Source organism: Aestuariivirga sp. (genome assembly GCF_047602625.1).
Classification (GTDB): Bacteria; Pseudomonadota; Alphaproteobacteria; order Rhizobiales; family Aestuariivirgaceae; genus Aestuariivirga.
In genome coordinates, this window is the sequence record NZ_JASGGV010000001.1 from 730,365 (window position 1) to 787,786 (window position 57,422).

The 57,422-nt window shown below is 60.1% G+C and carries 52 protein-coding genes, 1 tRNA gene and 6 pseudogenes (2 of these 59 cut by a window edge); 41 read left to right on the plus strand and 18 right to left on the minus strand.

Annotated features, from left to right (window positions below; all coding sequences use genetic code 11):
• The 3 genes and pseudogenes from QM694_RS03770 to QM694_RS03780 all read right to left on the minus strand — a co-directional run.
• A pseudogene (locus QM694_RS03770) lies at positions 1-98 on the minus strand (ABC transporter permease); it reaches 810 nt to the left of the window's first position.
• The gene (locus tag QM694_RS03775; protein ID WP_415005603.1) at positions 98-1,108 is read right to left on the minus strand and encodes an ABC transporter ATP-binding protein; all 1,011 of its coding nucleotides are present in this window, start codon (positions 1,106-1,108) and stop codon (positions 98-100) included. Before QM694_RS03775 ends, QM694_RS03770 begins: the two are co-directional and overlap by 1 nt.
• 42 nt (positions 1,109-1,150) lie before the next feature.
• A complete protein-coding gene (locus tag QM694_RS03780; protein WP_415005765.1) occupies positions 1,151-2,263 on the minus strand; it encodes an ABC transporter substrate-binding protein in 1,113 nt (370 codons plus the stop codon).
• A gap of 161 nt (positions 2,264-2,424) precedes the next feature.
• On the opposite strand from QM694_RS03780, the gene QM694_RS03785 reads away from it, so the two are divergent.
• The 12 genes and pseudogenes from QM694_RS03785 (at position 2,425) to QM694_RS03840 (ending at position 13,733) form a co-directional block, all read left to right on the plus strand.
• On the plus strand, positions 2,425-3,756 hold the full coding sequence (locus QM694_RS03785; protein ID WP_415005604.1) for an 8-oxoguanine deaminase: 1,332 nt from the start codon (positions 2,425-2,427) through the stop codon (positions 3,754-3,756).
• Positions 3,757-3,824: 68 nt separating this feature from the next.
• On the plus strand, positions 3,825-4,058 hold the full coding sequence (locus QM694_RS03790) for a DUF2934 domain-containing protein (protein WP_415005605.1): 234 nt from the start codon (positions 3,825-3,827) through the stop codon (positions 4,056-4,058).
• A 271-nt stretch (positions 4,059-4,329) separates the two neighbouring features.
• On the plus strand, positions 4,330-4,539 hold the full coding sequence (locus QM694_RS03795; protein ID WP_415005606.1) for a DUF2934 domain-containing protein: 210 nt from the start codon (positions 4,330-4,332) through the stop codon (positions 4,537-4,539).
• A gap of 124 nt (positions 4,540-4,663) precedes the next feature.
• Positions 4,664-4,987 (plus strand): ATP-dependent Clp protease adapter ClpS, encoded by a 324-nt coding sequence (clpS, locus tag QM694_RS03800; RefSeq protein ID WP_415005607.1) that lies wholly within the window; start codon positions 4,664-4,666, stop codon positions 4,985-4,987.
• A gap of 3 nt (positions 4,988-4,990) precedes the next feature.
• A pseudogene (clpA, locus tag QM694_RS03805) lies at positions 4,991-7,382 on the plus strand (ATP-dependent Clp protease ATP-binding subunit ClpA).
• 148 nt (positions 7,383-7,530) lie between these two features.
• Complete coding sequence (locus QM694_RS03810) at positions 7,531-8,325, plus strand: ABC transporter ATP-binding protein (protein WP_415005608.1); 795 nt, start codon at positions 7,531-7,533, stop codon at positions 8,323-8,325.
• 81 nt (positions 8,326-8,406) lie between these two features.
• On the plus strand, positions 8,407-9,198 hold the full coding sequence (locus tag QM694_RS03815; RefSeq protein ID WP_415005609.1) for a transporter substrate-binding domain-containing protein: 792 nt from the start codon (positions 8,407-8,409) through the stop codon (positions 9,196-9,198).
• Between the two features lie 139 nt (positions 9,199-9,337).
• Positions 9,338-9,999, plus strand: a pseudogene (locus tag QM694_RS03820) (ABC transporter permease subunit).
• 4 nt (positions 10,000-10,003) lie between these two features.
• Positions 10,004-10,693, plus strand: coding sequence for an ABC transporter permease (locus tag QM694_RS03825; RefSeq protein ID WP_415005610.1), 690 nt, complete (start codon positions 10,004-10,006; stop codon positions 10,691-10,693).
• Positions 10,690-11,845 (plus strand): annotated as a pseudogene (locus QM694_RS03830) (M20 aminoacylase family protein). Before QM694_RS03825 ends, QM694_RS03830 begins: the two are co-directional and overlap by 4 nt.
• A 68-nt stretch (positions 11,846-11,913) precedes the next feature.
• Complete coding sequence (locus QM694_RS03835) at positions 11,914-12,525, plus strand: glutathione S-transferase family protein (RefSeq protein WP_415005611.1); 612 nt, start codon at positions 11,914-11,916, stop codon at positions 12,523-12,525.
• Positions 12,526-12,527: 2 nt separating this feature from the next.
• Entirely contained in the window at positions 12,528-13,733 is a 1,206-nt protein-coding gene (locus QM694_RS03840) for an FAD-dependent monooxygenase (RefSeq protein ID WP_415005612.1), read from the plus strand.
• Here QM694_RS03840 and QM694_RS03845 read toward each other — a convergent pair.
• Positions 13,703-14,656 (minus strand): AEC family transporter, encoded by a 954-nt coding sequence (locus QM694_RS03845; protein ID WP_415005613.1) that lies wholly within the window; start codon positions 14,654-14,656, stop codon positions 13,703-13,705. The two genes, QM694_RS03840 and QM694_RS03845, sit on opposite strands and share 31 nt — an antisense overlap.
• Positions 14,657-14,718: 62 nt before the next feature.
• On the opposite strand from QM694_RS03845, the gene hspQ reads away from it, so the two are divergent.
• Both hspQ and QM694_RS03855 read left to right on the plus strand, forming a co-directional pair.
• Positions 14,719-15,057: a heat shock protein HspQ gene (hspQ, locus tag QM694_RS03850; RefSeq protein WP_415005614.1), complete on the plus strand. Its 339-nt coding sequence runs from the start codon at positions 14,719-14,721 to the stop codon at positions 15,055-15,057.
• A 53-nt stretch (positions 15,058-15,110) separates the two neighbouring features.
• On the plus strand, positions 15,111-16,343 hold the full coding sequence (locus QM694_RS03855) for a TCR/Tet family MFS transporter (RefSeq protein WP_415005615.1): 1,233 nt from the start codon (positions 15,111-15,113) through the stop codon (positions 16,341-16,343).
• Here QM694_RS03855 and glmS read toward each other — a convergent pair.
• Both glmS and glmU read right to left on the minus strand, forming a co-directional pair.
• Positions 16,330-18,156, minus strand: a complete 1,827-nt coding sequence (gene glmS, locus QM694_RS03860; protein ID WP_415005616.1) for a glutamine--fructose-6-phosphate transaminase (isomerizing) — start codon at positions 18,154-18,156, stop codon at positions 16,330-16,332. The genes QM694_RS03855 and glmS overlap by 14 nt on opposite strands.
• A 6-nt stretch (positions 18,157-18,162) precedes the next feature.
• Positions 18,163-19,533 (minus strand): bifunctional UDP-N-acetylglucosamine diphosphorylase/glucosamine-1-phosphate N-acetyltransferase GlmU, encoded by a 1,371-nt coding sequence (gene glmU / locus QM694_RS03865; protein WP_415005617.1) that lies wholly within the window; start codon positions 19,531-19,533, stop codon positions 18,163-18,165.
• A gap of 142 nt (positions 19,534-19,675) precedes the next feature.
• Between glmU and QM694_RS03870 the strand changes: the two genes are divergently transcribed.
• The 4 genes from QM694_RS03870 (at position 19,676) to QM694_RS03885 (ending at position 25,091) form a co-directional block, all read left to right on the plus strand.
• Positions 19,676-19,750: transfer RNA gene (locus QM694_RS03870), tRNA-Lys, on the plus strand.
• A gap of 958 nt (positions 19,751-20,708) precedes the next feature.
• Positions 20,709-20,879, plus strand: coding sequence for a hypothetical protein (locus QM694_RS03875; RefSeq protein ID WP_415005618.1), 171 nt, complete (start codon positions 20,709-20,711; stop codon positions 20,877-20,879).
• Positions 20,880-20,913: 34 nt separating this feature from the next.
• Positions 20,914-21,822: a DUF3800 domain-containing protein gene (locus tag QM694_RS03880; RefSeq protein ID WP_415005619.1), complete on the plus strand. Its 909-nt coding sequence runs from the start codon at positions 20,914-20,916 to the stop codon at positions 21,820-21,822.
• Between the two features lie 299 nt (positions 21,823-22,121).
• On the plus strand, positions 22,122-25,091 hold the full coding sequence (locus tag QM694_RS03885; protein WP_415005620.1) for an NAD(P)-dependent oxidoreductase: 2,970 nt from the start codon (positions 22,122-22,124) through the stop codon (positions 25,089-25,091).
• Between the two features lie 238 nt (positions 25,092-25,329).
• Here the strand turns inward: QM694_RS03885 and QM694_RS03890 are convergent, their stop codons facing one another.
• The 9 genes and pseudogenes from QM694_RS03890 to QM694_RS03930 form a co-directional block, all read right to left on the minus strand.
• Positions 25,330-25,833, minus strand: a complete 504-nt coding sequence (locus QM694_RS03890; protein WP_415005621.1) for a hypothetical protein — start codon at positions 25,831-25,833, stop codon at positions 25,330-25,332.
• A 60-nt stretch (positions 25,834-25,893) separates the two neighbouring features.
• Positions 25,894-26,598, minus strand: a complete 705-nt coding sequence (gene lexA, locus QM694_RS03895; protein ID WP_415005622.1) for a transcriptional repressor LexA — start codon at positions 26,596-26,598, stop codon at positions 25,894-25,896.
• An 86-nt stretch (positions 26,599-26,684) separates the two neighbouring features.
• On the minus strand, positions 26,685-27,887 hold the full coding sequence (glp, locus tag QM694_RS03900) for a gephyrin-like molybdotransferase Glp (RefSeq protein WP_415005623.1): 1,203 nt from the start codon (positions 27,885-27,887) through the stop codon (positions 26,685-26,687).
• Between the two features lie 3 nt (positions 27,888-27,890).
• Positions 27,891-28,367 carry a cyclic pyranopterin monophosphate synthase MoaC gene (gene moaC / locus QM694_RS03905; RefSeq protein WP_415005624.1) on the minus strand — a complete coding sequence of 159 codons (477 nt, stop codon included), beginning with the start codon at positions 28,365-28,367 and terminating at the stop codon, positions 27,891-27,893.
• Positions 28,364-29,157: pseudogene (trpC, locus tag QM694_RS03910) on the minus strand (indole-3-glycerol phosphate synthase TrpC). Before trpC ends, moaC begins: the two are co-directional and overlap by 4 nt.
• On the minus strand, positions 29,157-30,170 hold the full coding sequence (trpD, locus tag QM694_RS03915; RefSeq protein WP_415005625.1) for an anthranilate phosphoribosyltransferase: 1,014 nt from the start codon (positions 30,168-30,170) through the stop codon (positions 29,157-29,159). The pseudogene trpC and the gene trpD overlap by 1 nt, the downstream one beginning before the upstream one ends.
• Positions 30,170-30,742 (minus strand): anthranilate synthase component II, encoded by a 573-nt coding sequence (locus QM694_RS03920; RefSeq protein ID WP_415005626.1) that lies wholly within the window; start codon positions 30,740-30,742, stop codon positions 30,170-30,172. The genes trpD and QM694_RS03920 overlap by 1 nt, the downstream gene beginning before the upstream one ends.
• Complete coding sequence (gene trpE / locus QM694_RS03925) at positions 30,739-32,259, minus strand: anthranilate synthase component I (protein WP_415005627.1); 1,521 nt, start codon at positions 32,257-32,259, stop codon at positions 30,739-30,741. The genes QM694_RS03920 and trpE overlap by 4 nt, the downstream gene beginning before the upstream one ends.
• Positions 32,260-32,285: 26 nt before the next feature.
• Positions 32,286-34,184 carry a SurA N-terminal domain-containing protein gene (locus QM694_RS03930; RefSeq protein ID WP_415005628.1) on the minus strand — a complete coding sequence of 633 codons (1,899 nt, stop codon included), beginning with the start codon at positions 34,182-34,184 and terminating at the stop codon, positions 32,286-32,288.
• Positions 34,185-34,308: 124 nt separating this feature from the next.
• On the opposite strand from QM694_RS03930, the gene tpiA reads away from it, so the two are divergent.
• Positions 34,309-35,067, plus strand: a complete 759-nt coding sequence (tpiA, locus tag QM694_RS03935; RefSeq protein ID WP_415005629.1) for a triose-phosphate isomerase — start codon at positions 34,309-34,311, stop codon at positions 35,065-35,067.
• 22 nt (positions 35,068-35,089) lie between these two features.
• On the opposite strand, the gene QM694_RS03940 is transcribed toward tpiA, so the two are convergent.
• Positions 35,090-35,374: a CPCC family cysteine-rich protein gene (locus QM694_RS03940; RefSeq protein ID WP_415005630.1), complete on the minus strand. Its 285-nt coding sequence runs from the start codon at positions 35,372-35,374 to the stop codon at positions 35,090-35,092.
• 57 nt (positions 35,375-35,431) lie between these two features.
• Positions 35,432-35,914, minus strand: coding sequence for a bacterioferritin (gene bfr / locus QM694_RS03945; RefSeq protein ID WP_415005631.1), 483 nt, complete (start codon positions 35,912-35,914; stop codon positions 35,432-35,434).
• A gap of 402 nt (positions 35,915-36,316) precedes the next feature.
• On the opposite strand from bfr, the gene QM694_RS03950 reads away from it, so the two are divergent.
• From QM694_RS03950 to QM694_RS03990, 9 genes and pseudogenes are all read left to right on the plus strand, one after another.
• Entirely contained in the window at positions 36,317-36,814 is a 498-nt protein-coding gene (locus tag QM694_RS03950) for an L-2-amino-thiazoline-4-carboxylic acid hydrolase (protein WP_415005632.1), read from the plus strand.
• A 79-nt stretch (positions 36,815-36,893) separates the two neighbouring features.
• Positions 36,894-37,238, plus strand: a complete 345-nt coding sequence (secG, locus tag QM694_RS03955; RefSeq protein WP_415005633.1) for a preprotein translocase subunit SecG — start codon at positions 36,894-36,896, stop codon at positions 37,236-37,238.
• 81 nt (positions 37,239-37,319) lie between these two features.
• A complete protein-coding gene (locus tag QM694_RS03960; protein ID WP_415005634.1) occupies positions 37,320-38,948 on the plus strand; it encodes a CTP synthase in 1,629 nt (542 codons plus the stop codon).
• Entirely contained in the window at positions 38,948-41,308 is a 2,361-nt protein-coding gene (locus QM694_RS03965; protein WP_415005635.1) for a DUF3772 domain-containing protein, read from the plus strand. Before QM694_RS03960 ends, QM694_RS03965 begins: the two co-directional genes overlap by 1 nt.
• Before the next feature lie 10 nt (positions 41,309-41,318).
• Positions 41,319-41,768 carry a PaaI family thioesterase gene (locus tag QM694_RS03970; protein WP_415005636.1) on the plus strand — a complete coding sequence of 150 codons (450 nt, stop codon included), beginning with the start codon at positions 41,319-41,321 and terminating at the stop codon, positions 41,766-41,768.
• Positions 41,765-42,592, plus strand: a complete 828-nt coding sequence (kdsA, locus tag QM694_RS03975) for a 3-deoxy-8-phosphooctulonate synthase (RefSeq protein WP_415005637.1) — start codon at positions 41,765-41,767, stop codon at positions 42,590-42,592. Before QM694_RS03970 ends, kdsA begins: the two co-directional genes overlap by 4 nt.
• Positions 42,593-42,670: 78 nt before the next feature.
• Positions 42,671-43,949: pseudogene (gene eno / locus QM694_RS03980) on the plus strand (phosphopyruvate hydratase).
• Positions 43,921-44,592 carry a hypothetical protein gene (locus QM694_RS03985; protein ID WP_415005638.1) on the plus strand — a complete coding sequence of 224 codons (672 nt, stop codon included), beginning with the start codon at positions 43,921-43,923 and terminating at the stop codon, positions 44,590-44,592. Before eno ends, QM694_RS03985 begins: the two are co-directional and overlap by 29 nt.
• A gap of 180 nt (positions 44,593-44,772) precedes the next feature.
• Positions 44,773-47,607: a caspase family protein gene (locus QM694_RS03990; RefSeq protein WP_415005639.1), complete on the plus strand. Its 2,835-nt coding sequence runs from the start codon at positions 44,773-44,775 to the stop codon at positions 47,605-47,607.
• A gap of 5 nt (positions 47,608-47,612) precedes the next feature.
• On the opposite strand, the gene QM694_RS03995 is transcribed toward QM694_RS03990, so the two are convergent.
• A complete protein-coding gene (locus QM694_RS03995; RefSeq protein ID WP_415005640.1) occupies positions 47,613-48,029 on the minus strand; it encodes an Rrf2 family transcriptional regulator in 417 nt (138 codons plus the stop codon).
• Between the two features lie 123 nt (positions 48,030-48,152).
• On the opposite strand from QM694_RS03995, the gene QM694_RS04000 reads away from it, so the two are divergent.
• From QM694_RS04000 to lipA, 13 genes are all read left to right on the plus strand, one after another.
• Positions 48,153-48,461, plus strand: coding sequence for an FtsB family cell division protein (locus tag QM694_RS04000; RefSeq protein ID WP_415005641.1), 309 nt, complete (start codon positions 48,153-48,155; stop codon positions 48,459-48,461).
• 182 nt (positions 48,462-48,643) lie between these two features.
• Positions 48,644-49,624, plus strand: a complete 981-nt coding sequence (gene pdhA / locus QM694_RS04005; protein WP_415005766.1) for a pyruvate dehydrogenase (acetyl-transferring) E1 component subunit alpha — start codon at positions 48,644-48,646, stop codon at positions 49,622-49,624.
• 18 nt (positions 49,625-49,642) lie between these two features.
• Entirely contained in the window at positions 49,643-51,013 is a 1,371-nt protein-coding gene (locus tag QM694_RS04010) for a pyruvate dehydrogenase complex E1 component subunit beta (protein ID WP_415005642.1), read from the plus strand.
• On the plus strand, positions 51,006-51,344 hold the full coding sequence (locus QM694_RS04015; RefSeq protein WP_415005643.1) for a DUF5076 domain-containing protein: 339 nt from the start codon (positions 51,006-51,008) through the stop codon (positions 51,342-51,344). The genes QM694_RS04010 and QM694_RS04015 overlap by 8 nt, the downstream gene beginning before the upstream one ends.
• 5 nt (positions 51,345-51,349) lie before the next feature.
• The gene (locus tag QM694_RS04020) at positions 51,350-51,934 is read left to right on the plus strand and encodes a Uma2 family endonuclease (protein ID WP_415005644.1); all 585 of its coding nucleotides are present in this window, start codon (positions 51,350-51,352) and stop codon (positions 51,932-51,934) included.
• A 3-nt stretch (positions 51,935-51,937) separates the two neighbouring features.
• The gene (locus tag QM694_RS04025) at positions 51,938-53,239 is read left to right on the plus strand and encodes a pyruvate dehydrogenase complex dihydrolipoamide acetyltransferase (protein ID WP_415005645.1); all 1,302 of its coding nucleotides are present in this window, start codon (positions 51,938-51,940) and stop codon (positions 53,237-53,239) included.
• Positions 53,240-53,287: 48 nt separating this feature from the next.
• Entirely contained in the window at positions 53,288-53,557 is a 270-nt protein-coding gene (locus tag QM694_RS04030; protein ID WP_415005646.1) for a hypothetical protein, read from the plus strand.
• A 26-nt stretch (positions 53,558-53,583) separates the two neighbouring features.
• Entirely contained in the window at positions 53,584-53,985 is a 402-nt protein-coding gene (locus tag QM694_RS04035; protein WP_415005647.1) for a hypothetical protein, read from the plus strand.
• A 9-nt stretch (positions 53,986-53,994) separates the two neighbouring features.
• The gene (locus QM694_RS04040) at positions 53,995-54,633 is read left to right on the plus strand and encodes an SGNH/GDSL hydrolase family protein (protein WP_415005648.1); all 639 of its coding nucleotides are present in this window, start codon (positions 53,995-53,997) and stop codon (positions 54,631-54,633) included.
• 48 nt (positions 54,634-54,681) lie between these two features.
• Positions 54,682-56,121: a dihydrolipoyl dehydrogenase gene (gene lpdA / locus QM694_RS04045; protein WP_415005649.1), complete on the plus strand. Its 1,440-nt coding sequence runs from the start codon at positions 54,682-54,684 to the stop codon at positions 56,119-56,121.
• Between the two features lie 27 nt (positions 56,122-56,148).
• Entirely contained in the window at positions 56,149-56,421 is a 273-nt protein-coding gene (locus QM694_RS04050; RefSeq protein WP_415005650.1) for a hypothetical protein, read from the plus strand.
• Between the two features lie 84 nt (positions 56,422-56,505).
• Entirely contained in the window at positions 56,506-56,802 is a 297-nt protein-coding gene (locus QM694_RS04055) for a GlsB/YeaQ/YmgE family stress response membrane protein (protein ID WP_415005651.1), read from the plus strand.
• Positions 56,802-57,422, plus strand: the 5' portion of a protein-coding gene (gene lipA, locus QM694_RS04060; RefSeq protein ID WP_415005652.1) for a lipoyl synthase. Its footprint extends 330 nt past the window's final position; 621 of the gene's 951 nt are visible here — the first part of the coding sequence; its start codon is at positions 56,802-56,804; its stop codon lies off the right edge, out of view. Before QM694_RS04055 ends, lipA begins: the two co-directional genes overlap by 1 nt.

Sequence of the window (57,422 nt, forward strand, 5' to 3'; positions counted from 1 at the left end):
ATGTAGACGACGCCAATCCACAACAGCGGCGGCAACAGCAGGGCAAGTGTCAGAAAGCCGGGACGGCGGAAGAAAAAGTCCGCTAGCGCCGCGCGCATCACGCCCCGTCCATGGCGACAAGCGCCGCCCTGGGCCAGGTGAGATGAACCGTCTGGCCTTCGCGGATGTCAGCACTTCCCGCTGGAACGGCGGCAGCAAGGCGCGTGCCTTCGACATCGACGACGACGCGTGTGACCGGCCCCTGATATTGGACCGAACTCACAATACCTGTAGCCGCACCGCTTCCCACCGGCACGGCCTTCTCATCCGTCAGCACACGGATTTTCTCAGGCCTCAGGCTCGTCCATGAATTTGAGCCGCCATGCGCAGCGGCAAATTCCGGTGACAGCACATTGGAAGACCCGACGAAATCGGCGACGAAACGCGAGCGCGGACGCTCGTAAACATCCGAAGGAGAACCCGCCTGCACGATCTTGCCGTCGTTAAAAATCGCCACGCGGTCAGCCATCGAGAGGGCTTCCCCTTGATCATGCGTCACGAACACGAAGGTGATGCCAAGCTGCTTTTGCAGCGACTTCAGTTCTTCCTGCATCTGCTCGCGGAGCTTCAGATCAAGCGCGCCGAGCGGTTCATCGAGAAGAAGAACCTTGGGCTTGTTCACCAGCGCGCGTGCCAGCGCCACGCGCTGCCTCTGGCCGCCCGAAAGCTGCCCCGGCCGGCGCGCCCCAAAATCCTTCAGCTTCACCATGGCGAGGGCATCGCGCGCCTGTGCTTCGCGGTCCGCCCGCGCCACGCCCTTGATCATCAGCCCGTAAGCCACGTTTTCGCCCACCGTCATATGGGGAAACAGGGCGTAATCCTGAAACACCGTGTTCACATTGCGTCGATAGGGCGGCAGGCCCTCCGCCGTTTCACCGAAGATTTCGATATGACCGGAGGTTGGCTGCTCGAAACCGGCGATGAGCCGAAGGCATGTCGTCTTGCCCGAGCCCGAAGGCCCGAGCATGGCGAAGAATTCACCCTCGGCAATGTCGAGGTTCACGTCATCAACAGCCCGGACGCTGCCGAAGTGGCGGGAGACGTGCTGGAAGGAAACGGCTGCTGTCATGTTTGATGTGCCCTTCCCCCGCGAGGAGGAAGGACAACAAGATCACTGGCCTTGCACGGCGATATATTCCTTGGCCCATTGCGAATAGGGCACGCAAGTGCCTTCGTTCTCGCATTTGCCGATGGGGGTGCGCCAGAACCAGATCTTGTCGAACATGCTGAAGCCGTTGGTTTCGCAACCCGTATCCGTCAGCAACTCGTTGCCTTTGCAGGCAGCAGGCACGGCGGGAACCGATCCGAACCATGCGGCAACGTCACCCTGCACCTTCGGTTCGAGCGAATGGTTCATCCATAGATAGGCGCAGTTGGGATGGGCGGCATTGGCGTGCATCATGGTGGTGTCCGACCAGCCCGTCGCGCCTTCTTCCGGAACGAGGGAAGCGATGGGCTTCTTGTCGGCCTGCAGCAGGTTCACCTGATAGGGCCATGAGGAGGAGGCGACCACGCCCTCGTTCTTGAAGTCATCCACCTGCACTGCGGCATCGCCCCAATACCGGCCGACGAGTGCGCGCTGGGCCTTCAGCAGGTCGATTGCGGCGGCGAACTGGTCCTTGTTCAGCTCATAAGGGTTCTTGATGCCCAGTTCCGGCTTGTGCTTCATGAGGTAAAGCGCGGCATCGGCAATATAGATCGCGCCATAATAGGCCTGCACGCGCCCCTTGTTGCTCTTGCCGTCCGGCAGAGTCTGTTCCTCGAACACCACGGACCAGCTCTTGGGCGGCTCCTTGAAGACGGTGGTGTTATAAGCCAGCACGTTCGGCCCCCACTGATAGGGCGTGCCATAGTGAACGCCATCCACCGTGTTCCACGCCGCGCTCTTCAGCCTGTCATCCACGTTCTTCCAGTTGGGAATGAGATCGATGTTGATGGGCTGCACCTTTTTGCCAGCCACCAAACGGAGCGAAGCATCACCCGAGGCGGTAACGAGATCGAAGCCGCCCTGGTTCATCAGCGTGACCATCTCGTCGGAAGTGGCGGCTGTCTTCACCGTCACCTTGCAGCCGGTCGCCTTCTCGAAACCGGTTACCCAATCATAGGCCTTGTCGCTTTCGCCGCGCTCGATGTAGCCGGGCCATGCCACGATATCGACCTGGCCTTCGCCGGCGCCCAGTTCCTTCTTCATCTCCTGCGCGCCAGCAATACCTGCGGCGGCCATCAGGCCAATGGCGGACACGAGGAGGTGTGCGGTAAATCTCATGATGTCTGTCTCTCCCTGTGGGCACTCTTGAAGGGCGCCGCTTGGCAGCCTCTCCCGGCCCGTGCCATGTATTGTGGCCTGAAGTGGAAGGGCAATTCAACCCCCGCAAGGAGTCCCCGGTGGCAAGCGTTTTCATCAAGTCGCCGCTGGCCATTCTGGCCGAAAACGCGGGCGGCGGCATCGTGGTGCGGGAAGGCCGCATTCTGGAATGCGTGGCGGCGGGCAAGCGGCCCGCGGCTGCAATCGACGAGATTTTCGATGCCTCACGCCATGTGATGCTGCCGGGGTTGGTCAATACCCATCACCATTTCTATCAGACGCTGACGCGCGCCCATCCCGCCGCCATCAACAAGGATCTGTTTCACTGGCTGCGGGCGCTTTATCCGGTGTGGCAGCGGTTGACCCCGGAAGCGCACCGGCTGGCCACAAGGCTGGCGCTGGTTGAACTCATGATGTCGGGCGTCACCACCACATCCGACCATCACTATCTCTTTCCCGCCGGGCTTGGTGACGCGATGGATGTGCAGGTGGAGGAGGCGAGGGCGCTGGGCATCCGCCTCACGGTCACACGAGGGTCCATGAATCTCTCGGAAAAGGACGGTGGCTTGCCGCCAGACAGCGTGGTGCAGGACGAGGACACCATCCTCGCCGACTGCGAGCGCGTGCTGGGCCGTTATCACCAGCGGGGGGAGGGCGCCATGGTGCAAGTGGCGCTGGCGCCCTGTTCGCCTTTCTCCGTCACAAGGTCCCTGATGTGTGCCTGTGGCGAGATGGCGGAGAAACATGATTGCCGCCTGCACACCCATCTCGGCGAAACGGAAGATGAAAACGCCTATTGCATGGCCAATTTCGGCATGCGGCCGCTCGATTATCTCGAAGAAACGGGTTGGCTTAGCCATCGGACATGGCTGGCCCATGGCATTCACTTTTCGGATGAAGAAATCGCCCGCATGGGACGCCATGGATTGGGCGTGTGCCATTGCCCTGCCTCCAACATGGTCTTGGCGTCCGGCCAGTGCCGCACGCGCGATCTTGAGGCGGCGGGTGTGGCGGTGGGCCTGGGCGTTGACGGATCGGCCTCGAGCGACAGTTCAAACCTCATAGAGAATGTCCGCCACGCGCTGATGATCAACCGCCTGACTTACGAAGCCAGCATTTCTCATCTCGATGCCTTGCGCTGGGCCACCAAGGGATCGGCACGCTGCCTTGGGCGGGATGACATCGGAGAGATTGCCCTCGGCAAGCAAGCCGATCTGGCCTTCTACACACTGGATGAACTGCGCTTCTCCGGCGTGGGCGATCCCATTGCAGGTCTTGTGCTCTCAGGCGCACACAGGGCTGACCGCGTGATGATTGGCGGCCGGTGGACGGTGATTGACGGAATGCCGGTGGGGATTGATGTCGCCGCCTTGCGCGCCGCCCATGGTGCGGCGGCAAAAACATTTTTGTGATCGCCTCCGCCATCAGCCTGACACAAGCCGGGCAGACCATGCTCAGGCTGGCGAGAGGAGGACGCATCATGCCGACCGAAGCCGATACCCCCAAGCTATCCCGCGAAGACCGCATCCGTGAGATCGCCTATGCGATCTGGGAAGAAGAGGGCCACCCGGATGGCCGCCACGATGATCACTGGCTCCGCGCATGCGCCATTGCGGATGGCGAAGACACGCCTGATCCGGACTGGCTGAAGCGTGACGTGGATTCGGCAATTGACGATTTGTCCAAACGGGTTGCCCGGCCAAAAGCGGCCTGAGCGCATCCGGCGCAATCGTTGCAAAGCATGTTCCCGACTGGTTCAAGGAGGGACAGATGAAGAAATTGCTGAAAGTTGGCGGCTGGTATCTGGCTTATGAACTCGGCTCCACCGCCCTGTTCCTCGGCGTTGCCTTTGCTTCGGGCGTACGTTTTCCGGGACTTGATTGAAAACGGAAAGCTTGGTCAAAATTTGCTGCATCGCAGAATGAATATTGCGTTGCACAATTTTTTGGCGTATAGGGAATCACGCTCAAAATGTGAGGTTTCCGATGCCGACCTTGCCGACCGAAGAGAAAATCCGCGAAATCGCTTACGCGCTCTGGCTTGAGGAAGGCCAGCCGGATGGGAGGGCCGAAATCCATTGGCTGAAAGCGTCCGAGCTCGTGAATGCCGAAGCCCCTCCGGTCGTCAAAAAGGCTGGAGCGCCGAAAAAAGCCGCTGCCGTCGCTAAGAAGCCGGCGCCACGCAAGCGCTCTTAACATTTCCGATCGGCATTCCTATCTTCAGGGCCGCCTTCGCGCGGCCCTTGCCGTTTTGCGCAATGCAGACGGCTCAAGAATAACCTCTCCCATTTCCGCGCGAAGCAATTATATAATTGCATCCATGCCGAAGCGCGACAGCAACAGAGACGGAAATCAGACCGGCGTCATCACCCGCACTGAAGCGAAGACGAAGAAGCCTTCGCTCTACAAGGTGATGCTGCTGAACGATGACTACACGCCGATGGAATTCGTCGTGCATGTTCTCGAGCGCTTTTTCGGCAAGGGACGCGAAGAGGCAACCCGCATCATGTTGCATGTTCACCAGAAGGGTGTCGGCATATGCGGCGTATATACCTACGAAGTTGCGGAAACGAAGGTGACACAGGTGATGGATTTCGCCCGCGGCAACCAGCATCCGCTTCAGTGCACGATGGAAAAGGAATAGCCGATGCCCACGTTTTCCCGCAGCCTTGAAAAGGCCCTGCACCGCGCACTGGCGATCGCCAATGAGCACTCGCATGAATATGCGACACTCGAACATCTCCTCCTGTCTTTGATCGACGACAAGGACGCCGCCGCCGTGATGAAGGCGTGCAACGTCAATCTCGATACGCTGCGGAAGAGCCTTGAGACCTATATCGAGACCGAACTCGCGGGCATGATTCCGGCAGGCGGCGAGGATTCTAAGCCGACCGCAAGTTTCCAGCGTGTCATCCAGCGCGCCGTGATTCATGTGCAGTCCTCGGGCCGCGAGGAGGTGACGGGCGCCAACGTGCTGGTGGCCATCTTTGCCGAGCGTGAAAGCCATGCGGCGTTTTTCCTGCAGGAGCAGGACATGACGCGCTACGACGCGGTGAATTACATTTCGCACGGCATCGCCAAGCGCTCCGGCCTCTCGGAGACGCGCCCCGTGCGCGGCGTGGACCAGGACCAGCAGCCGGGCAATGGCGAGGGCGGCGATGGCGCCGACCAGCCCAAGAAAAAGGGCGAGGCCGATGCGCTGGAGGCCTATTGCATCAATCTCAACAAGAAGGCCGCCGAAGGCAAGGTCGATCCGTTGATCGGACGCGAGGCGGAGGTGCGCCGTACAATCCAGATCCTGTGCCGCAGGCAGAAGAACAACCCACTGTTCGTGGGCGATCCCGGCGTGGGCAAGACGGCCATTGCTGAAGGCCTGGCGCGCAAGATCATCAAGGGCGAAGTTCCCGAAGTGCTAGAGAACGCGGTTGTGTATCAGCTCGACATGGGTGCGCTTCTGGCCGGCACGCGCTATCGCGGTGATTTCGAGGAGCGGCTCAAGGCCGTGGTGAAGGAGATCGAAATCGCGCCCCGGCTCGATCATGTTTATTGATGAAATCCATACGGTGATCGGCGCGGGCGCCACATCCGGGGGCGCGATGGATGCATCAAACCTGTTGAAGCCCGCGCTGGCCGGCGGGTCGCTGCGCTGCATCGGCTCCACCACCTACAAGGAATACCGCCAGCATTTCGAGAAGGACCGCGCGCTGGTGCGGCGCTTCCAGAAGATCGACGTCAACGAGCCTTCGATCCCGGATGCCATCGAAATCCTGAAAGGCCTCAAGCCCTATTACGAGGATTTCCACAAGGTGAAATACACCGACGCCGCCATCGAGAGCGCGGTGCAGCTTTCGGCGCGTTACATGGCCGACCGCAAGCTGCCCGACAAGGCGATCGACGTGATCGACGAAACGGGCGCGTCACAGATGCTGGTGGTTGAGGACAAGCGGCGCAAGACCATCGACGTGCCGGACATCGAAGCGACCATCGCCACCATGGCCCGCATTCCCGCCAAAACGGTGTCGAAGGACGACGCCTCGGTGCTGAAGAATCTCGACACCGAATTGAAGCGGCTGGTGTTCGGGCAGGATCGCGCCATCGAAGCGCTGACGTCGTCGATCAAGCTGGCGCGCGCCGGCCTGCGGGAGCCCGAAAAGCCCATCGGTTGCTATCTGTTCTCCGGCCCCACCGGCGTAGGCAAGACGGAAGTGGCGAAGCGGCTGGCGGAAGTGCTGGGCGTGAACATGCTGCGCTTCGACATGTCGGAATACATGGAACGGCATACGGTGTCGCGCCTGATCGGCGCGCCTCCCGGCTATGTCGGATTCGACCAGGGCGGCCTGTTGACCGATGGCATCGACCAGCATCCCTATAGCGTCCTGCTGCTGGATGAGATCGAGAAGGCGCATCCCGACCTGTTCAATATCCTGTTGCAGGTGATGGACCACGGAAAACTGACTGACCACAACGGCAAATCAGTCGATTTCCGCAATGTGATTCTCGTGATGACGACGAATGCGGGCGCGCAGGACATGGCGCGCGCGGCCATCGGCTTCAACCGTTCGGTGCGGGAAGGCGATGATACGGAGGCGATCAACCGCATGTTCTCGCCGGAATTCCGCAACCGTCTCGACGCGGTGATTCCCTTCGGCCACCTGCCGCCGGAGATCGTGCGTCAGGTTGTGCAGAAGTTCGTGCTGCAGCTCGAAGCCCAGCTGGCGGAGCGGCAGGTCAACATCGAACTCTCCTCCGAAGCCGCCAACTGGCTGGCGGACAAGGGCTACGACCAGCAGATGGGTGCCCGGCCTTTGGCGCGGGTGATTCAGGAATATGTGAAGAAGCCGCTGGCTGAGGAAGTGCTGTTCGGCAAGCTGGCCAAGGGCGGCACGGTACGGATTCTTCGCAAGGACGATGGGCTGAGCTTCGATTATCTCGGCAAAGACGAGGAAAAGGCGCTACCCAAGTCCGTGGAGCGGAAGGCCCTTCCGCGCGCCAAGGCCAAGCCTGAGCCTAAGAAAAAGCCAAAAGCAAAGGCGAAATAAACTAAGGCCTTTTTGATCCCGGCTTTTCAAGGAAAGGGGCTGCTGCGGCAGCCCCTTTTTGTTGCGTCACACTGACGAATTGCGCTCGTCCGATTTCTTGCTAGGATGCTCACAACAATAAGGGCCCAAGCGGCCCATCGGGGGAAACGTGGCAGATATCGCTGGCGCCGGAAACGGCCGGACTATTGCCGTGAAGGTGGACGATCTTCACAAGCGTTTCGGCGAACTTGAGGTGTTGAAGGGCGTGTCCCTCACCGCCCGCGAAGGCGACGTCGTTTCCATGATTGGGGCCTCGGGCTCGGGGAAAAGCACTTTTCTCCGCTGTATCAATTTCCTCGAAATGCCGACCAAGGGCCAAATTCAGGTTACGGGCGAAGACGTGAAGATGGCCCCCGCCAAGGATGGCAATCTTCATCCCACCGACCGCAAGCAGCTTGAACTGATCCGCACCCGGCTGGGCATGGTGTTCCAGAGCTTCAATCTCTGGCAGCACCTGACGGTGCTTCAGAACGTCATCGAGGCGCCGGTGCATGTGCTGAAAGTGCCCCGCGCCGAAGCTATCGCGCGCGGCGAAAAGCTTCTGCAAAAGGTGGGACTCTACGACAAGAAGGACCAGTATCCCGCCTTTCTCTCCGGCGGCCAGCAGCAGCGCGCGGCCATTGCCCGGGCGCTCTGCATGGATCCCAAGGTGATGCTGTTCGACGAGCCCACCTCGGCGCTTGACCCGGAACTGGTGGGAGAAGTGCTGAAAGTCATCCGTGATCTGGCGGATGAAGGCCGGACGATGATTCTGGTGACCCACGAAATGAAGTTCGCCCGCGACGTCTCCAGCCACGTGATTTACCTTCACAAGGGGGTGATTGAGGAAGAGGGCCCCCCGAAGCAGGTCTTCGGACAACCTAAAAGTGACCGCTGCCGCCAGTTCGTGTCCTCAATTCACTGACTTGGCAGCCGCTTGAATTTGTGTGTAATTTTCAACAAGGCGCGCTGCCGTGTGGCAGCGGGCATCACAGGGAGAGAAACAATGAAGATTTCGCGTCGCGTGCTGTTCGCCGCCGCGGCCTGCGCCATGATGGCGTCTGCCGCGCCGGCCATGGCTGATCTGAAGTTCGGCGTCGCTGCCGAACCCTATCCGCCCTTCACCTCGAAAGACCCGTCCGGCAAATGGGTGGGCTGGGAAATCGACCTGATGGACGCGGTCTGCGCGGAATTGAAGGAAAAATGCGAAGTGGTTGAGGTGGCATGGGATGGCATCATTCCCGCCCTGCAGGCCAAACAGTTTGACTTGATCTGGTCATCCATGTCGATCACCGGCGAACGCAAGAAGACGATTGACTTCTCTTCCATGTATTACGACACGCCCACCGTCATCATCGGCAACAAGGATGGCGATATGGACATCACGCCCGCGCATCTTTCGGGCAAGACCATTGGCGTCCAGGTCTCGACAATTCACCAGCGCTACATCGAAAAGCACTATGCTTCGGCTGGCGCCACCGTGAAGACCTATCAGACGCAGGACGAAGCCAATCAGGATTTGGCCGCAGGCCGTCTCGATTATATCCAGGCCGATGGCGCGGCGCTCGATGCCTTCCTCAAGACCGATCAGGGCAAATCCTGCTGCGAATTGAAGGGCCAAGTTGCACCCGACGCGGAAATCCTCGGCGAAGGCGTGGGCGCGGGCATCCGCAAGGACGATACGGCTCTCAAGGCCAAGATCGACGCCGCCATCGCCACGCTGGCCAAGAACGGCACCTTCGTGAAGATCACCGAGAAGTATCCTGAACTGAAGCCGCAGATCATCCTGCCGCAATAACGCGCTCCGCCGTGGCCGCCTGCGCGCGGCCGCGGTGTTCTCACGGAAGGGGGTCTCTTTGTTCTTCGCCACGTCCTTGCTGACGCTGCTTTCCTGGGGCGATCAGGGCTATGGCGATGAAATTGCTTATGGCGCGTTGATGACGCTGGCCGTGTCCAGCCTCGCGTTTGGACTGGGATTTCTGATCGGCCTCTGTGGCGCCATGGGAAAACTGGCGGGCGGCCCGGTTCTCAATTCATTCTGTCGATCTACACAACTGTGTTCAGGTCTGTTCCTCAGCTTCTGCTAATCATCCTGCTGTTTTATTCGGGCGGGGATGCACTCAATGCCATTCTGGGGCGGTTGGGATTGAGCCCCATCGTGATCAGCAAGTTTGGGGCAGGCGTGGTCGTGCTCGGCGTCGTGCAGGGCGCATTTCAAACAGAAGTCTTGCGCGCCGCGATACAGGCCATTCCCCTGGGGCAGATTGAAGCCGCAAAGGCCTACGGAATGTCCCCGTTTCTGAGGTTCCGGCGCATCGTTCTTCCGTCCATGCTGCCCTTTGCGATTCCCGGACTCGGCAATCTCTGGCTTGAAGCAACGAAGGGAAGCGCACTGATTTCGGTCGTCGGATTAACTGAACTGGCGCTCATCACCAAACAGGCTTCGGGCTACATCAAATACGCTCAGGGCGATCCTCGCTACCTTCTGGTTTTTTATGGGATTACAGCGGCAATTTATTGGGTGATCAGCACGACCTCAAGCCAGTTTTTCATCCATTTGGAACGGCGGATGCGGGCTGGTCAAAAGAGGCCGGTGTAGCACCATGGACTGGGGCTGGATTCCTCATTATCTGCCATTGCTTGCCCATGGGCTTTGGCTGACGCTGTTACTCACCGTGCTTTCGATATTTTTCGGCATGCTCCTCGCCATTCCAATTGCCCTTGCCCGGGTTGCCGGACCGCCGTGGCTTGCGTGGCCTGCACGGGCGTTCTGCAGTTTCATCCGCGGGACACCGCTTCTGATTCAGATGTGGTTTTTCTATTACGGGCTGGGATTGCTGTTTCCCTACATACCCGGCATCCGTCAAAGCTTTCTCTGGCCGGTGTTGCGCGAAGGGTTCTATTTCGCCGTCGTGTCCCTGTCGCTCAGCGTAGCGGGTTACGAAGGCGAAGTGATGCGGGGTGCGTTTCTTGGCGTTCCGAATGGAGAACTAGAAGCAGGCAGGGCAATCGGGATGTCTCCCTTCACGCTGCTTCGCCGCATCTGGTTTCCGCGTGCTGTTCGCATGGTGCTGCCGACACTGGCAGGCGAAGCCGTGGGCCAGATGCAGGCGACTTCGCTTGCCGCTACAATCACTGTTCTTGAATTGCTCGGCGTGACCAATATGATCCGGCAGGATACCTATCTCACCTACGAGCCGCTGCTTTTCGCCGGAGCGATCTACATGGTCATCACCTTTGTTATCGAGAGAATTTTTGCACGGCTCGAAGCCATGGTGCCGATGAAACGATGAACAGCAAATCGCTCGAAGAACTGATCGCCATTCGCCACGATCTCCACGCGCATCCCGAACTGATGTTCGAGGAGCATCGCACCAGCGCCATCGTGGCGAAGGAGCTGGCGCGCCTTGGCTTCACCGTGAGCACGGGAATCGCCGGAACCGGGGTGATCGGCACGCTGAAGAATGGAACGGGCCGCCGCAGTATTGGCATCCGCGCCGATATGGACGCATTGCCTATCCACGAAACGACCAATCTTCCCTATGCATCGAAAACGCCGGGCAAGGCCCATTCCTGCGGGCATGACGGGCACACGACCATGCTGCTCGCCGCCGCGCGCCGCCTCGCCGAAACACGCAATTTCGATGGCACCGTGCATCTGATTTTCCAGCCTGCCGAGGAAGAGCAAAGCGGTGCCAGGAAGATGATCGAGGAGGGCTTCCTTGATCGCTTTCCCTGCGACGCCATCTTCGCGCTTCACAACCTTCCCGGCGAGGATGTGGGGCAGGTGACGGTGAGGCCTGGGCCGATCACCGCGGCCGTGGATGTTATCACCATCACCATCCGCGGCCTTGGCGGTCATGGCGCCGTGCCGCAGAAAGCGATCGACCCGATTGTCGCGGCATCGGGTGTCGTGCTGGCGCTTCAATCCATCATCGCGCGCAATGTCGATCCGCATGATCCAGCCGTCATCACGGTAGGCGCATTCAATGCCGGCAGCATGGCGACTGTGATCCCAGAAGAGGCGAAACTGCTGCTGGGGTTGCGCACCGTAACGGAAGACGTGCGGAAACTCACGCACAAGCGCATCCGCGAGGTGGTGACAGGGCAAGCCAAAAGCTTTGGCTGCGAGGCCGAGATCGATTTCGGCAACGAACATGCAAGCTATCCGGCGGGCTTCAATACGGCGGCGGAAGCAGCACTGGTGCGCGAAGTGGCGCTCGAGTTCGGGGCAAAAGCCGGAAAAGGTCGATATGCGCGGGCCCTTCATGTTCTCCGAGGATTTCGCCTATTTCCAGCAGAAGGTGCCCACCTGCTATTTCGGCCTTGGCAACGGCGACAGCAGGATGCTCCATGACCCAGGTTACAATTTTAACGATGCACTGATCCCCAAGGGTGCGGAATTGTGGAACCGGGTGGTGGAGAAATTTCTCCCCAAGGCGTGACAGTCCTGCCGCTTCCGTTCGGCGGCAATCCGCCCTAAAACCCTGCAGGAACTTGCAGGAGTGCTCGCATGAAAATCCATGGTGACATGCTGTCGCCCTTCGTCCGCATGTGCATGGTCACCGCCCATGAGGCAGGCCTCGGGGACAAGGTTGAGCATGTGAAGGAAAGTGTTTCGCCCACGGCGGAAAACCCGCGCCTGGCGCTGCTGTCGCCCATTGCCAAAGTGCCGGTGCTGGAAACCAACCATGGCCACCCGATTTTCGATTCCCGCGTCATCATGGAATATCTCTGCCATGTGGCGGGCAATTCGGCGCTGATCCCCGACGATGGCGTGCATCGCTTCAAAGTGCTCACCCTCCTGGCTCTGGCACAGGGGCTGGCTGATTCCGCTGTCGCCACGCGATACGAACTGGGCGCCCGGCCCAAGGGCCTGCAATGGCCGGAATGGCTGGAGCGCACGCGCATTCGCATGACCGCGATCTTTGACAGTCTCGAGCGCGACTGGTCGCCTATTTTGGGCGAGGTGACAGTCGGCACGATCGCCTCCGCCGTTGTACTGTCCTACATTTCCTTCCGCCTGCCGGATGTGGACTGGAAAACCGGCCGCCCGAAGCTTGCGGCGTTTCATGCCGAATTCAGCAAGCGGGAGAGCATGCTGAAAACCCCGATCGGTGTTTGATTGTGCTGAAGGCTGATATCGCCGTCGCAGGTGGTGGCCCTGCAGGGCTCGTGGCAGCCGCGCTGTTTGCCCAGCAAGGCCGCAAGGTGGTGCTGATCTCCGGCGCGCAGCCTTCCGGGCATGATCCGCGCACCGTGGCGCTGATGCAGCCCTCAGTGCGGCTTCTGGCGCATCTCGGAATCTGGCCGGGCGATCTGAAGGAACGCGTTTCGCCCCTGAAGCGCCTGCGCATGGTGGATGACACGCAAGGCCGCTTCCAGGCCCCCACGCTCACCTTCAATGCGGCGGAAATCGGCGAACAGGAATTCGGATGGAATTTCCCTTTGGCAATTCTGGTGCCGGCACTCGCCGCCCGGGCGCGCGAACTGGGTGTGACGTTCGTGGATGCTGACGTGACTGCGGCCAATCCCGGTTCTGAAACGGTGGGTTTGAAAACGGCTGCGGGGACCGTTGACGCACGCCTTGCCGTTGCCGCCGATGGGCGCCATTCTGCGCTGCGCGAGGCGGCCGGCATCCGTGTGCGCCGCTGGGCCTATCCGCAGGCTGCGCTGGCCACCAGCTTTGATCACAGCGGCTGGCATCAGGGCATTTCAACCGAATATCACAAATCATCGGGCCCCTTCACCACTGTGCCGCTGCCCGGCAACCGTTCTGCCCTGGTGTGGATGGAAAGACCCGAGCGCGCGGCAGAGCTACTGGCCTTGCCGGATAATGAACTGTCTACCGAGATCCAATTGGCGAGCCATGGCGATCTGGGCCGCGTCTCGGGCATCGGGCCAAGGCGCGTGTTTCCGATGGAAGGGCAGATTGCCGACAGCTTCGCCCGGAAGCGCACGCTTCTCGTCGGAGAAACCGCGCATGTCGTGCCGCCCATTGGCGCGCAGGGCCTCAACATGTCATTCCGCGATGCAGCGCAGGCGGCGGAATTGATCGAAGGGATCGATGATCCGGGGGCGGATGAATCCCTTGAAGACTACAGCGCCCTGCGCCGCCGTGATGTTCTGCCGCGCCAGCAGGTGATCGACGGCATGAACCGTTCCCTCCTGTCGCATGACGGCCTGTTGGCAGCGGGCAGGGCCTTCGGGCTGGAAATTCTTTCCACTGTCGGCCCCTTGCGCCGCGCCATGATGCGGCGCGGCCTCGGCCCCGTGCATACGTTGCCGCGCATGATGCAGGATCAGGGCAGCACGCTCGCCTTGATGGCATAGATCAGCAGCGGAATGGTGATGGCCGACGCCACGGTGGTGACGATGACCGCCGTGGATGATCCCTCCACGTAGGCCTTGTATTGGCTGGCGAGGATGAAAGCGTTTGATGCCGTGGGAAGTGCTGCCATCATGACAGCCACATGCAGCCATGTCGGCTCGATGCCCGGCACCATGCGCACGACGAGATAAGCCAGAACGGGCTGCACGATCACTTTCATGCCCGCCACCAGCGGCAATTCCTTCCCGAACCCGGCGAACTTCCGCATCCCCACCGTCACACCAAGCGCGAACAGCGCGCAGGGACCGGCGGACCTCATCAGCATGTCGAGGATGGTGGAGACAGCGCCGGGCAATTGCACATGAAACCCCGAAGCTGCAGCGCCCAGAATCGTCGCGATGATGAAGGGGTGGCTGAACACCTGCCGCAACACGCGCATCGCGATTTCAAGCGGGTGCACTTCTTCATTTGCGGCATGGCCTAGCGTGGCGAGGCTTGCGGTGAGCACGAACTGGATGGTGCAGTCGAAACAGAACACCAGGGCGGCAGGCACGGCGGCGCTCGGCCCAAAGAACGCCACGGCAAGCGGCAGGCCCATATAGCCGACATTGCCGTAGCTTGCGGATGTGCCCTGCAGGGCCGCCACCTTGGGCGCTGTACCGAATGCCAGCCTCGACACCAGAACAACCGACAGAAATACTGCAGCCGTCACGCCGGTGGTGGCGCTCACGAAGGGCCAGTTGAACAATTGCTCAAATGGCGCCGCAGCCGTCACCAGATAGATCAGCGCGGGCAGGGCGAAATAGATGAGGAAGATATTGAGCCACGCCAGCCCGTCCTCCTTCACGTGCCAGAAGCGCGTGGCGATCACGCCCAATGCGATCAGGCCAAAAAACGGCATGGCAAGGTTGAGGATTTCAGTCATGACGATTCCGCGAACGTTCCGCTCCTCTTGCCAACTGGCCCGTCTCTTGGCAATCAGGGGCCATGAACATGCTCCCCGCAGCAAAATTTGGCATCGGACAGGTGGTGAAACACCGGCTGTTTCCGTTCCGCGGGGTGATTTTTGACGTCGATCCGGTGTTCAACAACACCGAGGAATGGTGGGAGTCGATCCCCGAGGACATCCGTCCCCGGAAAGACCAGCCTTTCTATCATCTGCTCGCCGAGAACGAGGACAGCGAATATGTGGCCTATGTCTCCGAGCAGAACCTGCTGGAGGATGAAACCGGCGATCCCGTGCGCCATCCGCAGGTGAAGGATTATTTCGAAAGCTTCGATTCGCGCCGGAAGCTTTATCGACTGCGTGGCGCCAACCGACATTAGCTGACGCACTGCGGTTCCGCCTCTGGCCCGCCGTGCGGGCTGGAGAACCTCAGATGACTCTGCGCCTGCCTGGAAAATACGCCGTCTGGTTCGTCTTCGTGACGGTGCTGATCGACATGATCGGCTTCGGCCTCGTCATGCCCGTTCTGCCGGCGCTGATTCAGGAATTGAGCGGGCGTGATATTGGCGGCGCGTCGCTCTTGGGCGGTTGGCTGTTCTTTGCCTATGGCGCGATGCAGTTCCTGTTTGGACCCCTCATCGGCAATCTCTCCGATGCGTTCGGAAGAAGGCCCATCCTGCTGCTGGCGGTGTTCGGACTGGCTGCGGACTATCTGCTGACCTCGCTCGCGCCCACGATGACATGGCTGTTCATCGGCCGCATCATCGCGGGCGTTTGCGGCGCGTCCTACGTGACGGCCAACGCCTATCTGGCTGATATTACCGAGCCCAAGGACAGGGCGCGGGTGTTTGGCCTGATGGGGGCCGCCTTCGGTCTGGGCTTCGTGATCGGCCCGGCGCTGGGCGGATTCCTCGGCGCCTATGGCACGCGTGTTCCCTTCTATGCCGCCGCATTGTTCTCGATGCTGAACTTCATCTACGGCTGGTTTGTCTTGCCCGAAACGCTGGCGAAGGAAAACCGCAGGCCATTTGACTGGCGGCGCGCCAATCCGCTTGGCACGCTCAAGATCTTCGCGCGTCACCGGGAGATGATTCCCATGGTCTCCGCCATGGTGATCTATTTCTTCGGAACATCCGTCTATATGGCGGTGTGGTCGTTCTGGGGCATTGCCAAATTTGGATGGAGCGAGGCGATCATCGGCCTCACGCTGTCGGCCTTCGGCGTCATCACCGCCATCGCGCAAGGGTTGCTGACGGGCGTGACTGTCAGGACATTCGGCGAACGGGGGACAGTAATTTTCGGATTGATCGCCTCGGCCATCGTTCTGTTCGGCTATGGTTTCGCAACCGGCATCGGCATGGTGATGGTGCTTGTGCTGCTGCATGCGCCGGAAGGCTTCGTGCACCCCACCATGACGGCCATGCTCTCGCATCAGGTTCCCGACGACGAGCAGGGTGAATTGCAGGGCGGCCTTGCCAGCCTGCAAAGCCTCGCGATGCTGATGGGCACCCTGATCTTCGCCGAACTGTTCGGCTACTTCATGCAGCCCAATCCGTTCATCGTGTCGCCGAGCGTCACGTTTTTCATCTCCGGCGTGCTGGTTGTGATCCCGCTCGCCTTCGTGGTGTTCGGCACCAAGCGGGACGCCGCAGCTATTCGACCGTGACAGATTTTGCGAGATTACGCGGCTGGTCCACATCCGTGCCCATGAAAACTGCAGCGTGATAGGCCAAAAGCTGCACGGGCACGGCGTAGAGCAGGGGGCTGATGAAGGCATTGGCCTGCGGCACCTGGATGGTGCGGAAGGTCGAATGCCCGTTTGCCGCCACGCCATGATCGTCCGTAAGCAGAACGATCTTGCCGCCGCGCGCCGCCACCTCTTCCATGTTGGAGATGGTCTTTTCGTAAAGCTCGTCATGGGGCGCGATGACGATCACGGGAACATTCTCGTCGATCAGCGCGATGGGGCCGTGCTTGAGTTCACCCGCCGCATAGCCCTCGGCATGGATATAGGAAATTTCCTTGAGCTTCAGCGCGCCTTCCAGAGCAATCGGATAGTTGATGCCGCGCCCGAGGTAGAGCACATCGCGGGCATGGGCGATCTCGCGCGCCACTTCGGAAATGTGCTTCTCGTCTTTCAGCGTCTCGGAGATATGACGCGGCGCTTCAATGAGCGCGCCCACCAGTTCACGCTCCTTCTCCCGGCTCAGATGCCCGCGCGCCTTGCCAGCCATCAGGGCGAGGCACGCCAGTGCGGTAAGCTGGCAGGTGAAGGCTTTGGTGGAGGCAACGCCGATCTCGGGGCCTGCATAGGTGCGCAACACCAGTTCACTTTCGCGGGCGATCGTTGATTCCGGCACGTTGACGATGGCCACCGTATGCTGGCCCTGGCTCTTGCAATAGCGGAGCGCCGCCAGCGTATCGGCGGTTTCACCTGATTGCGAGACGACAATGGCAAGGCCGTTCTTCGGCAGCGGCGCTTCGCGATAGCGGAACTCGGACGCCACATCGACTTCCACCGGAAGCCTGGCATAACGCTCGAACCAGTATTTAGCGGCGAGCCCTGCATAGGAGGCGGTGCCGCAGGCGGTGATGATGACGCGGTCGAGAGCGGCGAAATCGAAGGGCAGCTTTTCCGGCAGCCGCACCGCGCGCTCGGAAAAATCGATGTATTCAGCCAGCGTGTGGCCGATCACTTCCGGCTGCTCGGCAATCTCCTTGGCCATGAAGTGGCGGTAGTTGCCCTTGTCCACCAGCATGGCGGAGGCTTGCGAGAAGCTCATCGGGCGGATGACCTGCCGGTCTTCGGCGTCGAAGATCTCGAAGGAATTGCGGGTCAGCACCACCCAGTCGCCATCTTCAAGGTAGGTGATGCGGTTGGTGAAGGGCGAGAGAGCAATGGCATCCGACCCCAAGAACATTTCACCATCGCCGTGGCCCACGGCAAGCGGCGGGCCATTGCGCGCGCCGATCATCAGATTGTCCTCGCCCTGAAACAGGATGGCGAGGGCGAATGCGCCTTCCAGCCGCTTCAGCACCGTGCGAACCGCCTCGCGCGGCGGAACGCCGGCCCGCCGCTCGCGGGCGATCAACTGCGCCACAACTTCGGTGTCTGTCTGTGTTGAGAAGGTGACGCCCTCGGCGATCAGCTCATCCTTCAGTGTACGGAAGTTTTCGATGATGCCATTGTGGACGATCACCACGTCATCCACCATGTGGGGATGGGCGTTCGTCTCCGTCACGCCGCCGTGGGTAGCCCAGCGCGTGTGGCCGATGCCGCTGCGGCCGGAGAGCGGATTCTGCTGCAGCACGCTGGCGAGATTCTTGAGCTTGCCTACGGCGCGGCGGCGGTCCATGCCGCCATTTTCCAGCGTGGCGACGCCCGCTGAATCATAGCCCCGGTATTCGAGCCGGCGCAGCGCCTCAACGATGCTGTCCGCCACCTGCTCTTTGCCGAGAATGCCAACGATGCCGCACATGCAATCCTACTCCTTGGCCTTCAGCCTTGCGGCCTTGCGGGCCTTTTTCATTTCGCGGTACTTCACCGCCCAGCCTTCGCGCACCTCAAGCGGCGGGCGCGTGATGGCAAGCGCATCGGCAGGAATGTTCTTCGTGATGACGCTGCCCGCCGCGATGTTCACGCCATCGCCCACCTTCACAGGCGCGACCAGCGCCGTGTTCGAGCCGACGAAGACATTGGCGCCAATGTCGGTGAGGTGCTTTTCATAGCCATCGTAATTGCAGGTAATGGTGCCGGCGCCAATGTTCGAGCCCGCCCCCACATTTGCGTCGCCGATGTAGCTTAAGTGATTGGCCTTGGCGCCCGCTGCGATGGCGGCATTCTTGATCTCGACGAAATTGCCGATATGCGCATCCTTGCCGATGTCGGCGCCGGGGCGAAGCCTTGCATAGGGGCCGATCCGCGCACCATCCGCCACGATAGCGCCCTCGACATGGCTGAAGGCATGGATTTCAACGCCGTTCCCCACGCGCACGCCGGGGCCGAACACCACATTGGGGCCGATCACCACGTCCTGCCCCATCACGGTATCGGCGGAGAAGAACACGCTGCCGGGATCGGTGAGTGTTGCGCCGCCCAGCATATGGGCGCGGCGGTAGCCGGCCTGCAATTCCGCCTCGATGGCGGCGAGCTGCACGCGGTCATTCACCCCGGCCACCTCATTTTCGGGGCAGCGGACGAGGGCCACCTTTTCGCCCTGCGCCGTGGCAAGGCCCACGAGGTCAGTCAGGTAATATTCGCCCTTGGCATTGGCGTTGCCGATTTTCGGCAGAAGCTGCCAGAGCAGGGTAGACGAAATCGAAATCACGCCGGAATTGCATAGCGTTACCGCGCGCTCTTGAGGATTAGCATCAAGCTCCTCGCGGATAGCCGTGATGTGGCCGGACGCATCAAGCAGCAGGCGTCCATAGCCATAGGGGTTGGCCGCCTCAAAGCCCAGCACCGCCATGGCGGCGGGAGCCGCGGCGAGGGACGAGAGCGTCTCAGGCCGCACCAGCGGCGCATCGGCATAGAGCACCAGAACCTTGCCGGAGAAGCCCTGCAGGGCCTCCCTGGCCATGGAAACGGCATGGGCGGTGCCCAAGCGCTCGGCTTGGACGGCGAAGAGCGCATCCGGCACCACAGCCTTGGCTTCGGCCTCCACCGCCGCCATGTCCGGCCCCATGACGACGCAGAGGCGGGTGGGCTTGAGGGCCTTGGCGGCATGGAGCACATGGGCCAGCAGGCTGCGTCCGGCGGCGCGGTGCAGCACCTTGGGCAGGGCGGATTTCATCCGCGTGCCCTTGCCCGCCGCCAGAACGATAATCGCGATCTCCGCCATATCCCCCAGTGCCAAATCAGGAATCTCCCACCCGGCCCAAGCATGGACCGGACCAGCGCGGCGATAATGTGGCGCGAGCGTTAACCCCGGGTTTCCGGCCTTGACCCTGGCTCCCCCCGCAACTATACCGCGCTCTCCAAAAGCCTGATGGCGCTACGGGCCGGTAGCTCAGGGGTAGAGCACGTGACTTTTAATCATGTGGTCGCGGGTTCGATTCCCGCCCGGCTCACCAAACCAAATCAATCGGTTAGCGCACTTTTGTAAAACCTGCAAAAACAGCGTGGGACGCACTGGGGACGCGCGGAGCAATCCTTCGAGGACTTGCTGACTCAACGCCTTCCACTGCATATTGTGAATGGGCTTCTCACAAAGCGGAGAGTTCGTGATGTCTCTTAAGGTAGGCCTGTTGGCCGTTCTTGCCGTCCCCACGCTGGTTGCCTTGGGTGGGAACACTTTCAACTCCCCCGCCAATGCAGCAGCGGCAGTGGCTAAATGCCTGCCCAAGTATCGCGCCATAGTAGCATCTGGAAAGCACTGGGCCGCGTTTGCGGCTAACACGCCGAACAAGAATGGGCAGGCCTGCGGTTGGGTTCTACAATTTCCCAACCGGGATACTGCGAGGGCGAAAGCACTATCAGAGTGCAGAGCGAGTGAACATGACCATCCGACTTGGGGGATTACCGGTACATGTAGTGTAATTTATGTCAAATGAGGTATCCGAGGCCGAGTATTGCTCTGATATTGCTGCTGACGTTGGAGATTGCCACGATCGCCTCACCGGCTCATTCAGAGGTTTCGACCAGCGTGTTCCCCCGACCCGATAGCACGTGTTCCGTTGTCTATAAAAAGTGGGTGAAAAGCGTCCGTCATTGGGGTGCCTTTGCGGTAAACCAATGGGATCGCACTGGGCAATCTTGCGGCACTGTCGATGGACAAAAAACAAAAGCAAGCGCCATTCGGAAGAGCCTTTCTGCTTGCCGGAACGACGGTGGACATGGTGTCAAAGGGAGTTGTTACCTCTACGATTTTCGATAGTGCTTACAACTTTGTACACGTGCCGATTGATATATATGGCTTGACGGCCTCACGAAACAATGAGAACAATGAGGGAACATCACATCGCAGGTTCTCATGTTCGCCGCCCCCTTCGCCCGTCCTTCGGCCCCACAGAGAGGGACCGGCTGTTAGACATGGCTGGGCAGACGCGGCATTACGCGCTGCTGTATGGGGCTTCATATGTGAACGGAGCGGCGGGTTATGATGCCGCGCATGTGTTGCAGCAGGCGCTAGATGGCTTCGCGGAGCATCTGACTGGGGATAAGCAATTCTTCTGGTCCAAGCCGCATACGGCTGGGGGCTAAGAGAATGTGAAAGCCGTCCTACTAGAAGGCATTTATGATCACAGCATATTTTGATGACAGCGGCACCCACAGTGAAGATGGACTTCTTGTCATAGCAGGGCTTTGGGGGCTGCAAAATCAATGGGAATATTTGGAACAAGAGTGGCGCAAGGTCTTAGCCGAGCCTTGCCCAGGTAGAGGCCCACTCGACCGCTTTCATATGGCGCATTGTCAAATATCGTCTGAGAAATCGCAGTTTCGTGGTTGGAGACGTGTGGAAACCGATTACGTAACGCGGAGATTCACAGACATTATTTCCAAATCGTCTGTTTACGGATATTGCGTCGGCGTTTCGCAGAAGGATTGGGACGAGAACATACAAGGCAGGAAACGTAGATATCAAGGTGATGCGGAACACTACGCAGCTGCCAAATGTATGATAATGATCCAGGCTATGACATCCAATTTGATGAGACACGAAAGCCAACTAATATTTATGTTCGACCCACGTATCGAAAGAGCGAAGCTATACGAAGGGCTATTTGCGTTTCTCAAAGACAACGATGACCGTGAGAGAAAAAACATTCTTCGTCCATTCCATACGCAACTACATTCGTTTTCTTTTGGATCATCGAAAGAGAATGTTCCGCTCCAAGCGGCGGACATTGTCGCTTGGGAGATGTACCAAAGCATGAGTGACGCAATAAGCGGACAGAACGACCGTCCTATCAGAGACAACCTGAAAAGACTTATCCGTACCAAGCGGATTTTTGCCGAGTTCGCAGACGCCAAAACGCTGCGGGAAGCGGGAACATTCGACTTCGATGATAAATTCTATGATGAGGCACCGGCGTGGTTCGATAAGTTTTGGCCCGCCGATGGCTTTCAGAAAAAAAGCAGGCCAGCCCCTCGTGAAAGGTCACTGGCCTGCCAAGTTCAAAACAGAATTAGAGAGCGGCGGTAAGATTTGCGGTTAGGGGTTAGTCGCACTGGCTGAAACGGATGCGCGTCATGCCAACCGGAGCGGTGGCAAGCGGGCTTATCGCGTTGTCAGTCGGATTGTTGCTGTCGAACTGGCTTCCCTGAATGAAATCAGAACTGCCAGCCGTGGCGTCATGAACAGCGCCAACTTGGCGGCTGTCGATCTTTCCACGGCAATTGGTTTCAATATTGCATGCCGTGCCCCCGCATCGGGATGACGTTTTTCGATCAGCGGTGGCTGGCACTCCTCCGCTAGCTTGGCGCCCGACCCGGAGGATGCCGATGACGACTGCCGACCAGATGAAGACCCTGCGCCTTGCCTCGCTCGACGCCACCAAGGCCGGGCCGCCGCATCCGACAAAAAATCCCTTCTTCGGCGTGGGTCCGATAACAGACGGGGTGGCCGATGAGGTAGAGGCGCGGCTCACGCGCTTCGAGTTCGAGCATTGGCTGGAAAAGAATTACCGCAAGCTCGACGACAAGGGCCGCGATCTCGGGCCCTTCACGTCAGCCGAAATCGGCCGCTCCATGCACCGGGGCTATCCGGCTGACAAATTCCTCCTCGACATGATGCGCGAAATTCACCGCTATTTCGGCTTCCCCAAGGCCAACAAGATGGCGGTGGGGCTGGGCGGCGGGCATTCGGGCTTCACCGTGGCGGCGCTCCACCTGATCGACGGCAATGATCCCACCCAGCACATCTTCATCGATACGCCCGCGCCCGAATCCGAGGTGGCGAAGGCCTCCGGTTTCTTCCGCCAGAGCTGGGGCGCGCAGATCGTCGAGATGATGCGCTATTCGAAAAATGGCGATGTGACGCGGCTGCATTTCGCAGGCAGCGAAGGCCAAGTGCCGCCTGCCGACCAACTGCAACGGCTGGGCATCAAGCTGTTCGTGGGCGTGGGGCATGAGACGACCGGCGCCACCACCTATTCTTCCGCCGACATCAACAATCTGCTCGACTGGATCGGCCGCAACCCGGCTGAGCATCACGCGGTGCTCGATGCCACCTCCATGCTGGGCGCCATGCCGTGGGGCGAGGCCGTGGTGGCGGAAGTCATGGAGAAGTGCTGTTTCTTCATGCCCTTCCAGAAGGCGATCGGCGGCATTTCCGGCTATTTCATCGTCAGCTTCACTCCCGAAGCCCTGGCGCTCGTCGAGAAGAACCAGAAGCAGCCCTCATGGGCCATTCCGCGCCAGCTCAAGGTGGCGGCTCCCGTCGATCCCAAGAAGCCGCTCACCGGAGAGCGCACGGTGAATGTGGGGCCGATCTATGATCCGGCCCAGGACAAGATGCTGGGCGGCGTGATCAATACCTTTTCCACGCTGGCCTTCGCGGAAACCACCTTCGGGCTGCTCCGGGCCGAGAAGCGCATCGGCAGCGTGGCGGAACTCAACCACCGCTCCGCCGCCAACCGGCAGGCGGTGAATGACTGGCTTTCCTCCAACACCATTCTGGTGGCGGGCGTGGCGGATGAAAGCCATCGTGGCGCTGCTGTCACGCTGCTCAAGGTGAATGACCCGGCGATCACCGATCCAGCCATTCATGCGCGCATCGTCGCGCGGTCCAAGCAGCTTCTTTCCTATGATGGCATCACCCACCCCAATGGCGCGCATGAGCGCGGCCTCGATGTGGCGCGCTACATCAACGCCTTTCCCGGCACGCCCGGCGATTATCGCGCCTGGATCGGGGGCATCCGCCCGAATGAAGACATCGTGGCGCTGCTGGACAATCTCAAATATGCCTATCACCGCGCCCGCATCGTGGTGCTGGAAGAGGAACTGGCGAAGGAAGGCGTGACCTTTGCCGTTGCCAACAGCGGCGGCGCTCGTCCGCGCACGGATGATCCGTCGCGCGCTTACTCGGTGCTGATCGCCGATCTCGTGGGCCTCAAGTTCGACAAGGCAGGCCGGCCGGACCACAGCGCCGTGAAGGCGCATGTCGAATCGAAGGGCGGCGTGTTCCATGATGGTCCGCTGAAGGACAAGGCGAAGCTGGAGAAGGGCAAGATCCATTTCTTCTACCAGCCCGATCTTTCAACCGCCGATGAGCTTTTGGCCGCGGGCGGCAAGGGCCAGTATGACGCGCTGATCGCCGCGGCGACCTTTATCCCCAAGGACTGCCAGTTCCCCCTGGGCGGCGTGCGCATCGGCGCCGGCACGGGCAACATGGGGTCTGCCTCATGGGGCGGCGGCACGGGCGAGGGCGGGGCAGCGCCTCTCATGAACACGCCGTCCTTCAACAGCCGCGCCACGGCCCAGATGGTGTTCAAGGCGCTGCTCAAGGTGATGCCGGATCTTCCCGTGGACGTATTGCACGCCCGCGTGGCGGCGGGTGATTTCGACACCGGCCGGAACTTGCGCGAATTCCCCACCGAGAAACTCGAAGGCAAGAAACTGGCGGTGCTGGGCTACGGCAACATTGGCCGCGAGGTGGCGCGCATCGCCGCCGCCTTCGGCATGAAGGTGGCGATCCATGCGAGGCCCCGCCACAAGGCGTGGATCGAGTCCGAGGGCTTCACCTATGCCGCAACGCCCGCCGAGGCGGCAAAGGGCGCGGATGTGGTGAGCCCGCATACGGGCCTTGGGCCGCTGAACGCCGTGACGGGCAAATATGCCAATGCCCATGTGGTGGATGCGGGCGTGCTGGCGGCGCTGAATGACGGCGCCATCGTCATCAACTACGACCGGGGCGAACTGGTCGATGTGGCGGCGCTTGATGCAGCGCTTACCTCCGGCAAAGTGCGCTACGCGGCGATCGATGCCGATCTGTTCAAGGATGCAACGACCGGCAAGCTTTCCGGCCCCATGGCGCCCTATCTGGCGCTTCTTGAGCGCCATGCCGGCAAACTGGAACTGCTGCCCCACGCCGCCGCTGACACCGAGCACGGCAGCCGCGTGGATGGCGCCAAACAGGCGGTTGACCAGGTTTTTGACGCCATCCAGTATCGGAGCGTCACCAATCTCAAGGGCGATCTGCCGGAAGGCTATGCCCATGGCGGTGCGGCAACCGTGCCCTGCGTCGGCAAGGTGACGGGCGATGACATCGCCCGCGCGGCGGAAGGGGAGGTGGTTGCGGCGCTTCGTGATCAGGCGGAAACCATCGCCGCCATCTGGGGGGCGCTTGCGGCAGCAACGGATGAGGAGGCACGGCAAAAACTCATCGCCCGCCACGCCGAAACGCTGATCCGCACTTCCAACAGCTATGGCACGCTGATGCGCAAGCTGGGGCTGGAGGGGCCACTGGCGTAGAGCCAACTCCAGCGCATTCTTTGGCGTCACTGAGAAGAGGGAAAGAAGGTGGCATATCGCGTGAGGGATGAGGGGCTACGGGCATCCAGAAATTGTAAGAATACCCGTTGGCTCGTATGTCTGTCTCTATTTCAACGGGTTCTTTTCTCTTCCGCTCACGTGGGGCACTGACGACAAAGTTATCTCATGGGCGTTGCAAAGGAGATAAATCTGGGGTCCGCCTGCTAAGCTCGCAAACTCACTCGCAATCATAGTTCAACAATTTAGCTGTATTGTCCAATAATGCAGCTGCGAATTGAACCTGCCCTTTCGCGGAAGCCAACGCGGCTGATACAGCCAACACCATTGGACCGTCCCAAGCTTCATGCCGATGGAAGTTCACTGCCTCCACCAAATCCGTAATCGATTTTTGATAGTCAATCGCAAGCATGTGTGGCACTTCTGGCGCAAAGCCACTTTGCCGCGATATCTCTATCGCTGCTGGCAATAGGAAAAATGAAGCATCCACCGGCTCTTTCGTCTCGTTCGCGATGCGGACGATATGCGGAACTGCGGCATAAGAAGCCGTATAGATGCTACTTTGGTGGCACAGGCTCGACCATAGGCTAAACCAAGGCTCGCCCGTGGAGTCATTTTGGGTATTCGTGGATAAGGATAACTGCCTCAACAGATCGGGTATATCGCTGGCGCTCCCATAGGCGTGTCGCAACTCATGCCAACAGGGGTCATCAAGCGAAAGCATCAAACATCTCTGTTTTCGCTAACATAAAAACATACTTCCTGCGGCAGCCGACGATTGAGCTCAATACTTCCTGAGCAATCCGATCAGCTTGCCTTGCACGCGCACGCGGTCGGGACCGAAGATGCGGGTTTCGTAAGCTGTATTCGCAGCTTCCAACGCGATCGACTCGCCCTTTTTGCGCAGGCGCTTGAGGGTGGCTTCCTCTTCATCCACCAGCGCCACGACGATCTCGCCATTATGCGCCACGTCGCCTTTACGGATGATCACCGTGTCACCCTCGAAAATCCCGGCGTCGATCATCGAGTCGCCCTTGACCTCGAGCGCAAAATGCTCACCGGGGCCAAGCATCTCCGGCGGCACGGAAATGTTGTTGGTGTGATCCTGAATGGCGGCGATGGGAACGCCCGCAGCGATGCGCCCCATGAGTGGCACCACAGCGGCACGGGGGCTGCCATCGTTCGCCGTGGGCATTGGCTTCACTCGCCCAAGATTGCCCTGGATGACGCTGGGCGTGAAGGCGGGCTTGCGGTTCCCCAGGCTGGGCGAATGGCTTTCCGGCAGCTTGACGACTTCCAGCGCCCGCGCCCGGTTCGGCATGCGCTTCAGGAATCCGCGCTCCTCCAAGGCCACGATCAGGCGGTGCACGCCCGATTTTGACTGAAGATTCAGCGCCTCCTTCATCTCCTCGAACGAGGGTGGAACACCTTCCTCTTTCAGCCGCTCGTTGATGAAGAGCAGAAGCTCGAGCTGTTTGCGGGTGAGCATGGGCAACCTCTGGGAGATTCGGAACAAATCTGCAACATTTCTAACAGTTGCCTTTTAGTTCCGCAAGTGTTTCCCGTCTGTCGCAGTCAAAAGTCCAGCAGAAGCACCTGAACAAGCTCTCCCGCCGCCGCTTCGGGCGCGTGCGCGGGGCGGATGATCAGGCAGTCGGCCTCGCGGAAGGTGCGCTGCATGGAACTGTCCTGCTTGGGGAATGGCGTGGCACTACGGCTGCCATCGGGCGCAAGAGTGAGATGAGCACGCACATAGTCCTGCCGCATGTCATTGGCCTTCATCGGCACGGCAAGGCGCGCGAAGGTTTCCGGCTGCGATTCCTGCATGGCCTGCAGCGCATCCAAAAGAGGCTTGAGGAACAACCGCGCGCAGACGAGCGCCGAGACGGGGTTTCCCGGCAGGCCCATCACATGCTGCCGCCCGCGGCGGCCGTACATGAAGGGTTTGCCCGGCCGCATGGCGATCTTCCAGAAATCGAGCTTTACGCCGGAACGGACGAGCGCTTCCTGCACGAAATCATGATCGCCAACCGAAGCGCCGCCGGTGGTGACGAGAACATCAGCGCCTTTCGCCTTTGCAATGGCGCGCATCGTGGCGGGAAGCGTGTCGGCAACGATCCCGAGGTTTATGACCTCCGCGCCAAAGCGCTGCGCCATCAGCATGAGGCCGGTGGAATTGGATGACACGATCTGGTCGGCGCGCGGCTTTCCGCCGGGTTCCACCAGTTCGTCACCTGTCGACAGGATCACCACGCGCGGTTTTTTCCGTACACGGAGCATGGGCGCGTTCGCCGCAGCAGCCAGCCCCAGATCACGGACGGCAAGGCGGTGCCCAGCAGGAAGCAGAAGATCGCCGCTGGCAAAATCCAGCCCATGCCCGCGCACGTTCTGACCAAGGGCAGCCGTTTCGAGGATGGTCACCGCGCCATCGGCGGCTTTTGTGTTTTCCTGAATCACCACCGTATCGGCACCCTTGGGCATCGGCGCGCCGGTGAAGATACGGACGGCCTCTCCCGCTTTCAGCGCACCACGCCAGGCGTGACCGGCGGCAGACATGCCTTTGACGGGAAGCGTGACTGGCACCGATGCGGTATCTGCGGCGCGAAGCGCATATCCATCCATGGCCGAGGCATCGAAAGGCGGCTGGTCGCGCTTTGCATGAAGCGGCTGCACCAAAACGCGGCCCATGGCATTGGCGGTTTTCACAGGCTCGGCGGCCAGCGGTTTCACGCCACTCATGATGCGCGCCAGCGCTTCATCAACGGGGAGCAGCGCCATGATTCACTCCGCCTGGAAAAGACCGGATTTGCCGCCCGATTTCTCGACCAGACGCAGATCGGTGATGCGCATGCCGCGGTCAACGGACTTCAGCATGTCGTAGGTGGTAAGGGCGGCCACGGAACAGGCGGTGAGCGCCTCCATCTCCACGCCGGTTTTTCCTTCGACCTTTACCGTGGCGGTGATCTCAATCGACGAGGAAGGCTCGTCGGGCACGAACTCCACCGATACTTTGGAAATCATCAGCGGATGGCACAGCGGGATCAATTCATGCGTTTTCTTCGCCGCCATGATGCCGGCGATGCGGGCAGCGGCGAGCACATCGCCCTTCTTCGCCGTGCCGTCGAGGATCATCAGCAGCGTTTCCGGCAGCATGATCACCCGCGCCCTGGCGGTGGCGGAGCGCGATGTAACGTGCTTCTCCGACACATCCACCATGTGCGCATTGCCTTCAGCATCGAGATGTGTGAGGCCGCTCATGGTTTTTTCAAAATGGCGCGGGTTGCCGCCGCCACATCCTGCTGCCGCATCAGGCTTTCGCCGATCAGGAACGTGTTGATGCCAATCGCCGAAAGGCGGGCAAGATCGCCAGGCGTGAACAGCCCGCTTTCGCCCACCACCATCCTGTCCTTCGGCACACCCGGCGCCAGGGCCTCGCTGGTGGCCAGCGTGGTCTCGAAGGTGTGGAGATTGCGGTTGTTGATGCCGATCATCCGTGTGCGGAGTTTGAGCGCGCGGTCAAGTTCGGCCGCATCATGGATTTCGGCCAGCACGTCGAGGCCCCAATGGATTGCAGCTGACTCCAGTTCGGCGGCAAGAGCATCGTCAATCATCGCCATGATCAGCAGGATGCAGTCCGCGTCCCATGCGCGCGCTTCCGTGACCTGCCAGGGATCGAGCATGAAATCCTTGCGGAGCGCGGGCAGGCCGCAGGCGTTCCGCGCTGTTGTGAGAAATTCCGGCGCACCCTGAAAGGATGGTGCGTCGGTCAGAACCGAAAGGCAGGCCGCGCCACCAGCCTCATAGGCTTGCGCGAGCGCTGGAGGATCGAAATCCGGCCGGATCAGGCCCTTGGATGGGCTTGCCTTCTTGACCTCGGCGATGAGTCCCATTGGCCTGCCGCTGCCTTCGCCTCGAGCGCGGCCTGAAACCCGCGCACCGGGCTTGCGGCTTTCGCAGCGGCGTCGAGATCGGCCTGCGAGCGTTTCGTTTTTGCCGCCGCCACTTCCTGACGCTTGTAGGCGGCGATCTTGTCGAGAATGGTGGCCATTAGCTGTTCGACACCTTCACCAGCGTCTCCAGCGCCTTCATGGCATGGCCCTTGTCGATGGCGGTCTGTGCCTCAGCAACACCCGCCTTGAGGTTCGGAACCTTGCCGGCAACCAGCAGCGCAGCCCCCGCCGTCATAACGGCGGCATCGCGGAACGCCGAAGGAGCACCCTGCAGGACTTCACGTAGCGCCTCGGCGTTCTGCGCCGCATCGCCGCCCTTAAGCGCCTGAACATCCGAGCGCTTGAGGCCCACATCCTCAGGCGCAATTTCAAAGCTGCGGATGTCGCCGTTCCTGAGTTCCGAAATCCACGTGGTGCCTGTAGGCACGATCTCGTCAAACCCGCCTTCACCATGGCAAATCCAGCAGGCCTCGCTGCCAAGGTTCTTCAGAACCTGCGCGAGAGGTTCAACCCAAGCCTTTGAAAAAACGCCTGTAACCTGCCGCTTGGCGCCTGCCGGATTGGACAGGGGGCCGAGCAGATTATAGATCGTACGGGTGCCGAGTTCAACGCGGCTGGGGCCGACATGCTTCATCGAGGCATGGTGGGCGGGCGCGAACATGAAGCCCACATTCGCCGCATTGATGCACAGCGCGATCTGGTCCGGCGGCAGGTCGATCTTGACGCCGAGCGCCATCAGTACATCCGCGGCGCCTGAACGGGAGGAGAGCGCCCGGTTGCCATGCTTGGCGACCTTGAGGCCAGCACCGGCGGCCACGAAGGCCGCGCAGGTCGAGATGTTGTAGGAGCCCGACGCATCGCCTCCGGTGCCTACGATGTCGATCACATCGCCCGGCGTATCCACGCGCGTCATCTTCTCGCGCATCACTTCGACGGCGCCGGTGATCTCGTCCACCGTTTCGCCTCGCACGCGGAGCGCCATCAGCAACCCGCCGATCTGCGAAGGCGTGGCCTCGCCCGACATCATGACGTCGAAGGCGGCGCGCGCCTCCTCGCGGGTTAGAGGCACACCGTTGGCGGCCTTGGCAATGGTTGGCTTCAGGTCTGCCATCACAGCGCTCCCGCCAGTTCGAGAAAGTTCCTGAGAATGGTGTGGCCATGCTCCGATGCGATGCTTTCGGGATGGAACTGCACGCCATGAACATTCTTCGTCTTGTGCCGAAGCCCCATGATGAGGCCATCGGCCTCCGCCGTGATTTCCAGCTCCTGCGGCAGGCTTTCGCGCTCCACGATCAGCGAATGATAGCGGGTGGCGGTGAAATCCTGCGGCACATCCTTGAACACGCCCTGGCCATTATGATGGATCGAGGACACCTTGCCATGCATGAGCTGCGGCGCGCGGACGACCTTGCCGCCGAATGCCTGGCCTATGGATTGCAGCCCCAAGCACACACCGAACATCGGAATAGCGCCGGATGCCTTGTCGATCAGTTCCAGGCAAATACCGGCTTCGTTCGGCGTTGCCGGCCCCGGCGAAATCACGATGGCATCGGGCTTGGAGGAGATCACCTGGCCGACGCTGATCTTGTCGTTCCGGTGCACCACGGTTTCAGCGCCAAGGTCGCCCAGGAAGTGATAGAGGTTCCAGGTGAAACTGTCGTAGTTGTCGATGAGGACGATCATTGGGCCCTCCCGGCGCGGCCTGCGAAGCGCACCGCGTCATCGGCGGCGCGGAACAGGGCGCGGGCCTTGTTCACGCATTCCTGATGCTCGCTTTCCGGCACGCTGTCGGCCACCACACCGGCGCCCGCCTGCACATACATCTTGCCGTCTTTCACAATGGCCGTGCGGAGAACTATGCAAGTGTCCATTTCTCCGTCGGCGGAGAAATAGCCGACGCAGCCGGCATAGACGCCGCGTTTTTCATGTTCCAGTTCGTCGATGATCTCCATGGCGCGAACCTTCGGCGCGCCCGAAACCGTGCCTGCCGGGAAGCCCGCCACAAGCGCGTCGATGGCATCGAACTTCGGCGCCAGTTTTCCTTCGACATTGGAGATGATGTGCATGACGTGGGAATAATACTCCAGCGCGAACTGGTCCGTCACCTTGATCGAGCCGATCCCGGCGACACGGCCCACATCGTTGCGGCCGAGGTCGAGAAGCATCAGATGCTCCGCGCGCTCCTTGGGATCGGCCAGAAGCTCCGCGGCAAGCGCACGATCCTCGGCGGGCGTGGCGCCTCTTCGGCGCGTTCCCGCAATCGGCCTGATCGTCACCTTGCCATCGCGCACGCGAACGAGGATTTCAGGGCTGGAGCCGATCACCGAAAAATCATCGAAGTTGAGATAATAGAGGAACGGTGAGGGATTGACGCGGCGGAGTGAGCGATACAGTGCAAACGGCGGCAGCGTGAAGTCAGACTCGAAACGCTGTGACAGCACCACCTGGAAGATGTCACCTGCGGTGATGTAATCCTTGGCCTTCAGCACCATGGCCTTGTATTCGGCGGGGGTGGTGTTGGACGTAGGCTCGGCGATTGGGGGGGTATCCGGGCTCCGCGAGGCGAGATGATCGAGCGGCCGGTCAAGCGCGTCGACGATCTCATTCAGCCGTTCCTGCGCGCGCGCATAGGCCGCCTTGGCACTTACACCCGCCTGCGGATAGACGGGCGAAGTCACCGTCACCTCATCCTTCACACTGTCGAAGATCGCCATGATGGTCGGGCGGATCAGCATGGAATCGGGCAAGCCCATCACATCCGGATTGGGTTCGGGCAGGTCCTCCATCCGCCGCACCATGTCATAACCCATGTAGCCGAACACGCCCGCCGCCATGGGTGGCGCATCTTCGGGAAGGGCGATCCGGCTTTCCGCCAGCAGCGCCCGCAGCGCCTGCAAGGGCGGCTGGGGCAGGGGTTCGAATGCGCCCTTGGGATCATTCACGGCGTTGCGGTTGACGCTCGCTTGCGCCCCGTCGACCTTGAAGATCAGGTCCGGGTTCATGCCGATGATGGAATAGCGGCCGCGCACGGCGCCGCCTTCCACCGATTCAAGCAGGAAGGAATAGCGCGCGTTACGGGCCAGCTTGAGCATGGCCGAAACGGGCGTTTCGAGATCCGCCACCAGACGGGTGGAAACGATCTGCGCCTCACCGCGCTCATAGCACGCGGCGAAAGCGTCATAGGAAGGATGGATTGCCATTTTGAATTACTCTGGAGAAAGGAAGATCAGGGGTTTGATGAGGTGGTGCCCGCGATCTGTCGCCAGAGTGTTTCATTGATGTTGACGCGTTCCGCGACCTTGATGGCCCCGAGATAGGACGCCAGAAGATCCTGTCCCTGACCGTTGCTGATCTGGGCCGCGATCTTTTTGGAAGGCTCCGCCTTGGGATCATAGGGCGGCAACAAGACCGGCTGGGACTGCATCACCTTCGCACTTTTGCCATCTGCATCCACGGAAAATGCAAAACCCGTATCGGGCACGGCAAAGAGCGCGGCCACGGCGGCAGCATCGAATTGATCGGACGGCTCGCCGCGCTTGAGACCCTGTTCGGTTTCAACCGTCAGCGACAGCTCCTTGGCCAGATCATCGAGCTTGGCGCCGCCGCGCAGGCGGTCAACCAGCTTTGATGCCTTGTCTTCCGACAATTTGCGCACCCGCGCCGCAATCACGTCTTTCGCCGCCTGATCCTTCACGTCCGCCAGCGGTTTCACCGCCGAAGGCTTCACTTCAAGAATATTGTACCACACATAGCCGCCATCGGGCAGCGTCAGCGCGGCATTGTCGACGCCGACATCGCTTGCGAATGCAGCCTGCAGGATTTGCGCCTTGTTGGGGAAATCGATCTCCTTGCCATCCGGCCCTTTGCCCTGTGCATCGACGGGACCGATCTGCAGGAAGGCAATGTTCTGCGCCTTGGCAATTTCGTCAAACTTGGTCTGGCCGCCGCCCCGCGCATCTTCAACCGCGCCATAGATCGTGTTGAGATCGCCCTGTGCCTGCTCAAGAGCCAGACGCTGCGTGAGCTTGTCCTTCACTTCCTCAAGCGTCGCCTGATGGGCGGGCGTAACCTTGGCCACCTTGATCAGGGCCGTTGAAAGCAGGCCCTTGATCGGATCGCTGACCGTGCCTTCCGCCAGCTTGAACGCCTGATCGGCGATCGTCTTGTCGATGAAATCGGCGGGCACCTTGTCGGCGAAGGTGATGTCGGATTCCTTCAGGCCGCGTTCGGTGGCAATGGCCATGAAATCCGTGCCCGCCGCGATGCGGTCCTTGGCTTTCTTCGCCTCGTCAATGCTTGGGAAAGTGATCTGCAGGATGGTGCGCTTTTCCGGCGTGGAGTATTCAGACTTGTACTTGTCGAAGCCTGCCTTGAGATCCGCATCGCTGATGGTTATTGATTTTGCCAGTTCAGCAGGATCGGCCGTCATCACGGCAATGGTGCGATATTCAGGAGCGGTGTAAAGCTGCGGATTGGCATCATACTGTGCCTTGATGTCGGCATCGGTGGGCTGGGCCACTTCGCTGTCGGCGGTCTTCACCACGAGATAACGGGCATCACGTTGCTCATTGGCGTGACGGTACATGATCTCGCCGAGCGTCTCTGACACAGGCATCTGGCCAGCCACCGTTTGCGGAATGACGGCGCCCAGCCGCTGCTTGCGCTCGGTGGCGAAGAAACCTTCCTCGGTAAGGCCTGCGTTGTTAAGCGCAGAACGGAACGCGTTCACGTCGAACTTGCCCTGCGAATCCTGGAAAGCCGGATTTTCCTGCGTGTCGCGAATGATCAGGTCCTTGCCAATGGCAAGCCCCATTGCATTCACCTGCCCGTCAATTGCGGCATTGTTGATGAGCTGGTCCAGCACCTGGCGGTCGAAGCCGAGCTTTCGCGCGTCTTCCGGCGACAGCGCCTGGCCGGTCTGCCGCTGCAGGCGGCGCAAGGCATCATCAAAGGCGCGCTTGAAATCTTCCGGCGAAATCTTCTCGCTGCCAACGGTGGCCAGAGAGCCCATGCTATATCCCCGGAACACATCCTGGATGCCCCAGATTCCGAAGCTCGCGGCGAGCATGAATATCAGGGCTTTGGCCACCCAGCTCTTGGCTGCGCGGCGCATGAAATCCATCATGGGTCTACTACTCCAGCTTAGGCCCAAATCGGGCGGCGCGGATCATAGGGGCGGTGCCACCCCCTCGCAAGCCTCTGTTGCGTCTGCTATGAGGCTTGCGATTTAAGGGTTTGGAGGCAGATACATGGCGGCCAAGGCGCCCCGTCCGATGGTGGCGGGAAACTGGAAGATGAACGGCAGCATCGCCATGATGAAGGAACCACGCCTGCTGGCGGGTATGCTCAAGGATGTGAAGCTCCATTGCGACGTGATGGTCTGTCCACCGGACGTCATGATCCGGCGCGTGAAGACGGTGCTGAAGGGCAGCAAGGTGAAAATTGGCGGGCAGGACTGCCACTGGGACGCATCGGGCGCTCATACGGGCGATACATCGGCGGAAATGCTGAAAGAGGCGGGATGCACGGCGGTGATCGTCGGTCATTCCGAGCGGCGCACCAACCACGGCGAAACGGATGCCATGGTGGCCAAAAAGGCCAAAGGCGCCCATCGCGCCGGCATCAAGGCCATCATCTGCATCGGCGAGACGCTGGACGAACGCAAGGGCGGCAAGACGCTGGACGTGGTTTCCGCGCAGCTCAAAGGCTCATTGCCGGAAGGGGTTACGGCGGAGAACACCGTCATCGCCTATGAACCGGTTTGGGCAATTGGCACTGGGCTTACGCCGACATCGGCTGAGGTGGCGGAGGTTCACACCCACATCCGCAATGAGCTTGAGAAGATTGCGCCCGACGACGGTGCCGCAATGCGCATCCTCTACGGCGGTTCAGTAAAACCATCCAACGCGGCAGAGCTGATGGCGGCCGCCAATGTCAATGGCGCTTTGGTGGGCGGCGCCAGCCTGAAGGCCGCGGACTTCCTCGGCATCATCAAGGCCTACATGTGAACATCAAACGGCAGCCAAAAACCTAAAGCTCATCCGGCTCGGGCGGGCGGGTATGAGTTTTCAATGCTTCTTCCACGGCGCCAAAATTCCGGAAATTCTTGCGCGCCATAGTTAGGCTGAGATTGTAGTTTGGGCCGCCGCCAACAACGTCAGCATCCGCATCGTCTTGTCCGTCGTCTTCCCAAAAACACACGGGGCAAATCTCATCTTGCCCTCTTCCACGCAGAGTTTTGCAACCGCAACACGGGCAACGATACGTCTTCGTTGCTTCCAGTGGTCTTTGGATCCAACCCAATGGCGTGGTCATTTAGAACTTGTGTGACCTAACTTAAAAAGCCCGGCATTTAGCCGGGCTTCGTCTTCGTCAATCGTCGTCGCCACCCTGCGCTTGCAGGAGGCCGTAATTCTCGATGCCGATACTGTTGATGAGATCGAGTTCTGTTTCGATGTGGTCGATATGGCCTTCCTCGTCCGAGAGAAGGTCTTCAAACAGCTTCATCGACACGAAATCGCGCACGTCGTGGCAATATTCGCGCGCTTCCTTGTAGAGGGCGCGCGCGCCGTACTCGGCTTTGAGATCAGATTCGAGAACTTCCTTGATGTTCTCGCCGATCATCAAGGGGTCGAGCGTCTGCAGGTTGGGATGGCCTTCGAGCACGATGATGCGATCCACGAACCGGTCCGCATGGTGCATCTCCTCGATGGATTCCTTGCGCTCGTGTTTGGCCAGTTTCACGAACCCCCAATCCTGCAGCAGCCGGTAATGAAGCCAGTACTGGCTCACCGCCGTCAGTTCGCTCCGCAGGCCGCGGTTCAGATATTCGATGACTTTCGCGTCGCCCTTCATGGGACTCTCCCGGTATTTCGACAATCTCGACGGCCATGATTGTCTCGACAGAGACTTCCATGGCTGCCTCATGTGCGGTGGCAGCGTTGCGGACATGCTCCACGAAACGGGGCATGCAGCCTCCGCACACGGGACGCGATCCACAACACCGGAACACCACGCCGGGGGTTACAATACAGCGCGGATCATCAGACGCAATCGCCTTCACGGCCTTTTCGATCTGGCCGGAAGTGATGATATTGCAATGACATACAATCATCTGAGGGGCACGATTTATCCGAGCTATTTAGTCGGATTTAACATCTCGCTTTCGCAGTTGCAATGGCAGCGGCGGAAAGACGCGGCAGATGCGCTGACGGCGAGGGGATGATAGTCTCCGAAACGCGATATGGGAGGATACGATTGTCTGCTGCCGATGAAACCGTGAACACCTCCGCCGTCCCGGTCATCCTGAAGCGGAAGCTGCAGGCTGAGGTGATCGGCCCGATCTATGCCGAAATGGTTGCGGAACTGGGGGAAGAAAAAGCCAGCACCATCCTCGACACCGCCATCCGCAAGGCGGCAATCGCCGAGGGTCAGGCCTTTGCCGCCTCGGCGCCGGGCGGGAAGCCGACCATGGCCAGCTTCATCAAGCTGTTCGAACTGTGGACGAAAGGCGGCGCGCTGGAAATCGACGTGCTGGAAGCCACTGATTCAACATTCAATTTTGACGTCACCCGGTGCCGCTATGCGGAAACCTATCGGCAAATGGGACTGGGCAAGATCGGCCATCTGCTGTCTTGCAACCGGGATGCCGGGTTCTGCGAAGGCTACAACCCCGACATGGTGCTCGACCGCCAGCACACCATCATGGGCGGGGCACCGCGCTGCACATTCCGCTATAGCCGGAAGCCTGCCTGACCACTTGGCGGCGCGGCTTGCCTTCCCCACATGATCGGTCTAAAGCCACCGCCACATTCGCCAAATCCGGAAGTCCGCCATGAAAGAAGTGCTGCTGATCGTCCATCTGCTGGTTGCCGTGTTCCTCATCGGCGTGGTGCTGATGCAGCGGTCGGAAGGCGGCGCTTTGGGAATCGGCGGGGGTGGCGGCAGCGGAAACCTGTTCTCGGCGCGCGGCGTCGGCAATGCGTTGACCCGGACAACCGCCTATCTCGCGGTCGCGTTCTTTGCCACCTCGATCGCCCTCACGCTTCTCGCCTCGCACCACTCCAGCAGTTCGGCGTTTGACGGCGCAGCCGGCAGCCAGACGGCGCCTGCCGAAACCGGCACGCCGCCGGTCCTGCCCAAGCTTCCCGATACGCCCAAAGTCCCGGTCAGCCAGTAACGGCAGATTGTCCACAGAAAGCCCGGGAAGGCTCCTTTCCGGGCTTCGAATCATGTTTTGAAAGAGATAGGGTGAAGTCCCATGGCGCGGTATATTTTCATTACAGGCGGCGTGGTCTCTTCCCTTGGCAAAGGCCTGGCGTCCGCAGCACTCGGAGCATTGTTGCAGGCGCGTGGCTATTCCGTCCGCCTGCGCAAGCTCGACCCCTATCTCAACGTCGATCCGGGCACGATGAGCCCTTATCAGCACGGCGAAGTGTTTGTGACCGATGACGGTGCCGAAACCGACCTCGACCTTGGCCATTACGAGCGCTTCACGGGCCGCCATGCCAACAAGCAGGACAACATCACCACCGGTCGCATCTATCAGGATATCATCGCCAAGGAACGGCGCGGAGACTACCTGGGCGGAACGGTGCAGGTCATCCCGCATGTGACTGACGCCATCAAGGACTTCATCAAGAACGGCAACGACGGTTTCGATTTCGTGCTGGTGGAAATCGGCGGCACGGTGGGCGATATCGAGGGCCTGCCGTTTTTTGAAGCCATCCGACAGTTTGGGCAGGAAGAGCCGCGCGGCTCCTGCATCTACATCCACCTGACGCTGCTGCCCTATATCCCGACAGCGGGTGAACTGAAAACCAAGCCGACGCAGCATTCCGTGAAAGAGCTGCGCTCCATCGGCATTCAGCCCGATATTCTGCTCTGCCGCGCCGACCGCGAGATACCCGTCAACGAGCGGCGCAAGATCGCACTGTTCTGCAACGTGCGGCCGTCCGCCGTTATCCAGGCGCTAGATGTGAAATCGATCTATGACGTTCCGCGCGCCTATCACGCCGAAGGCCTTGACCGTGAAGTGCTGGACGCCTTCGGTATCCAGCACGCGAAGGATCCCGATCTCTCCAAATGGACCGAGATCATGCAGCGCATCACCCAGCCGGAAGGCGAGGTGACGATTGCCGTGGTGGGCAAATACACAGGGCTGCTCGACGCCTATAAATCCCTGAATGAAGCGCTGGTTCACGGCGGCATCGCCAACAAGGTGAAGGTGAACCTTGAGTGGATCGAGTCTGAAATTTTTGAGAAGGAAGATCCGGCGCCCTGGCTTGAAGGCGTCAACGGCATTCTGGTACCGGGCGGCTTTGGCGAGCGCGGCTCGGAAGGCAAGATCAAGGCGGCGACTTTCGCCCGCACGCGCAAGGTGCCGTATTTCGGGATTTGTTTCGGCATGCAGATGGCTTGCATCGAGGCAGCGCGTTCCCTTTGCGGCATCGACGATGCGAGTTCGACGGAATTCGGTGAGACGAAGCAGCCCGTGGTCGGCACCATGACCGAATGGATGAAGGGCAATGAGCTTGAACAGCGCAAGGCGGGTGGCGACCTTGGCGGCACGATGCGGCTCGGCGCCTATGATGCGGCGCTGAAACCCGGCAGCAAGATCGCCGGGATTTATGGCGACACGCGCATTTCCGAGCGGCACCGCCACCGCTATGAGGTGAACACGCGCTACCGTGAGCGGCTTGAGAAGGCCGGCATGGTGTTTGCCGGCATGTCGCCCGATGGCCTGCTGCCCGAGACGGTGGAATATCCCGATCATCCCTGGTTCATTGGCGTGCAATATCACCCCGAACTGAAATCCAAGCCGTTCGAGCCGCATCCGCTGTTCAGTTCGTTCATCGCAGCAGCGGTTGAGCAAAGCCGGTTGGTGTGATGCGCAACTGGGGCAGGGGTTTCGCCGCCGCGGTTCTCAGCCTCGTCCTGCTGTGCAGCGCGGCCTTTGCCTTCGATGAGACCATCATCGGCAAATCCGAACGCGCCGCAGCGGACTTCCGCGCCAGCCTCACAACCATCGAACAGGCTCTCCAATCCCCGGCGATCACCGACGCGCAATTGACGGATCTCCGGTCGCAGCTTGAGAATATCCGTACCCAATCCCTGTTACTCGCTGGCGCGCTTGCCGATCCGCTGACTGAGGTCAATCAGCAATTAAACCTGCTCGGCCCGGCGCCGACGGATGGGGCCAGCGAGGCGGGCACCGTTGCCGCGCAACGCCAGGCCCTGACGGCCAAGCGCGACCAGGTGAAAGGCGCTAAAAGCCAGCTTGAACTTGTGGCCGTCAACGCCGAGCAGCTTGCAAGCCGCGCTTCTGCGCAACAGCGCAATCTCTTCCTCAGCCGCATCTTCGAGGGCAGCCGGTCGATCCTCAACCCCACGCTCTGGTATGATTCCCTTGTTGGCCTTGGCCTGATGGCGACCCGCCTGATTGCCCTGTTTTCGAGCTGGTGGAGCGATGTTCGCAACACCGCAAATTTTCAGGGACTGGCGCTCATCCCCGTGTTTCTGGGCGTACTGATCGGCGCTTATCTTTTGCTGCGCAGCCGCTTGCGGAAATGGGCCGCAGCTGCTCCGGCGGCTGCCCATGCTCCCGATGATCTCGACAGGCTTTGGCGCGTCGTCCGGGGCGTGGTCGCAGCACTGGCGATCCTGGTGCTGGTGTTCTTGCCCGTTACCCTTGCGCTGCAGATCAGCGGTTTCATGACGCCGCGCTTTGCGCTGGTCTATAACGCTGTCATCAACATCATCTTCGTCACCACCGTCTATTGGGCGCTAGGTTACCGTCTTGCCTCTCCCGGCCAGCCGGCGTGGCGGGTGGTCGATCTTGATGATGCGGCTGCCCACAAAATGCCGGTCTTGGTGGGGCTTGCGGCCTTTATTTCCGTTGCCGACCGCAATCTTCAGGAAATTGCCGACGGCCTCTATCTGCCGGTAAGCTATACGATCGGGCTTTCGGCCCTCTCCGCCAGCATCATGATCGTGCTGATTGGCGCGATGCTCTACACCGTGCATCATCAGCAAGGGCTGTCCTCGCCGTCCGCGCAGCGGAAGGTTTACCTTTCGTGGTCGGCCTCTTTCCGAGCGGTGATCTGGCTGGCGCTTGCCATCTCCACCGCCGCACTCCTGTTTGGGTTCGTCGCTTTCGGCGCCTATCTGGTGCAGCAGATTTTCGAAACAGCGGTGCTGGTAATGCTGCTGTTCCTGCTGCATCACCTGAGCGACGCCGCGGTGGCCTCGAGCTTCGATCCGCAGAGCGGACTCGGAAGGCGTCTGCGCAGCGCGACAGGATTGGGCGAGCGCGGCGTTGAGCGCGTCGGACTTGTGTTCCGCACCGTGGTGGACCTTCTCCTCGTGCTGATCGGGCTGCCGCTGCTCTTCCTGCTGTGGACGGTCACCTGGGTCGATTTCCGCAGTATGGTGAACTCGGCCTTCATTGGCTTCAGGGTTGGCAGCATCACGCTGTCGCTCACCTCGATCCTGATCGCGGTCGCCATTTCGACATTCGGCATCCTGCTGACGAATCTCGTGGTCAGCTGGATGAACTCCCGCATCCTCGCCGAAACGCGGGTTGACAAGGGCGTTCAGGATTCACTTCGGAAAGGCGCGAGTTACGCCGGCTATATCCTCGCCATCGTTCTGGCTCTCTCGGCAGCCGGGCTTGATTTCTCCAACATCGCGCTGGTGGCTGGTGCCTTGGGCGTCGGTATCGGCCTTGGCCTGCAGTCCATCGTCAATAATTTCGTGTCGGGTCTTATCCTTCTGGCGGAGCGGCCCATCCGTGTGGGCGACTGGGTGGCGATTGATGCGGGCGAGGGGCTCGTCAAGCGCATCAACGTCCGCTCAACCGAGATCGAGACCTTCGATTCCTGCGACATCATCGTGCCGAACTCCCTGCTGATCACCGGCGCCGTGCGCAACTGGACGCATGGCGACACGATGGGGAGGGTGACTATCAATGTCTCCGCCGCTTATGGGAGCGATCCCGAAAAGGTGCGCGACATCCTGAGCGAAATTATCCGGGCCCACCCCAAGATTCTCACGTTTCCGGAGCCCCAGGTCGTTTTGCTCCGCTTCGGCAACATTGGACTCGACTTTGAGGCGCGCGGTTTTGTGGCGCAGGTGTTTGATGGATCGTTTGTCGCCAGTGATTTGCGGTTCGCGATTCTCAACGCTTTCTCCGAAGCTGGAATCAAGATCGCGCAGTCTGTAAACCCGATAACCACGGCTCAGCAGTGACGGAATTCTCATGACTTCCCTGAAAGAAAACGAAGACCGCTTTTCGGGCCTGGCTTATTTGAAGCAGGCGATCGGTCGGCCCAGCAATTCGCCGATGTCGACCACCATGATGATGGAACTGGTGGCGGCGGAAGATGGTTCGGCAACCTTTGAGGCGCGGCCTGACGAACGGTTCTTCAATCCGCAAGGTCGGCTGCATGGCGGCTATGCGGCTACCCTCATCGACTCCACGCTGGGATGCGCCGTGCAAACGAAACTTCCCGCGAAAATCGGCTATGGAACTATCGATCTGAAGGTGAGCTATGTCGGCAAGATCGATTTGAATTCCATTCCGCTCACCTGCACAGCGCATGTCTTGCATGCGGGCCGGACGATGTGTACGGCGGAGGCGAAGCTCATCGATCGCAACGGCAAACTCGTTGCGCATGGCACCGGCACATTTCTGGTCTATCCCAAATGAAAACCAATTCGGTCGTACAGGCAGGCAAGGTTTCGTTCGGCAATGGCTTGCCACTTTCCCTGATTGCCGGCCCTTGCCAAATGGAAAGCCGGGACCATGCTTTCATGATGGCGGGAAGCCTGAAGGAAATCTGCGGGCGGCTTGGCATCGGCCTCGTCTATAAATCCAGTTTCGACAAGGCAAACCGCACCAGCATCGGCGGCAAGCGCGGCCTGGGGCTTGAAAAGTCACTCGCCGTCTTTGCCGACGTCCGCAAGGAATTCGGATTGCCCGTGCTCACCGACGTACATGAGAATCATCAGTGCGCAGAACTCGCCCCGGTGATTGACGTCCTTCAGATCCCGGCCTTTCTCTGCCGCCAGACTGATCTGCTGATCGCCGCCGCGCAAACAGGCCGCGTGGTGAATATCAAGAAAGGCCAATTCCTGGCGCCATGGGACATGAAGAATGTGCTCGCCAAGGTCGTAGAATCCGGCAATCCCAATGTCCTTCTCACCGAGCGCGGGGTGTCCTTCGGCTACAATACGCTGGTGTCCGACATGCGCGCTCTCCCCATCATGGCGGAGACGGGCGCCCCGGTGATTTTCGATGCCACCCATTCCGTGCAACAGCCGGGCGGGCAGGGCACATCATCGGGCGGTGACCGCCGCATGGTGCCTGTGCTGGCGAGCGCCGCCGTTGCCGTGGGCGTGGCCGGAGTTTTCATCGAAACCCATCAGGACCCCGATAATGCCCCTTCAGACGGCCCCAACATGGTGCGGCTGGACAAGCTGGAAGAGCTGTTGAAACGGCTCATGGCCTTCGACAAGCTGTCAAAGACGTAGTTCAAGCCTGCCGCACTTGCAAAGCGCGTTACCCAGCCGCATAAGGCCTGCCGATATACGCACCTCAAGGAGTCCCCGATGACCAGCATTCTCGACGTCACGGCCCGCGAAATTCTCGACAGCCGTGGCAATCCGACGGTTGAGGTGGATGTCATTCTCGAAGATGGCTCCATGGGCCGCGCCGCCGTTCCATCGGGGGCATCAACGGGCGCCCACGAAGCGGTTGAACTCCGCGATGGCGACAAGAAGCGGTATCTGGGAAAGGGCGTCACCAAGGCAGTTGCCGCCGTCAACGGCGAGATTTTTGACACCATCGCGGGGATGGAAGCTGAAGACCAGATCGCCATCGACATGGCAATGAGCGCGCTCGATGGAACGCCCAACAAGGCGCGGCTGGGCGCCAACGCGATTCTGGGCGTTTCACTCGCCACCGCCAAGGCGGCTGCGGAAGCCGCGGGCCTGCCACTGTACCGCTATGTGGGCGGCCCCAATGCGCGCACCCTGCCGGTGCCGATGATGAACATCATCAATGGCGGCGTTCACGCCGATAACCCCATCGATTTCCAGGAATTCATGGTGATGCCGGTGGGGGCTGAAAGCTTCCGCGAAGGCCTGCGCATGGGGGCGGAAATCTTCCACACCCTGAAGGCGGCGCTGAAGAAGGCAGGGCTCAACACCAATGTGGGCGATGAAGGCGGCTTCGCGCCCAATCTGCCCTCTGCTGAGGCGGGGCTCGACTTCGTGATGAAGGCCATCGAGCAGGCCGGCTACAAGGCCGGTAAGGACGTCTATCTCGCCCTCGACTGCGCCTCGACCGAGTTTTTCAAGAACGGCGTCTATGACTATGAGGGCGAGAAGAAGAAGCGCTCAATCGCCGAACAGGCAGACTATCTGACGCGCCTTGCCACGCATTACCCCATCATCTCCATCGAAGATGGGATGGCGGAAGACGACTGGGATGGCTGGAAACAGCTGACCGACAAGATCGGCAAGACCTGTCAGCTGGTGGGCGACGATCTCTTCGTGACCAACACCAAGCGCCTGAAGCAGGGAATCATGCAGGGTGTCGCCAATTCGATCCTCGTGAAGGTGAACCAGATCGGCTCGCTGACCGAAACGCTTGAAGCCGTCGAAATGGCGCACAAGGCGGGCTACACCGCGGTGATGTCGCACCGGTCTGGTGAAACCGAGGATTTCGACCATCGCCGATCTTGCTGTTGCCACAAACTGCGGTCAGATCAAGACCGGCTCGCTGGCGCGGTCGGACCGGCTTGCCAAATACAATCAGCTTCTCCGCATCGAGGAAGAACTTGGAACACAGGCAGTCTATGCGGGGCGGTCCATCCTCAAGGCCTGATGGCGGCAGGCTGAACGGCTTCCACGTCGCGATCTCCAGCTTTGCCGCCCTGGCGGGCGTGGCGATCGCCGCCTATCAGGTGCTGGCGCCATCCGTAAAGGACCAGCAGGCGGTAAATGTGACCGTGGCGCTTGATCCGGCTGCCCAGACCCAGCCTGCCAACATGGTGATCGGAAAAACCGATGCGGTTTCGCTTCCAACCGCCACGGTGGATCTGGCCAGCACGGCAAGCTTTGCGGCCGCCCTCAACGACGGCAGCGACAGCCGCTACGACTTTCGCAAGCTCTTCGACGGCGATGGCGGAACATCCCTCATGCTCAATGGCGCTGACAGTGAAGTGAACGTGCTGGTCACCTTCGCGGGGGCTGAGGCGCAGCCGGTCACGGCAATCACTTATACGCCTCCCGCTGTCACGGGAACCACGCCAATGGCGAAGGAAGTTGACGTTACTGTCCTTCCCGAAGGCCAGCTTCAGGCGGCGGGCATGCCGGTGTTCAGCTTCACGCTGCAATCCTCACCCGGCAGCCAAACCTTCGCTATTCCGGGCCATATCTCCGGCCGTGGCCTCTGGCTGCGCGTCTCGGGAGCGCCCGGCGCCGCCATCGGCGACTTTCACATTCTTCACGAACAAGCCGCACCCTAAACGTGTCCATGCCTTGAAATTGCCGCGCGCGAGGGTAAGCTTCGCCCAACGCAATCGGCTCGCTGCATGAATTCCTTTCTCAGATCTATCGCTGTCCTGATTTGCCTGGCGCTTGCCAGCGTTGGCGCGCGCGCCGAATTTCTGCCCAATCAGAACCCCCAGCTTCGAATTGAAACCGGCATGCACACCGCCGGTATTTGGCGCGTGGCTATCAGCGCCGATGGCAAGCTGATGGTGACGGCTTCTGAGGACAAGACGATTCGCGTCTGGTCCACGATGGACGGAAGCCTCATTCGCACCATCCGCGTGCCAATTGGCAGTGGATCGGATGGAAAGCTGTTTGCCGTCACCATTTCGCCTGATGGGCGCACCATCGCGGCGGCAGGTCTTGATGCCTATTATAGCGCAAACTACTGGACCACTTGGCCTGGCCACTACATCTACATGTTCGACACCGTCAGTGGGAAACTCCTGAAGCGTTTGGGGCCTGTTTCCGCAGTTATCAATGACCTTGAATTTTCACCCGATGGCACGAAGCTGGCGGCGGCACTGGCGCTCGCGGGAGGCGGGGTGCGCGTTTGGTCAGCGCCATTCGACAAGCTGCTGTTTTTCGATACGCGATTTGGGGATAGCGCTTACAACGTAGCTTGGGGACCTGATGGCACGCTCGCCGCGTCATCCGATGATGGGGAGGTGCGTGTCTATGGGCCCGACCTGACATTCCGTGGAGCTTTTGAAGTGCCCTCGGGCCCTTCGCCTCGCGGCCTCGCGTTTTCGCCTGATGGAAAGAAACTCGCGATCACTCAGGTTTATCGGGTTGGCGCGGATGTTTTCTCGGTCGAAACATTGAAACCCATCGCCAAGGTGGACACCTCGACGTTCAACAATACCAATCTTCTTGCTGCGGCATGGTCGCTCGACAGCAAGACGCTGTACATGGCAGGCGGTTACGCAGACAAGGAATGGGATTATCCGATCGTCGCCTGGACGGACGGGCAGGTTCGATTCATCAAGGATCACGACAAAGGCCCCGAAGGCGGCATCAACGACATCAAGGTTCTGCCCGATGGGGGCATAGCTTACGTGTCGCACGATCCGTCTTTCGGCATCTTCGATCCGCAGGGCACGCTGCGGATGGTTCACCGGCAGGTGACGGCCGACATGCGGAACAAATACAATCACCGCTTCTTCAATTCGCGTGATGGATCGCAGATCCTGTTCGGATTGCAATTGGGCGCCATTGATCCGTGGCTGCTTGATGTCAACAAACTCACCTTCACGCCGTCGCCCAAGCGGCCGGACAACTTTATCGAGCCCATCACTGACGGCATTGATGTCGAGAATTGGGAAAACGCCTACCTTCCGACCTTGAACAAGCAGGTCTTAACTGACTTGAGCGGGGCAGAAATGGCACGCAGCCTTGCCGTTGCACCGGACAGGCAGAGTTTCGTGATCGGAAGCGATTGGGCGATTACGCGTTTTGACGCGCATGGCCGCAAGATGTGGCGTTACTATCCGGAAAGTTTCGTCTGGGGTGTGTCGCTGACATCGGATGGCCAGATGGTAATCGCGGCGCTGGGTGACGGAACCATCCGATGGTACCGCGCTTCGGATGGCGTTCCATTGCTGAGCTTTTTCGTGAAGATGCCGGAGCACACCTGGATCGCCTGGACACCGCAGGGTTACTACGCCGCCTCGGCGGGCGGCGAGGATTTGATTGGCTGGCATTTCAACGGCAAGTCCTGGGATGATCCGCCGGATTTCTTCCCGGCTTCAAAGCTCCGCCAGCAATTCTACCGCCCCGACATCGTGCAACTGGTGCTGCGCATCCGTGACGAAAAGACAGCCATTGAAGCCGCCAATAACATTGCGGGCCAGAAGATAGCGGTCGAGCCAGCGCCAGACAAAACCACCCCCACTGAAGCCGACGACAATAAGCTCGGGGAAAGAGGCATTCGAGATATTCTCCCCGGCATCGTCGAGTTTGCCGAAGATTCGCTGGAGATTGACACGGACAGGCCCGACATTACGCTGCACTATCGTTTGCGTTCACCCTCGGGCCGTCCAATCACCCGCGTGGAAGTCCTGATCGACGGCCGCCCGGTCACCCCGCGCTCGGTTGCTCCCATTGATGAAACAACTGACGCGAAATCAATATCGCTCTCGGTCCCGCAGCGAAACTCCGAAGTTTCTCTCGTCGCCTATATCGGCGAACAATCCGGTGTTGCCGCCACCATGCCGATCAAGTGGACGGGGCCAGTCGTCGTCGAGAAAAAACCCAGGCTTTTCGCGCTGCTCATTGGCATCAGCGATTATGACAATCCGGAATTGAAGCTGCGCTATGCCGCCAAGGATGCACAGGATTTGGCCGATACGCTGCGCAAGCAGCAAGGCGTCTTCTACGAAAGCGTGGACGAAACAATCCTGTTGAATCACGACGCCACGGAGCAGGCAATCGAAGTCGCCCTGACAAAGCTGCGCAAGAAATCGCTTCCGGACGACAACGTGGTGGTTTTCATGGCGGGCCACGGCTACACGGACGCGTCGCAGAATTTCTATTTCCTGCCCACTGGCGTTGACCTTTCGCCTGATATGCTTGAGGCAACAGCGATTGACGGCGACGTGATCCGCAAGGGCCTGTCTCGCATTCCCGGCAAAGTGACGCTGTTCATGGATGCCTGCCACGCCGGTGCTGGCATTCAGGGGAACACCAGCCTCGTTGACATGAACGGCCTTTCAAATGGCATGAGCGACGGCGCGAATGTCGTCATGTTCGCGTCCTCGACGGGCCGTGAAGTGTCCTATGAAAGTTCGGAGTGGGGCAATGGCGCCTTCACCAAGGCGCTGATCAGCATCTTCAGTGACCCGACCGCCTACGGCTCGGATGGCAAGCTGTCGATTTCGGAGATCGATGAACAACTCACCGAACGCGTCGAAGCGTTGACTGACAACAAGCAGACGCCGGTTATGACGAAACCAGGCGCGGTCAAGCGCTTCTTCCTCGCGGCCCTCTAATTCATTCAGACGATTGCGGTCGATACGTCCCTGATGGTCGTGCGTGATAGCGACTCATGAAGAGCGCATTCCGCCGCCCGCAGCGGTGCATGCAACACGGTGCAAATCTGCGCGGCAACCGGGCAGGCGCCTTCCGCGTTCGGCTTGTGCATGCGGAATACTGTTTCATCTTCGACCGCATGATAAACGTCCGCCAAGGTTATTTCCTGCGGCTCGCGGCCCAGTTCAAACCCGCCCGCGCGGCCGGAAATGGAGCGCACGAGGCTTGCCCTTTCGAGATCGCACATGAGACGGCGGATCACCACCGGGTTGGTGTGGACACTGCGCGCCACTGCCTGCGAGCACACGGGGCCTTCGCCCTTGCGGCGGGCAAGAACGCTCATGGCATGGATGGCGACAATAAAGCGGCTGCTGGACAACATTTTCGGTAACTCCGCCCGTTACATCGGCGCGAACTGCCTAAAGATCAAGCCATCATATAAGAATTTCATCATCAATTGTTAACCGGTTCAGCGGAATTCTGAGCCTGAACCTAGGCTTTCCTCATGACCCTTCGCCGATTCGACTTTGCCGTCACCTGCGCCTGCGCGGCCTTGCTGGGTTATTTTGCCTGGCACGCCTTCGAGGGACCGCGCGGTTTCGCCAACCGGGACAGGTTGCAGGCGGAGGTTGCGGCACTCTCCGCCAAAGCTGAAAAATCCCATGCCGACCGCAATAATTTCGAGGCCAAGGTGGCCTTGCTGCGTCCGGATTCGATCGACCCAGACCTCCTTGATGAAATGGCGCGGCAGGAATTGAATTTGACGGCTCCTGGTGACGTTGTGGTCATGAATCCCACAACTCAATCCAAATAATATCATATAGATAAACCAAAATCTGGTTCATTCTCAAATCCCGGCGCGTTTCCACGTGTTTGATGCTATAGCAGCAGGATCAGCACGGACGGGAGAACGCTGCCATGGCGGTGAAGTCGGCCTATATCGCGCGCAAGGGTGCCAAGGGCGAAAAGCCTGAAAAACCTGATGAAAAACCCGAGCTGAAAAACAGCGGCTTCACCTCCGAACAGGAACTTCACGCCTACAAGGACATGCTGCTGATCCGCCGCTTCGAGGAAAAGGCGGGCCAGCTCTATGGCATGGGCTTCATCGGTGGATTTTGCCACCTCTATATCGGGCAGGAAGCCGTGGTGGTGGGCCTGCAGATGGCCCAGAAGGACGGCGATCAGGTCATCACCTCTTATCGCGACCATGGCCACATGCTGGCCTGCGGAATGGACCCGAAAGGCGTGATGGCCGAGCTGACCGGCAGGCGGGGCGGCTACTCCCATGGCAAGGGCGGCTCCATGCACATGTTCAGCCGCGAAAAGCAGTTCTTCGGCGGCCACGGCATCGTCGGCGCGCAGGTACCGCTGGGCGCGGGCCTCGCCTTTGCTAACAAATACCGCGGCAACGACCATGTCTCGGTGACTTATTTCGGCGATGGCGCCGCCAACCAGGGCCAAGTCTATGAAACCTTCAACATGGCGTCGATCTGGAAACTGCCGGTAATTTTCGTCATCGAGAACAACCGCTACGCCATGGGCACAGCCGCCACCCGCTCCACCGCCATGGCCGAGCAGCTTGGCGCGAGAGGCTCCGCTTTCGGCATTCCCTTCGAACAGGTGGATGGCATGGACGTAAGGGCCGTGAAGGATGCAGGCGACCGCGCCGTGGAACATTGCCGCGCGGGCGAGGGCCCCTACATCCTCGAGATGATGACCTATCGCTATCGCGGCCATTCGATGTCGGACCCCGCCAAATACCGCTCCAAGGAAGAAGTGCAGAAGATGCGCGAGGAGCACGATCCGATCGAACAGGTAAAGGCGCGCATCATCAAGCAGGGCTTTGCCACAGAGGACGATCTCAAGAAGATCGACGCCGACATTCGCGTTGTGGTGACGGAAGCCGCGGAGTTTGCGCAGAATGATCCGGAGCCTGATCCGTCCGAACTCTACACCGACATCTACGTGAACAGCTAAGGGACGGGAACGACAGACATGCCGAATATCCTCATGCCCGCGCTTTCGCCGACGATGGAAGAAGGCAAGATCGCCAAGTGGCTCAAGAATGTTGGAGATCCCGTCAAATCGGGCGACGTGATCGCCGAAATTGAAACCGACAAGGCGACGATGGAAGTGGAAGCCGTGGATGAGGGCCCGCTGACCGCCATCCTCATTCCCGCCGGAACTGAGAACGTGAAGGTGAACACGCCCATCGCCGTGATCGGCGAGGCCGACGCTGCCGCCGCTCCCAAATCTGTTCTGGCCAATGACGTGCCGGCGCCCACAGTCGATGTGAAGGAACCGGCAGGCGCAAAGCCACCGCCCTTCGCGCCCGCGATCCACACCGCACCCGCCGAGGCGCCGGAGGTTCCTGCCGGAACTGAAATGGTGTCGATGACCGTGCGCGAGGCGCTGCGCGAGGCCATGTCGGAAGAGATGCGCCGCGACAAGGACGTGTTCCTGATGGGCGAGGAGGTGGCGCAATATCAGGGCGCCTACAAAATCTCGCAGGGCATGCTGGATGAATTTGGACCGCAGCGGGTGATCGATACGCCCATTACCGAACATGGCTTCACCGGCGTGGCGGTGGGCGCCGCTTTCGCAGGGCTGAAGCCCATCGTAGAATTCATGACCTTCAACTTCGCCATGCAGGCGATCGACCACATCATCAATTCGGCCGGCAAGACGCTCTATATGTCAGGCGGGCAGATGGGCTGCCCCATCGTGTTCCGCGGCCCCAATGGCGCAGCGGCGCGTGTCGCCGCCCAGCACAGCCAGGATTATGCAGCGTGGTACGGGCAAATCCCCGGCCTCAAGGTTGTCGTTCCCTATAGTGCGGCAGACGCAAAGGGCCTGCTCAAGTCCGCCATCCGCGATCCAAACCCGGTGATCTTCCTTGAGAACGAAATTCTCTACGGCAAAAGCTTCGACGTGCCGAAGGTAGAGGACTGGATCGTTCCCATCGGCAAGGCGCGGATCGCGCGGGCCGGGAAACACGTCACCATCGTGTCGTTTGGCATCGGAATGACCTATGCGCTTGCCGCTGCCGACAAGCTGGCGGGCGAGGGCATCGAGGCCGAGGTAATTGACCTCCGCACCATCCGTCCCATGGACATTGGCACGATTGTCGAGAGCATCAAGAAGACCAACCGTTGCGTCTGCGTAGAGGAGGGGTATCCGCGTTTCTCCGTCACCTCCGAGATCGCCGCAGAAATCATGACTCACGCCTTCGACTACCTCGACGCGCCCGTCGCTCGCGTCGCCGGCAAGGACGTTCCCATGCCCTATGCGGCCAATCTCGAAAAGCTGGCACTCCCCAATGCCGATGAGGTGGTGGCAGCGGCAAAGCAGGTTCTTTATGTCTGACCACGATCATCACCATCACGACCACAGCCATGAAACCCATCCGCATCAGCTGCAACCGCCGCATGAGGTATTCCACGATGCCAAGGCGGGCGAGGTGGCGCGTGTGTGGATTTCCAACGGTGCGCTGAGCCTGTCGCTGCACGCCATGGCCTTCGGCAAGCCCGAGGTGTGGGGCCATGTGCTGGCCGGCATTGCGCATCAGGTAGCGGCGGCCTGCGAGGAAATGGGCCACGGCAAGGCGGCCGCCAATTTCGACGCGATCCGCAAGGCTTTGAATGAAGACCTCGGCAAAGTGGCTGCCCAGCTTTCACCGCTGAGCAGCAAGAGCTGAGGCCGATGGCCGAGCCCGCCACCAGGCACGCGACCTATGCCGATCTTGCGGCGGTTCCGCCGCATCTCGTGGCGGAGATCATTCAAGGCGCGCTTGTCACCCATCCGAGACCATCTCCCCGCCACGCGGCGGCGCATCTGTCTCTCGGAAACATGGTGGGTCAGGGATATCAGTTCGGCAAGGGCGGGCCTGGCGGTTGGATTTTTCTCAATGAGCCGGAACTGCATCTGGGACGGGATGTGGTCGTTCCCGATCTGGCCGGATGGAGGCGCGAGCGTCTGTCGCCTTTTCCCTCCACGGCATGGATTGAAACGCCGCCGGACTGGGTGTGCGAAATCCTCTCGGACGCAACGGAGAAATACGATCGCAATGAGAAGCGGCGGATATACGGCGCGGCGGGCGTCCCCGATCTCTGGCTGCTCGATCCACGCGCGAAACTGCTGGAATGCTTTCGCCTTGTGGCGGGAAACTGGCTGCTGACCAACACCTTCATTGATCGCGAAACCGTGAAAGCCCAGCCCTTCGAGGCAGCGGCCTTCGCGCTCGACCAGCTCTGGCCTTTTGACGAACCGGACAGGACTTCGGAGTAACCCATGCCCACCAACATCCTCATGCCCGCGCTGTCCCCCACCATGGAGAAGGGCAAGCTTGCCAAGTGGCTGAAGAAGGAAGGCGACACGGTGAAATCCGGCGACATTCTCGCCGAGATCGAAACCGACAAGGCTACCATGGAAATCGAGGCTGTGGACGAGGGAATACTGGGCAAGATTCTCATTGGCGACGGCACAGATGATGTGGCGGTGAACACGCCGATCGCGGTGATCCTGGGTGAAGGTGAAAAGGCAGGCGATGTGCAGGCAGCTTCACCGAAGCCTGCCAAGGCGCAGGATGCCGCGCCCGCGCCAAAAGCTCCCGCTGCTTCTCCGCAACCAGTTGCTGCAACCGCCCCCACCAAAGCAAATGGCGCAGAGTCTGGCCGCGTCTTCGCGTCGCCGCTGGCGCGCCGCATGGCGAAAGAAAAGGGGATTGATCTTGCCGCGCTGAAGGGGTCAGGCCCCCACGGCCGCGTGGTGATGAAGGATGTGGAAGGTGCGAAGCCGGGTGCTGCGCCTGCTGTTTCGGCCACCAAACCCGCAACGGTTCTCGCCTCCGGTCCCGCGGACGAGGCGGTGCTCAAGCTGTTCGAGCCGGGCTCTTATGACCTCATTCCTCATGACGGCATGCGCAAGACAATTGCCCGCCGCCTCACGGAATCGAAGCAAACGGTGCCGCATTTCTACGTCTCAGTGGACGTGACGCTGGACAAACTGCTCGACATTCGCGAGCGGCTGAATCTGCAATCGCCGAAAGACAAGGACGGGAAACCGGCGTGGAAGATTTCCGTCAATGACTTCATCATCAAGGCCTTCGCCATGGCGCTCATCAAGGTACCGGATGCCAACGTCTCCTGGACGGACGCGGCCATGGTGAAGCACAAGCATGCGGATGTGGGCGTTGCGGTGTCGATCCCCGGCGGCCTCATCACCCCCATCGTGCGCAAGGCCGAGACCAAAACGCTGTCGCAGATTTCATTGGAGATGAAGGACTACGGCGCGCGCGCCAAGGCCCGGAAGCTGAAGCCCGATGAATACACCGGCGGATCGGCGGCGATCTCCAACATGGGCATGATGAACGTGAAGAACTTTGCCGCTATCGTGAACCCGCCGCACGGCTCGATCCTTGCCATCGGCTCCGGCGAACGCCGCCCGGTGGTGCGCGGCAACAACATCGTGATCGAGCAGCAGATGACGGTGACGCTCTCAACCGACCACCGCTGCATCGACGGCGCGCTGGGGGCCGAACTCATCAACGCCTTCAAACTCTACATCGAAGAACCCGCGCTGATGCTGGTGTGAACAGCCGCATAGTGCATTGCTTGAAAATATGGGACAGAGGAGAAGAACATGACTAATCCAACCGATGCAGTTCTCCCAACGTTGCAACGAATTCAAGCTGATGTAGCCGGCATACGCAAGGATCAGAAATCCGCTCAAGAAAGAGAAATTAATATGGCGGATGTCTTGATGGAGACGCGGGACATGGTCGTCGAAATGCGGAAAGATAATTTGCTTCACCTCGGTCTTACAACCAAACATCGCCTTGAGTTTGAAGCGTTGCGGACTGACATGGAAAAGCTAATGATGCGTGTCGCGGCGCTTGAATCGCGCTCCTAATCGGCTTGAGGCAGCAGAAAATTTGTATGAGAAATAGTTCAATCAGATTTTTTATTCTGATGGCTGTGGCTTGGACGGGTCTAACAGCTATGGTTATGGCTGGCCTGCCTAAACAAGAATCTTCTGTTTTCATCGATGAATTCGGCATGGTGTTCTCAGTCGTACTGCTGCTCGGCGTTCAGATGTTCTATTGGATTATATTTGGGATGGCCTATTTCGCTGATTACCTAGGCAAAAATTTCACAAGCACCAGAGCAGCACTAATATTTTGGTGTGTGGTTATCGGTGGTGTTTTGTTGGTGGTATTTACCCCCGCGCGACAACCGATGCCTACGGATGGAAATTTGATCGCAATGATATTGCCACTCTCCGTGATAGCTCTTGTGTACACTATGCGTATCTTACTCACACCACGATATGAGTTGTAGGAACTCTCCATGAAATCCATTCTCGCATTTGGTGACTCGCTCACCTGGGGATTTGAGGGCGGCACGTTCAGGCGGCACGCCTTCGCGGACCGTTGGCCGAACGTGCTGGCGGCCGGGCTTGATGGCAAGGCGCGAGTGATCGAAGAGGGCATGAACGGGCGCACCACCGTATTTCCCGATCCCACCTGCGAGGCAGAACGCAATGGGGCCGTGGCGCTGCCGATGCTGCTGGCCACGCATCAGCCGCTTGATCTCGTCATCATCATGCTCGGCACCAACGACATCAAATATGCCAACCGCTGCCGCGCCTTCGACGCCTCCATGGGGATCGAGCGGCTGGTGATGCTGGTCAAGAACCATGCCTACAATGCCGATTACAAGCCGCCTCAGATATTGGTGATGGCGCCGCCGCACCTCGTCAAGACGGATGATGAATGGTTTAACGATCTGTGGGGCCATGCGATCGAGGAGTCGAAGCTCTTCGCCAAGCATTACAAACGCGTGGCGGAAGAGCAGGGCGTCCACTTCTTTGATGCTGGGACCGTCGCCAAAGCGGACAAGACGGACGGCGGCCATCTGGATGCAAAGAATACACGAGCCATCGGCGAGGCGCTGGTGCCGGTGGTGAAAAAGATTTTGGCGTTCTGACGCCATTCTCCCGTGCCGTGGCGCGGGGTGCAAATGCTGGAGAAAGACATGGCAGATACGTCCTTCGATATCCTCATCATCGGCTCTGGCCCCGGCGGCTATGTGACGGCCATCCGGGCCGCGCAGCTGGGCTTCAAGACGGCGATCGTGGAACGCGAGCATCTGGGCGGCATCTGCCTCAACTGGGGCTGCATCCCCACCAAGGCGCTGCTGCGCTCTGCCGAAATCTATCACTACATGAACCACGCCAGGGATTATGGATTGAAGGCAGAGGGCGTTTCCTACGATGCCACTGCGGTGGTGGACCGGTCACGCAAGGTCTCCGCCCGCCTCAACGGCGGCGTTGCCATGCTGCTCAAGAAAAACAAGGTGACGGTGATCTGGGGCGAAGCCACGCTTGGCAAGAACAACACCGTTACCGTAACGAAGCCGCTGAAAGCGCCGCACCAGCCGCAGAACCCGGAACCCAAGGGTGCAGCTGGCCTCGGAACCTACACCGCCAAACATATCATCATCGCCACGGGCGCTCGCCCGCGTGTCCTGCCGGGGCTCGAACCGGATGGGAAGCTGGTGTGGACCTATTTCGAGGCCATGGTGCCCAAAGAAATGCCGAAGTCCCTTCTCGTCGTCGGCTCCGGCGCCATCGGCATCGAATTCGCGTCGTTCTATAACGCCATGGGTGTGGACGTCACGGTGGTCGAGATCGTCGACCAGATCATGCCGGTGGAAGACACCGAGATCGCAAAGATCGCCCAGAAGCAGCTTGAGAAACAGGGGCTCAAGATCCGCACCGGCGCCAAGGTGGCCAAGCTGGTGAAGGGCGCGAACTCTGTCACCGCCACCATCGAGCAGGGTGGCAAGAGCGAGGATATCACTGTGGACCGGGTGATCTCCGCCGTGGGCGTTCAAGGCAATATCGAGAACCTTGGGCTCGAAGCGCTGGGCGTGAAGACCGAGAAAGGCTGCATCGTGACGGATGGCTTCGGCCACACCAATGTGCCGGGCCTTTATGCGATTGGTGACGTGGCCGGGCCTCCCATGCTGGCCCACAAAGCAGAGCACGAAGGCGTGATCTGCGTTGAAAAGATCAAGGGGCTCGACGCCCACCCCATGAAGAAGGAACAGATCCCCGGCTGCACCTATTGCCATCCGCAAGTGGCGAGTGTCGGCCTGACCGAGGCCAAAGCCAAGGCTGCGGGATACGAGTTAAAAGTTGGACGCTTCCCCTTCCTCGCCAATGGCAAGGCCATCGCGCTGGGCGAGGACCAGGGCCTCATCAAGACGATTTTCGACGCCAAGACGGGGCGGCTCCTGGGAGCGCACATGGTGGGTGCGGAAGTGACCGAACTGATCCAGGGCTTCGTCATCGCCATGGGTCTTGAGACCACCGAGGAAGAACTGATCCACACCGTTTTCCCGCATCCCACGCTCTCGGAAATGATGCATGAGAGCGTGCTGGATGCTTATGGCCGCGTGATCCATATGTAGCGAAGCGTTAAGGAACGTGACGCATGCTTGAGCGCCATGGACCAGCTAAACCAGCTCTTTGACGCTTTCGACATGCTCGACATCGTTCTGGCTGCGTTCGGCGCGGTGATCGTGAGTCTGTGGTTTGGCCGTGGGAAATCACTCGGCGGATTGCTGGCTGGCGCGGCGATGGGCGGGATCGTGAAGCCGCTGTGTGTTGTTATGCTCACGGGTGGCGTGCTGATTGCCGCCGGACAGGCACCAGAGCTCACGCAAACGCCGGAACAACAGGACAAAATCGTGAAATTCTGGTCAAAATAGCCCACCGGGAAAGACCTTGCCTGCACCGTTTCGCTGGGCCATATCTGGCGCATCTTCGTTTGGTGGATTCAGGGAGCGCAAAGCATGAACAATCTGATGGATCTGGGCGGCGGCGTGGGCTTTTTCGGCACGCTGCTGATCGGCGTTCTCGCCGGCTACATCGCAGAAAAGGTCACGAAGTCCAATATGGGCCTCATCATGAACCTCATTTGCGGCATCATTGGCTCCTACATCGGCGCCTTCATTGCCAACTCGCTGGATCTGCGCCTGGGCGAATTTTTCCATGGCTGGTTCTGGGGCAACCTGATCGTCGCTGCCGTGGGCGCCATCATCCTCATCCTGATCGCCAGGCTGATCTTCGGTAATCGTAGCCGGGCCTGATGGTCACACTGCTCGACACGGTTTCTCGTCCGCGCCACCCAGAGAAGGCGCACCGGCCTGATACGCCGGTGCTGCGGAAGCCGGAGTGGATTCGCGTCAAGGCGCCGGGTTCCCCGGTCTACACCGAGACGCAAAAAATCGTGCGCGACAACCGCCTCGTCACCGTGTGTGAAGAGGCGGGCTGCCCCAATATCGGCGAGTGCTGGTCAAAAAAACACGCCACCTTCATGATCATGGGCGATACCTGCACGAGGGCCTGCGCCTTCTGCAATGTGAAGACCGGCTTGCCCGATGCGCTGGTGCAGGATGAGCCGGAAAAGGTGGCGGACGCCATCGCCCGCATGGGGCTCTCCCATGCCGTCATCACCTCCGTTGATCGTGACGATCTCGCGGATGGGGGTGCTACGCATTTCGCCCGCACCATCCGCGCCATCCGCGCGGCTTCACCTAACACAACAATCGAAGTGCTGACGCCGGATTTCTTGAAGAAAGATGGCGCACTCGAGCAGGTGGTGGAAGCGCGGCCTGACGTGTTCAACCACAATCTGGAAACCGTGCCGTCGCTCTATCTCAAGATCAGGCCGGGTGCCCGCTATTTCCATTCCCTTCGCCTGCTGCAG

Coding starts and splice junctions, on each gene's coding strand:
- kdsA (WP_415005637.1), top strand. CDS start 41,765: ATGAAAACCAATTCGGTCGTACAGGCAGGCAAGGTTTCGTTCGGCAAT.
- QM694_RS03930 (WP_415005628.1), bottom strand. CDS start 34,184: ATGATGGATTTCATGCGCCGCGCAGCCAAGAGCTGGGTGGCCAAAGCC.
- hspQ (WP_415005614.1), top strand. CDS start 14,719: ATGAACATGCTCCCCGCAGCAAAATTTGGCATCGGACAGGTGGTGAAA.
- lexA (WP_415005622.1), bottom strand. CDS start 26,598: ATGCTCACCCGCAAACAGCTCGAGCTTCTGCTCTTCATCAACGAGCGG.
- QM694_RS03780 (WP_415005765.1), bottom strand. CDS start 2,263: ATGGCCGCCGCAGGTATTGCTGGCGCGCAGGAGATGAAGAAGGAACTG.
- QM694_RS03880 (WP_415005619.1), top strand. CDS start 20,914: ATGATCACAGCATATTTTGATGACAGCGGCACCCACAGTGAAGATGGA.
- QM694_RS04015 (WP_415005643.1), top strand. CDS start 51,006: ATGTCTGACCACGATCATCACCATCACGACCACAGCCATGAAACCCAT.
- trpE (WP_415005627.1), bottom strand. CDS start 32,259: ATGGCAATCCATCCTTCCTATGACGCTTTCGCCGCGTGCTATGAGCGC.
- QM694_RS03790 (WP_415005605.1), top strand. CDS start 3,825: ATGCCGACCGAAGCCGATACCCCCAAGCTATCCCGCGAAGACCGCATC.
- QM694_RS03970 (WP_415005636.1), top strand. CDS start 41,319: ATGACTTCCCTGAAAGAAAACGAAGACCGCTTTTCGGGCCTGGCTTAT.
- QM694_RS04040 (WP_415005648.1), top strand. CDS start 53,995: ATGAAATCCATTCTCGCATTTGGTGACTCGCTCACCTGGGGATTTGAG.
- QM694_RS04000 (WP_415005641.1), top strand. CDS start 48,153: ATGACCCTTCGCCGATTCGACTTTGCCGTCACCTGCGCCTGCGCGGCC.
- QM694_RS03855 (WP_415005615.1), top strand. CDS start 15,111: ATGACTCTGCGCCTGCCTGGAAAATACGCCGTCTGGTTCGTCTTCGTG.
- moaC (WP_415005624.1), bottom strand. CDS start 28,367: ATGAGCGGCCTCACACATCTCGATGCTGAAGGCAATGCGCACATGGTG.
- bfr (WP_415005631.1), bottom strand. CDS start 35,914: ATGAAGGGCGACGCGAAAGTCATCGAATATCTGAACCGCGGCCTGCGG.
- QM694_RS03965 (WP_415005635.1), top strand. CDS start 38,948: ATGCGCAACTGGGGCAGGGGTTTCGCCGCCGCGGTTCTCAGCCTCGTC.
- QM694_RS03815 (WP_415005609.1), top strand. CDS start 8,407: ATGAAGATTTCGCGTCGCGTGCTGTTCGCCGCCGCGGCCTGCGCCATG.
- glp (WP_415005623.1), bottom strand. CDS start 27,887: ATGGCGCTGCTCCCCGTTGATGAAGCGCTGGCGCGCATCATGAGTGGC.
- QM694_RS03875 (WP_415005618.1), top strand. CDS start 20,709: ATGGCTGGGCAGACGCGGCATTACGCGCTGCTGTATGGGGCTTCATAT.
- QM694_RS03825 (WP_415005610.1), top strand. CDS start 10,004: ATGGACTGGGGCTGGATTCCTCATTATCTGCCATTGCTTGCCCATGGG.
- glmS (WP_415005616.1), bottom strand. CDS start 18,156: ATGTGCGGCATCGTTGGCATTCTCGGCAAAGAGCAGGTGGCGGACAGC.
- QM694_RS03985 (WP_415005638.1), top strand. CDS start 43,921: ATGCGGGGCGGTCCATCCTCAAGGCCTGATGGCGGCAGGCTGAACGGC.
- trpD (WP_415005625.1), bottom strand. CDS start 30,170: ATGGCAGACCTGAAGCCAACCATTGCCAAGGCCGCCAACGGTGTGCCT.
- QM694_RS03775 (WP_415005603.1), bottom strand. CDS start 1,108: ATGACAGCAGCCGTTTCCTTCCAGCACGTCTCCCGCCACTTCGGCAGC.
- QM694_RS04030 (WP_415005646.1), top strand. CDS start 53,288: ATGACTAATCCAACCGATGCAGTTCTCCCAACGTTGCAACGAATTCAA.
- QM694_RS04055 (WP_415005651.1), top strand. CDS start 56,506: ATGAACAATCTGATGGATCTGGGCGGCGGCGTGGGCTTTTTCGGCACG.
- QM694_RS04020 (WP_415005644.1), top strand. CDS start 51,350: ATGGCCGAGCCCGCCACCAGGCACGCGACCTATGCCGATCTTGCGGCG.
- clpS (WP_415005607.1), top strand. CDS start 4,664: ATGCCGAAGCGCGACAGCAACAGAGACGGAAATCAGACCGGCGTCATC.
- secG (WP_415005633.1), top strand. CDS start 36,894: ATGAAAGAAGTGCTGCTGATCGTCCATCTGCTGGTTGCCGTGTTCCTC.
- QM694_RS03920 (WP_415005626.1), bottom strand. CDS start 30,742: ATGATCGTCCTCATCGACAACTACGACAGTTTCACCTGGAACCTCTAT.
- QM694_RS04010 (WP_415005642.1), top strand. CDS start 49,643: ATGCCGAATATCCTCATGCCCGCGCTTTCGCCGACGATGGAAGAAGGC.
- QM694_RS03845 (WP_415005613.1), bottom strand. CDS start 14,656: ATGACTGAAATCCTCAACCTTGCCATGCCGTTTTTTGGCCTGATCGCA.
- QM694_RS03940 (WP_415005630.1), bottom strand. CDS start 35,374: ATGACCACGCCATTGGGTTGGATCCAAAGACCACTGGAAGCAACGAAG.
- QM694_RS03995 (WP_415005640.1), bottom strand. CDS start 48,029: ATGTTGTCCAGCAGCCGCTTTATTGTCGCCATCCATGCCATGAGCGTT.
- QM694_RS03890 (WP_415005621.1), bottom strand. CDS start 25,833: ATGCTTTCGCTTGATGACCCCTGTTGGCATGAGTTGCGACACGCCTAT.
- QM694_RS04035 (WP_415005647.1), top strand. CDS start 53,584: ATGAGAAATAGTTCAATCAGATTTTTTATTCTGATGGCTGTGGCTTGG.
- QM694_RS04025 (WP_415005645.1), top strand. CDS start 51,938: ATGCCCACCAACATCCTCATGCCCGCGCTGTCCCCCACCATGGAGAAG.
- QM694_RS03990 (WP_415005639.1), top strand. CDS start 44,773: ATGCACACCGCCGGTATTTGGCGCGTGGCTATCAGCGCCGATGGCAAG.
- QM694_RS03795 (WP_415005606.1), top strand. CDS start 4,330: ATGCCGACCTTGCCGACCGAAGAGAAAATCCGCGAAATCGCTTACGCG.
- QM694_RS03885 (WP_415005620.1), top strand. CDS start 22,122: ATGACGACTGCCGACCAGATGAAGACCCTGCGCCTTGCCTCGCTCGAC.
- tpiA (WP_415005629.1), top strand. CDS start 34,309: ATGGCGGCCAAGGCGCCCCGTCCGATGGTGGCGGGAAACTGGAAGATG.
- QM694_RS03960 (WP_415005634.1), top strand. CDS start 37,320: ATGGCGCGGTATATTTTCATTACAGGCGGCGTGGTCTCTTCCCTTGGC.
- lpdA (WP_415005649.1), top strand. CDS start 54,682: ATGGCAGATACGTCCTTCGATATCCTCATCATCGGCTCTGGCCCCGGC.
- QM694_RS03835 (WP_415005611.1), top strand. CDS start 11,914: ATGAAAATCCATGGTGACATGCTGTCGCCCTTCGTCCGCATGTGCATG.